General features: G+C 70.8%; 58 protein-coding genes and 2 tRNA genes (1 of these 60 only partly in view). 36 read left to right on the forward strand and 24 right to left on the reverse strand.

What is annotated here, in order from left to right:
• Positions 1–313 precede the first annotated feature (313 nt).
• The 8 genes from ABH941_RS29125 to ABH941_RS29160 all read left to right on the forward strand — a co-directional run bounded on the left by ABH941_RS29125 (position 314) and on the right by ABH941_RS29160 (position 10,179).
• Positions 314–3,775, forward strand: a complete 3,462-nt coding sequence (locus tag ABH941_RS29125; protein WP_370132543.1) for a DNA polymerase III subunit alpha — start codon at positions 314–316, stop codon at positions 3,773–3,775.
• Complete coding sequence (locus ABH941_RS29130) at positions 3,772–4,785, forward strand: helix-hairpin-helix domain-containing protein (protein WP_370132544.1); 1,014 nt, start codon at positions 3,772–3,774, stop codon at positions 4,783–4,785. The genes ABH941_RS29125 and ABH941_RS29130 overlap by 4 nt, the downstream gene beginning before the upstream one ends.
• Before the next feature lie 151 nt (positions 4,786–4,936).
• A complete protein-coding gene (locus ABH941_RS29135) occupies positions 4,937–5,737 on the forward strand; it encodes a hypothetical protein (protein WP_370132545.1) in 801 nt (266 codons plus the stop codon).
• Positions 5,738–6,600: 863 nt separating this feature from the next.
• Positions 6,601–7,050, forward strand: coding sequence for a hypothetical protein (locus ABH941_RS29140; RefSeq protein WP_370132546.1), 450 nt, complete (start codon positions 6,601–6,603; stop codon positions 7,048–7,050).
• 107 nt (positions 7,051–7,157) lie between these two features.
• Positions 7,158–8,003, forward strand: coding sequence for a hypothetical protein (locus tag ABH941_RS29145; RefSeq protein ID WP_370132547.1), 846 nt, complete (start codon positions 7,158–7,160; stop codon positions 8,001–8,003).
• An 80-nt stretch (positions 8,004–8,083) separates the two neighbouring features.
• Entirely contained in the window at positions 8,084–8,581 is a 498-nt protein-coding gene (locus ABH941_RS29150; protein ID WP_370132548.1) for a hypothetical protein, read from the forward strand.
• A gap of 39 nt (positions 8,582–8,620) precedes the next feature.
• Positions 8,621–9,334 (forward strand): hypothetical protein, encoded by a 714-nt coding sequence (locus ABH941_RS29155; RefSeq protein ID WP_370132549.1) that lies wholly within the window; start codon positions 8,621–8,623, stop codon positions 9,332–9,334.
• An 86-nt stretch (positions 9,335–9,420) separates the two neighbouring features.
• Positions 9,421–10,179 (forward strand): nuclease-related domain-containing protein, encoded by a 759-nt coding sequence (locus ABH941_RS29160; RefSeq protein ID WP_370132550.1) that lies wholly within the window; start codon positions 9,421–9,423, stop codon positions 10,177–10,179.
• 60 nt (positions 10,180–10,239) lie between these two features.
• On the opposite strand, the gene ABH941_RS29165 is transcribed toward ABH941_RS29160, so the two are convergent.
• From ABH941_RS29165 to ABH941_RS29195, 7 genes are all read right to left on the reverse strand, one after another.
• The gene (locus ABH941_RS29165; RefSeq protein ID WP_370132551.1) at positions 10,240–10,695 is read right to left on the reverse strand and encodes a hypothetical protein; all 456 of its coding nucleotides are present in this window, start codon (positions 10,693–10,695) and stop codon (positions 10,240–10,242) included.
• Positions 10,617–12,074, reverse strand: a complete 1,458-nt coding sequence (locus ABH941_RS29170; RefSeq protein ID WP_370132552.1) for a hypothetical protein — start codon at positions 12,072–12,074, stop codon at positions 10,617–10,619. The genes ABH941_RS29165 and ABH941_RS29170 overlap by 79 nt, the downstream gene beginning before the upstream one ends.
• Positions 12,067–12,282 carry a hypothetical protein gene (locus ABH941_RS29175; protein WP_370132553.1) on the reverse strand — a complete coding sequence of 72 codons (216 nt, stop codon included), beginning with the start codon at positions 12,280–12,282 and terminating at the stop codon, positions 12,067–12,069. The genes ABH941_RS29170 and ABH941_RS29175 overlap by 8 nt, the downstream gene beginning before the upstream one ends.
• Positions 12,283–12,382: 100 nt before the next feature.
• Complete coding sequence (locus tag ABH941_RS29180) at positions 12,383–12,853, reverse strand: hypothetical protein (protein WP_370132554.1); 471 nt, start codon at positions 12,851–12,853, stop codon at positions 12,383–12,385.
• A 490-nt stretch (positions 12,854–13,343) separates the two neighbouring features.
• Positions 13,344–14,153: a methyltransferase gene (locus tag ABH941_RS29185; protein ID WP_370132555.1), complete on the reverse strand. Its 810-nt coding sequence runs from the start codon at positions 14,151–14,153 to the stop codon at positions 13,344–13,346.
• 328 nt (positions 14,154–14,481) lie between these two features.
• Positions 14,482–15,288: a hypothetical protein gene (locus ABH941_RS29190; protein WP_370132556.1), complete on the reverse strand. Its 807-nt coding sequence runs from the start codon at positions 15,286–15,288 to the stop codon at positions 14,482–14,484.
• A gap of 64 nt (positions 15,289–15,352) precedes the next feature.
• On the reverse strand, positions 15,353–15,799 hold the full coding sequence (locus ABH941_RS29195) for a hypothetical protein (RefSeq protein WP_370132557.1): 447 nt from the start codon (positions 15,797–15,799) through the stop codon (positions 15,353–15,355).
• A 143-nt stretch (positions 15,800–15,942) separates the two neighbouring features.
• Between ABH941_RS29195 and ABH941_RS29200 the strand changes: the two genes are divergently transcribed.
• Together ABH941_RS29200 and ABH941_RS29205 are read left to right on the forward strand one after the other, a co-directional pair.
• The gene (locus ABH941_RS29200; protein ID WP_370132558.1) at positions 15,943–16,125 is read left to right on the forward strand and encodes a hypothetical protein; all 183 of its coding nucleotides are present in this window, start codon (positions 15,943–15,945) and stop codon (positions 16,123–16,125) included.
• 82 nt (positions 16,126–16,207) lie between these two features.
• Positions 16,208–16,489 (forward strand): HU family DNA-binding protein, encoded by a 282-nt coding sequence (locus ABH941_RS29205; RefSeq protein WP_370132559.1) that lies wholly within the window; start codon positions 16,208–16,210, stop codon positions 16,487–16,489.
• Positions 16,490–16,991: 502 nt separating this feature from the next.
• On the opposite strand, the gene ABH941_RS29210 is transcribed toward ABH941_RS29205, so the two are convergent.
• On the reverse strand, positions 16,992–17,162 hold the full coding sequence (locus ABH941_RS29210; protein WP_370132560.1) for a hypothetical protein: 171 nt from the start codon (positions 17,160–17,162) through the stop codon (positions 16,992–16,994).
• 4 nt (positions 17,163–17,166) lie between these two features.
• Entirely contained in the window at positions 17,167–17,925 is a 759-nt protein-coding gene (locus ABH941_RS29215; protein WP_370132561.1) for a sortase, read from the reverse strand.
• A gap of 814 nt (positions 17,926–18,739) precedes the next feature.
• Here ABH941_RS29215 and ABH941_RS29220 point away from each other — a divergent pair.
• Entirely contained in the window at positions 18,740–19,150 is a 411-nt protein-coding gene (locus ABH941_RS29220; protein WP_370132562.1) for a hypothetical protein, read from the forward strand.
• Positions 19,151–19,172: 22 nt separating this feature from the next.
• Here the strand turns inward: ABH941_RS29220 and ABH941_RS29225 are convergent, their stop codons facing one another.
• From ABH941_RS29225 to ABH941_RS29235, 3 genes are all read right to left on the reverse strand, one after another.
• Entirely contained in the window at positions 19,173–19,337 is a 165-nt protein-coding gene (locus ABH941_RS29225) for a hypothetical protein (protein WP_370132563.1), read from the reverse strand.
• A 120-nt stretch (positions 19,338–19,457) separates the two neighbouring features.
• Positions 19,458–20,363: a hypothetical protein gene (locus ABH941_RS29230; RefSeq protein WP_370132564.1), complete on the reverse strand. Its 906-nt coding sequence runs from the start codon at positions 20,361–20,363 to the stop codon at positions 19,458–19,460.
• 37 nt (positions 20,364–20,400) lie between these two features.
• The gene (locus tag ABH941_RS29235) at positions 20,401–20,886 is read right to left on the reverse strand and encodes a hypothetical protein (RefSeq protein WP_370132565.1); all 486 of its coding nucleotides are present in this window, start codon (positions 20,884–20,886) and stop codon (positions 20,401–20,403) included.
• 228 nt (positions 20,887–21,114) lie between these two features.
• Between ABH941_RS29235 and ABH941_RS29240 the strand changes: the two genes are divergently transcribed.
• The 16 genes from ABH941_RS29240 (at position 21,115) to ABH941_RS29315 (ending at position 36,058) form a co-directional block, all read left to right on the forward strand.
• A complete protein-coding gene (locus ABH941_RS29240; protein ID WP_370132566.1) occupies positions 21,115–21,822 on the forward strand; it encodes a hypothetical protein in 708 nt (235 codons plus the stop codon).
• A 978-nt stretch (positions 21,823–22,800) separates the two neighbouring features.
• Complete coding sequence (locus ABH941_RS29245) at positions 22,801–24,048, forward strand: hypothetical protein (protein WP_370132567.1); 1,248 nt, start codon at positions 22,801–22,803, stop codon at positions 24,046–24,048.
• 62 nt (positions 24,049–24,110) lie between these two features.
• Positions 24,111–25,382: an acetyl-CoA carboxylase biotin carboxylase subunit family protein gene (locus ABH941_RS29250; RefSeq protein ID WP_370132568.1), complete on the forward strand. Its 1,272-nt coding sequence runs from the start codon at positions 24,111–24,113 to the stop codon at positions 25,380–25,382.
• A gap of 37 nt (positions 25,383–25,419) precedes the next feature.
• Positions 25,420–26,637 carry an MFS transporter gene (locus tag ABH941_RS29255; RefSeq protein ID WP_370132569.1) on the forward strand — a complete coding sequence of 406 codons (1,218 nt, stop codon included), beginning with the start codon at positions 25,420–25,422 and terminating at the stop codon, positions 26,635–26,637.
• A gap of 40 nt (positions 26,638–26,677) precedes the next feature.
• A complete protein-coding gene (locus tag ABH941_RS29260; RefSeq protein ID WP_370132570.1) occupies positions 26,678–26,989 on the forward strand; it encodes a hypothetical protein in 312 nt (103 codons plus the stop codon).
• 93 nt (positions 26,990–27,082) lie between these two features.
• Positions 27,083–27,475, forward strand: a complete 393-nt coding sequence (locus ABH941_RS29265) for an SH3 domain-containing protein (protein ID WP_370132571.1) — start codon at positions 27,083–27,085, stop codon at positions 27,473–27,475.
• Between the two features lie 180 nt (positions 27,476–27,655).
• Positions 27,656–28,111 carry a hypothetical protein gene (locus ABH941_RS29270; RefSeq protein WP_370132572.1) on the forward strand — a complete coding sequence of 152 codons (456 nt, stop codon included), beginning with the start codon at positions 27,656–27,658 and terminating at the stop codon, positions 28,109–28,111.
• A 274-nt stretch (positions 28,112–28,385) separates the two neighbouring features.
• Entirely contained in the window at positions 28,386–28,523 is a 138-nt protein-coding gene (locus tag ABH941_RS29275) for a hypothetical protein (RefSeq protein ID WP_370132573.1), read from the forward strand.
• Between the two features lie 55 nt (positions 28,524–28,578).
• Positions 28,579–29,337, forward strand: coding sequence for a hypothetical protein (locus ABH941_RS29280; RefSeq protein WP_370132574.1), 759 nt, complete (start codon positions 28,579–28,581; stop codon positions 29,335–29,337).
• A 41-nt stretch (positions 29,338–29,378) separates the two neighbouring features.
• The gene (locus tag ABH941_RS29285; protein ID WP_370132575.1) at positions 29,379–30,542 is read left to right on the forward strand and encodes a hypothetical protein; all 1,164 of its coding nucleotides are present in this window, start codon (positions 29,379–29,381) and stop codon (positions 30,540–30,542) included.
• Positions 30,539–31,717 (forward strand): MFS transporter, encoded by a 1,179-nt coding sequence (locus tag ABH941_RS29290; RefSeq protein WP_370132576.1) that lies wholly within the window; start codon positions 30,539–30,541, stop codon positions 31,715–31,717. The genes ABH941_RS29285 and ABH941_RS29290 overlap by 4 nt, the downstream gene beginning before the upstream one ends.
• Positions 31,714–32,949 carry an MFS transporter gene (locus ABH941_RS29295; RefSeq protein WP_370132577.1) on the forward strand — a complete coding sequence of 412 codons (1,236 nt, stop codon included), beginning with the start codon at positions 31,714–31,716 and terminating at the stop codon, positions 32,947–32,949. Before ABH941_RS29290 ends, ABH941_RS29295 begins: the two co-directional genes overlap by 4 nt.
• The gene (locus tag ABH941_RS29300; protein ID WP_370132578.1) at positions 32,946–33,599 is read left to right on the forward strand and encodes an HAD-IA family hydrolase; all 654 of its coding nucleotides are present in this window, start codon (positions 32,946–32,948) and stop codon (positions 33,597–33,599) included. The genes ABH941_RS29295 and ABH941_RS29300 overlap by 4 nt, the downstream gene beginning before the upstream one ends.
• A gap of 19 nt (positions 33,600–33,618) precedes the next feature.
• Positions 33,619–34,830, forward strand: coding sequence for an MFS transporter (locus ABH941_RS29305; RefSeq protein ID WP_370132579.1), 1,212 nt, complete (start codon positions 33,619–33,621; stop codon positions 34,828–34,830).
• Positions 34,827–35,819, forward strand: coding sequence for an L-histidine N(alpha)-methyltransferase (gene egtD, locus ABH941_RS29310; protein WP_370132580.1), 993 nt, complete (start codon positions 34,827–34,829; stop codon positions 35,817–35,819). The genes ABH941_RS29305 and egtD overlap by 4 nt, the downstream gene beginning before the upstream one ends.
• 164 nt (positions 35,820–35,983) lie before the next feature.
• A tRNA-Met gene (locus ABH941_RS29315) sits at positions 35,984–36,058 on the forward strand.
• Between the two features lie 115 nt (positions 36,059–36,173).
• On the opposite strand, the gene ABH941_RS29320 is transcribed toward ABH941_RS29315, so the two are convergent.
• From ABH941_RS29320 to ABH941_RS29355, 8 genes are all read right to left on the reverse strand, one after another.
• Positions 36,174–36,833: a hypothetical protein gene (locus ABH941_RS29320; protein ID WP_370132581.1), complete on the reverse strand. Its 660-nt coding sequence runs from the start codon at positions 36,831–36,833 to the stop codon at positions 36,174–36,176.
• A 358-nt stretch (positions 36,834–37,191) separates the two neighbouring features.
• A complete protein-coding gene (locus ABH941_RS29325; RefSeq protein WP_370132582.1) occupies positions 37,192–38,037 on the reverse strand; it encodes a hypothetical protein in 846 nt (281 codons plus the stop codon).
• A 448-nt stretch (positions 38,038–38,485) separates the two neighbouring features.
• Positions 38,486–38,947: a hypothetical protein gene (locus ABH941_RS29330; RefSeq protein WP_370132583.1), complete on the reverse strand. Its 462-nt coding sequence runs from the start codon at positions 38,945–38,947 to the stop codon at positions 38,486–38,488.
• A 338-nt stretch (positions 38,948–39,285) separates the two neighbouring features.
• Positions 39,286–39,660: a hypothetical protein gene (locus ABH941_RS29335; RefSeq protein ID WP_370132584.1), complete on the reverse strand. Its 375-nt coding sequence runs from the start codon at positions 39,658–39,660 to the stop codon at positions 39,286–39,288.
• Between the two features lie 89 nt (positions 39,661–39,749).
• Positions 39,750–39,819, reverse strand: a tRNA-Gln gene (locus tag ABH941_RS29340).
• Positions 39,820–40,071: 252 nt separating this feature from the next.
• Positions 40,072–41,430: a hypothetical protein gene (locus ABH941_RS29345; protein ID WP_370132585.1), complete on the reverse strand. Its 1,359-nt coding sequence runs from the start codon at positions 41,428–41,430 to the stop codon at positions 40,072–40,074.
• Positions 41,431–41,498: 68 nt separating this feature from the next.
• Positions 41,499–42,323 carry a hypothetical protein gene (locus ABH941_RS29350; protein WP_370132586.1) on the reverse strand — a complete coding sequence of 275 codons (825 nt, stop codon included), beginning with the start codon at positions 42,321–42,323 and terminating at the stop codon, positions 41,499–41,501.
• Between the two features lie 124 nt (positions 42,324–42,447).
• Entirely contained in the window at positions 42,448–42,900 is a 453-nt protein-coding gene (locus ABH941_RS29355) for a hypothetical protein (protein WP_370132587.1), read from the reverse strand.
• Positions 42,901–43,269: 369 nt separating this feature from the next.
• On the opposite strand from ABH941_RS29355, the gene ABH941_RS29360 reads away from it, so the two are divergent.
• From ABH941_RS29360 to ABH941_RS29375, 4 genes are all read left to right on the forward strand, one after another.
• A complete protein-coding gene (locus ABH941_RS29360) occupies positions 43,270–43,557 on the forward strand; it encodes a hypothetical protein (RefSeq protein WP_370132588.1) in 288 nt (95 codons plus the stop codon).
• A 109-nt stretch (positions 43,558–43,666) separates the two neighbouring features.
• A complete protein-coding gene (locus ABH941_RS29365) occupies positions 43,667–44,005 on the forward strand; it encodes an RNA polymerase-binding protein RbpA (RefSeq protein ID WP_370132589.1) in 339 nt (112 codons plus the stop codon).
• Positions 44,006–44,413: 408 nt separating this feature from the next.
• A complete protein-coding gene (rho, locus tag ABH941_RS29370; protein ID WP_370132590.1) occupies positions 44,414–46,156 on the forward strand; it encodes a transcription termination factor Rho in 1,743 nt (580 codons plus the stop codon).
• Between the two features lie 67 nt (positions 46,157–46,223).
• Complete coding sequence (locus ABH941_RS29375; protein WP_370132591.1) at positions 46,224–46,970, forward strand: aminoglycoside phosphotransferase family protein; 747 nt, start codon at positions 46,224–46,226, stop codon at positions 46,968–46,970.
• A gap of 181 nt (positions 46,971–47,151) precedes the next feature.
• Here the strand turns inward: ABH941_RS29375 and ABH941_RS29380 are convergent, their stop codons facing one another.
• From ABH941_RS29380 to ABH941_RS29395, 4 genes are all read right to left on the reverse strand, one after another.
• A complete protein-coding gene (locus ABH941_RS29380; protein ID WP_370132652.1) occupies positions 47,152–49,392 on the reverse strand; it encodes a Helicase associated domain protein in 2,241 nt (746 codons plus the stop codon).
• A gap of 64 nt (positions 49,393–49,456) precedes the next feature.
• Positions 49,457–49,759 carry a hypothetical protein gene (locus ABH941_RS29385; protein ID WP_370132592.1) on the reverse strand — a complete coding sequence of 101 codons (303 nt, stop codon included), beginning with the start codon at positions 49,757–49,759 and terminating at the stop codon, positions 49,457–49,459.
• Positions 49,760–50,828: 1,069 nt separating this feature from the next.
• The gene (locus ABH941_RS29390) at positions 50,829–51,656 is read right to left on the reverse strand and encodes an NAD(P)-dependent oxidoreductase (RefSeq protein WP_370132593.1); all 828 of its coding nucleotides are present in this window, start codon (positions 51,654–51,656) and stop codon (positions 50,829–50,831) included.
• A gap of 563 nt (positions 51,657–52,219) precedes the next feature.
• Complete coding sequence (locus tag ABH941_RS29395; protein WP_370132594.1) at positions 52,220–52,426, reverse strand: hypothetical protein; 207 nt, start codon at positions 52,424–52,426, stop codon at positions 52,220–52,222.
• A gap of 305 nt (positions 52,427–52,731) precedes the next feature.
• On the opposite strand from ABH941_RS29395, the gene ABH941_RS29400 reads away from it, so the two are divergent.
• From ABH941_RS29400 to ABH941_RS29420, 5 genes are all read left to right on the forward strand, one after another.
• On the forward strand, positions 52,732–53,046 hold the full coding sequence (locus tag ABH941_RS29400; RefSeq protein ID WP_370132595.1) for a hypothetical protein: 315 nt from the start codon (positions 52,732–52,734) through the stop codon (positions 53,044–53,046).
• A gap of 268 nt (positions 53,047–53,314) precedes the next feature.
• Positions 53,315–54,301, forward strand: a complete 987-nt coding sequence (locus ABH941_RS29405) for a hypothetical protein (RefSeq protein ID WP_370132596.1) — start codon at positions 53,315–53,317, stop codon at positions 54,299–54,301.
• A gap of 236 nt (positions 54,302–54,537) precedes the next feature.
• Positions 54,538–54,822 (forward strand): PadR family transcriptional regulator, encoded by a 285-nt coding sequence (locus tag ABH941_RS29410; RefSeq protein ID WP_370132597.1) that lies wholly within the window; start codon positions 54,538–54,540, stop codon positions 54,820–54,822.
• Between the two features lie 159 nt (positions 54,823–54,981).
• Positions 54,982–55,776, forward strand: coding sequence for a GNAT family N-acetyltransferase (locus ABH941_RS29415; protein WP_370132598.1), 795 nt, complete (start codon positions 54,982–54,984; stop codon positions 55,774–55,776).
• Between the two features lie 293 nt (positions 55,777–56,069).
• Positions 56,070–56,341: the 5' portion of a DUF402 domain-containing protein gene (locus tag ABH941_RS29420; protein WP_370132599.1), read on the forward strand. The gene runs 406 nt beyond the window's last position; only the first 272 of its 678 coding nucleotides appear in the window; the start codon lies at positions 56,070–56,072; the stop codon falls past the right edge of the window.

Raw genomic sequence — 56,341 nt, forward strand, 5'->3', positions numbered from 1 at the left:
GGGCTCTGTGCAGTCGCCGCAGATGGCGCGGCGCGGCGCGGCCGACGTCCGGGCCGACCGGATGTCCCGGGGGGTGCCCGGCCCGTATTTTCTTTTCGACCTCTCTGGCAGGGCCCCCTGTCGCCCCAGGCGGCGTCAAGTTCCGCCGGGGGTCGCACGGTTGGCCCGCAGCGTGCGGTCTGGGCCCGTCACTGATGCTCAAGATCACGCTGACCTGCACGAACATACGAGTAGAACAAATATTCGATAAGAGGCACACTGGTGTTCCCCGCACGGGAAAACATGGATAAAGGGGATAAAAGGGCAAGGAGGTGTGGCAGTGCCGTTTCCGCACCTGCACACCTCCACCGGCTTCAGCTGGGGCTACGGCGCCTCCCACGTCGCCGACCTCGTCGCCCGCGCCGCCGAGCGCGGCATCCCCACCCTGGCCCTGACCGACCGCGACACCACCATCGGAACAACCCGCTTCCTCCAGGCCTGCGACCAGCACGGGATCCGCCCGATCCTCGGCGTCGACCTGGCCGTCGCCGCCCGCCGCCCGTCCGGTCCGCACCCCCGCACCCGCACACCCGCTCGCGGCGGCGCCCACGTCAGCGAACCAGCCCTGCGCACCACCGTCCTCGCCCAGGACCGCGCCGGCTGGACCCGCCTGTGCCGCCTGCTGTCCTCCGCCCACGCCGGCCCGGACGCCCCCACCGCCACCTGGCACGACCTGCACACCCACGCGACCGACCACCTCACCGTGCTCCTCGGGCCGAACGCCGAACCCCTGCGCGCCCTGACCATCGGCCGCACCGACCTCGCCGAACAGCTCCTGGCCCCCTGGCAGGACCTCGCCGGGCAGAACCTGCGGCTGGAGATCGTCTGCTACGGCCTGCCCGGCACCGGCCCCGGATCCGTACGCCTCGCCGCACACACCCTCCAACTGGCCGACCGGCTCGGCGTCACCGCGGTGCTGACCAACGCCGTCCGCTACGCGAACCCCGACCAGCACCGCCTGGCCGACGTCCTGGACTCCGCCCGACTGCTGCGCCCTATCGACCGCCGGCGTCTGGACTGCGGCGAGCGCTGGCTCAAGGACCCCGCGGCCATGGCCGAACTCGCCGGCCGCGTCGCCCTGGCAGCCGGCTGCGACCCGCGCCGCGCCGCCCGGCTCCTGGACGACACCCGGACCACCGCCGAGCAGTGCGTCCTTGACCCGGTCACCGACCTGCGCCTGGGGACCGCGCACTTCCCCGAGCCGCAGGCCGTCGGCGCCGACGCGACACCCGGGGCCGGAGCCCGCCTGCTGCGCGAACGCTGCGAGGCCGGGATGGTGCGCCGCGGACTGGACCGCGACCGCGAGGCGCTCCAGCGCCTGGACGCGGAGCTCGAGGTCATCGCACGCCTTGGCTTCGAGTCGTACTTCCTCGCAGTCGGACAGGTGGTCCAGGACGTCCGGGACATGGGCATCCGGGTGGCCGCCCGGGGCTCCGGCGCCGGGTCGATGGTCAACCACGCCCTGTACATCGCCGCCGCCAACCCGCTCAGCCACCGACTCCTTTTCGAGCGCTTCGTCAACGAGAAGCGCGCCTCCCTGCCGGACATCGACCTGGACGTGGAGTCGGCGAAACGCCTGGCCGTCTACGACAGGATCATCGAGCGCTTCGGGCCCGAGCGGATCGCCGTGACGGGGATGCCGGAGACCTACCGAGCCCGCCAGGCACTGCGGGACTGCTCACTGGCCCTGGGCATCGCCCCGCCCGAGGCCGACCGGATCGCGAAGGCGTTCCCGCACATCCGCGCGTCCGACATCCGGGCGGCCCTCGCCGAGCTCCCGGAACTTCGGGACCTCGCCGCCGTCGCCGAGCGCTACGGCCCGCTGTGGGAACTCGCCGAGGGGCTGGACAAACTCGTCACCCAGTACTCGATGCACCCGTGCGGGGTGATCTTGTCGGACGCGACCCTGCTCGACCGGCTGCCCGTCCAGCCGACAGCAGCGGGATACCCGATGGTCCAGGCCGACAAGGACGATGTGGACCTGGCCGGCGGCTTCGGCTGGGCCCTGCTGAAACTGGACGTGCTGGGCGTGCGCATGCAGTCCGCGATGGCGCACGCGGCCGCCGAGATCCGCCGCACCACCGGCCAGGACGTGGACCTCGACGACGCCGAGCAGGTTGATCCGGCTGACTTCTTCGCCTTCAAGCTCATCCAGGAGGCCCGGACACTCGGCTGCTTCCAACTCGAGAGCCCCGGCCAGCAAGATCTTTTGTCTCGGCTTCAGCCCCGCGACGTCCAGGACGTCATCGCCGACATCTCGCTGTTCCGCCCCGGACCGGTCGCCGGCGGCATGCCCGAGCGGTACATCGCCGCCCGGCACGGAACCGCGCCCGCCTACGCCCACCCGGACCTGGAGCCCGTGCTCGGCGACACCTACGGCGTCACCATCTGGCACGAGCAGATCATCGACACCTTCGCCCAGCTCACCGGCTGCAGCAGGGAGATGGGCGAGGTCGCCCGCCGGGCCCTGGGCGACGAACGCCGCCTGCCCGCCCTGGAGACCTGGTTCCGCCAGCAGGCATCCGCACGCGGCTACAGCCAGCAGGTCCTCGACGAAGTCTGGGAAACAGTCCGGGAGTTCGGGGCCTACGGCTTCTGCCGCGCCCACGCGGTCGCCTTCGCTGTACCCGCCCTGCAGAGCGCCTGGCTCAAGGCCCACCACCCGGCCGCCCTACTCGCGGGCCTGCTGGAGCACGACCCCGGCATGTGGCCGCGCCGCGTCCTGGTCGCCGACGCCCGCCGCCACGGCGTCGCCGTCCTTCCCGTCAACGTCAACCGCTCACGCCCCCAGCACAGCGTCGAGCCGACCGAACCGGGACACTGGGGAGTACGGCTGGCACTGACCGCCGTCAAAGGCATCCGCGACGACGAGGTCCAGCGCCTGGCCGAGGGCCAGCCCTACGCCTCCCTCTCGGACCTGTGGCAACGCGCCCGACCGACCCGACCCACCGCCGAGCGGCTCGCGCAGATCGGCGCACTCGCCGACCTCGCCACCGGACTCACCCGACGCGACCTGCTGCTGCAGATCACCGAGATGCACCGACAGAGCCGTACCCGCACCGCCGACGGACAACTCCTCCTCGACGACTCCCCCCTGTCCGCCGAACCCAGCGGCCTGCCCGAAATGACCAGCCGCGAAGCCCTCGGCGCGGAACTGACCGTCCTACAGATCGACGTCACCACCCACCTCATCGAACACCACCACCGCCTGCTCCGCGAGATCGGCGCCACCGACGCCGCCCACCTGGCCGACCTGGACGCCGGACGCACCGTCCTGGTCGCCGGCGTCCGCGCCTCCGTCCAGACACCCCCCATCGCCAGCGGAAAACGAGTGATCTTCCTGACGCTCGAGGACGGCTCCGGCATGGTCGACGTCGCCCTGTTCCAGGACTCCCACCCCCGCTGCGCCCACACGGTCTTCCACAGCGGACTGCTGCTCATCCGCGGCACCGTCTCGCGGCGCGGCAACCGACGCACCGTAGTCGGCACCATGGCCTGGGACCTGGACCGCCTCGCCGCCGCACGCCGAGACCACGGCCCGCAGGCCGCCCTGGCCCTGCTGGGCACCGACGCTCCCGCCCCGCCCAGCACCCCCGCCGCGCCGGGAGCGGGCCGCACCCTGACCGACGGCACGACCGGCGCCCGCCTGCACGCCTGGGCGGACCTCCAACCCGCCGGTACCCGCTCCGCCGACCTGACGGCCCTCGGGCACGCCAGCCCCGGTTCCGCCGGATGAACCCGACCACCCGCATCCTCGCCCACGTGCGCTTCCACACCACCGCGCACGATCCCGCCCAGTACCGGGAACTGATGGACCTGCTGGAGGACATCACCCCGCTGGTCCAGGCCCTGCCCCCGTACGAGGCCGTCGCCGACCTGACCGGAGCACCCCGCTACTGGGACAGCGACTCCCAGGGACTGGCGCACCTCATCCAACTGCGCACCCTGGCCCTGCACGACATCACCACCACCGTAGCCACCGCCCCCTCCCTCATGCTCGCCGCCATCGCCCTGACCACCGCCGACCCCGGGCACAGCGTCCACCTCGAGGACGACCCGCTCACGATCCAAGCGTTCCTGCGCCGCCAACCCCTGGACGCCCTGCCCGGCATCGGCCCGGTCACCGCCCGCACCCTGCGCCACCTCGGACTGCGCACCGTCGCCGACGTCGCCGACCTTCCCTCCGCGACCCTGCAACGCCTGGTGGGCGCCACCGCCAGCCGCCAGATCCGCGAGCGAGCCCTTGGCCACGACCCGCGCCCCGTCCAACCCGGCCGCCCCGCCGAGAGCGCGGCCGCCCACCACCCCTTCCGCCACGACGAACTCCTGACCACCGCCCACCGCGGCGCCCTGATCGGCCTCGCCGACGCCCTCGGCAACCGCCTGCGCCGCCACCAACAGGTCGCCCGCGGCATCGAGGTCACTGTCCGCTACGCCGACCGCACCCACACCACCCGTAGCCGCCGCCTGCCCGAACCAACCGCCCACACACCCGACTTGGCCACCTGTGCCCAGGCCGCCTACGACGCCCTCGGACTCCAGCGGGCCCGCGTGCGCAGCATCACGCTGCGCTGCCAGGACCTCGCCCCCGCCCAGCTGACCCCCCGCCAACTCAGCCTGGACCCGCGCGCGGAGAAGGCCAGACGCGTGGAGGCCGCCACCGACCGGGCCCGCCTGCGCTTCGGGCCCGGGGCGGTCACCATCGCAGCGGCGGCCACCGGCGAGCTTCACCGCCGTACGGCCTGAACCCCGGTGCACCGGCCAACCGGTGACGCAGCGTCGACGAAACTTGACAGCACCAGTATGATCATCTAACCCTGTGTGATCATCAGGCCCGCAGTGGCCGCCAGGGCAAGACCACTCCCCAATCGTCGACCATCCCGCAGGTGAACCGGACATGAGCTCCAGCAACCACCAGCGCACGCAGACGCGCCCCGGTGGCTGCGTCGGCTTCTTCGCGCTCCCCTTCTACTACGCCATCCGCATCTTCCGCCCCAGCCGCAGCGACCGCGTCGTCGACGCCGGCGTCAACCTCGCCCAGCGCGCCCGCACCGCGGTGGGCCTGGCCGCCACCGCCTGGCTCCTGTACGCGTACCCGCTGCACGAGAGCGCGGCCCACTACGCGCAGAACCAGATCCTCGGAGCCCTCCAGGCCACCGGCGTCCTGATCATCGCCGGCCCGCTCGCGCTGGCCGTGTTCGTCATCGCGGCCCGTAGCCCCGGCCGCGCCCTCTACTGGCGGCGCCTGGCCGGCCCACTGGCGGCCTTCAGCTCCCTGTTCGGCGCCGTCCTGCTGGCCTGGTACCTGATCATGGACAGCGGTGCCCGGACCCTGGCCCTACACCTGGGCTGGTTCGCCGGCTTCGCCGACCTCGCCGGCCTCCTCGTGGGCTTCGGCGCCCTGGCCTTCGCCGGCACCGGCGCAGTCATCGCTGTCCACCACGTCTTCCGCACCGCCGACGTCCACGAAGTACTACCGCCGCTGATCAGCCCCGTCCTGGTGTGGGCCATGATGGTTCTGCAGCTCCTGCAGACCTCCGACGTGACCGCGCCGCAGTGGATCCAACTGCTCTTCCTCATCGGACCGCCGCTGTCGGTCACCGCGCTGGCGGCCTTTGAGCTGCGGCGCCTGCGGACCCGCTGGGGAATCACCATCGGCAGCGCCCTGCACCGTGTACCCGTCCAGCCGGCGCGCTGAACCGGGGTGCTGCTCCGGTGGTCCGTCCGGTCCGTTATCGGGCTGTGCCGTCACGGGGCAGCCCGTCGATCCGACGGGCTCGGGTCGGACTTGCATCCCCAGGGTCCTGCCGTGGCGAAGAACTCAGTGCTCGATGGCGGTGGCCGGAGCGGCGTCGGGATCGATGGCCTGGATCAGCCTGCGCAGTGTGTCTTGTGCAGCGGCGCCTGACGGAGCTACATATCGTCGGGTCCGCCGCCACGCTCAGATGCCCCACCCTTCACAACGCCTTGATAACGACTGGTCGGCTCGGCGGGGCCGCCCACCTTGCCGGCACCTACACCCAGACATGACCGACGAGAGACTTGCTGCCTTCATCGCCCTTCTGGACGCCGGACGCGCTGACGGCAGTAGCTGCCTTGACACCATTCCCAGCCCTGCACCGCCCTCTTGGGCTTCGCCCGAGCCCGGCCTGGACGCCAACTGGACCGCCTGTCAGAACTGCCTGACCAGAGGCGCGCGCCAAGCCAGCAGCTGACCCACCCGCCACGGCATGTCGGATGCCTTCCCCCAACGACACGTCGGCCCGGGCGGGGGATTCGGCGGCAGGGTGTCGTGTCCCGTGATGTGGGGCAGTTCGGGTGGCCGGCCCGGGCGGAGACGGGGACGTGTTCGACAGGATCAGCGTCGGCCGTGCTGTCCGACAGCTTGCCTGGGCACTGAAATCTTCGATGCGACGCTGAAGAGTTCCGTGCGCCACTGAAATCCTTTTGTGCGGCCGGACAACGCACGTGACGCTTATAACTTGCATTCGACGCTCATATTGGTATACTTATAAGCGTCACACTGTAGGGGTTCCGACCCCGGGGCCAGGTAGGAGCCGCATGAACGATCTCATCTTCCCCAAGGCCCAGGACGTCCTGCTGCCGTCCAGTCCGTACGAGGACCACGGGCGCCAGCGCAAGGCCATGGCCATGGCCTTCGACCTCTGGTGGAACCTGGCCAGGGAGGGCGAAGCCCTCACCCCCGAGCTGATCGCGGGCCTGACGCGCGAGGACTTCACGAAGTCCGCCAAGCGCATCCACGAGCGTTCGCCCCGCAGCGAGAAGACCGACCGCGCCATCCGCGCCTACCTGACGACGATCATGAACGAGTGCGCCGACTCCGCGCCGACCCCGACCTCGCGCCCAACGACAGCATCCAACCTGCGCAGGGAAGCTGATGCACCGCCGACCGTGCAGTCGACCGCCGCACCGGCACCCGCCACCGGGTTCGACGGCGGCAGGCTCCTGCGCGCGATCGGAGCGTTCGCCCGAGCGCTCGACCAGCCGTAGCCCCAGGCCGCCCGAGTGCCGCCGAACCTACCGGTCCGGCGGCACTCACCTGCCCACCCTTCCACCGCAACCGCCGCCAGGCGAACCGCTCGAGCAGGGAGCAGAACATGACCATCTACCTGCCCCAACCGCCCGCGCGCCCGCACGACGGCAAGGGCTGGAACAGGCTGTCCCTGAACGCCCACATGGACGACCGCGACCAGTGCGGCCTCCAACCCCTCAACCACGCCGCCCTGCGCGAGAGTGCCACCGGCCGGCAACGCTACGGCGGCTTCGGCCGCTGCTCCCGCCAGGGCCGCTGCCCCACGTGCCCGGTCCAACGAGCCCACCTCGACCAGCAGGGGCTCGTCTGGCCGCCCGCGACACCGGCGCTGGTCGCCCGGATCCTCCCGTGGCCTCTGGACCCCATGCCGCTGTTCGCCGACCCCGCCGCCGGACGCAGCAATCTGAGCCTGGTCACCTGGCCCGCTCCCGGCACGAACTCACAGCCAGCCACCTGGATTCAGATCCGCAACACCTCTGGGCTGCTGGTCGGCCGGGCATTCCGCGACAGGCGGGGAGCAGCATTCTGGCTCCTCCACGATCATCCCGGCATCACAGAAGCCGTCGTGCGCACGAAGCGGATCGGCTACCACGTCCGCCACGCCCTTTACGCCCGGTCCGGCGGCCCACGGCTCGCCGTGCTCACCTGCGCGGGCCCCTGTGCCCACACCGAGGTCCACCTGCGGCACCTAGCCGGCGACCTTTCGCAGGCTCCGACCCGCGGCGGCGCAACCCGTCAAGCGGCACTGCCCCGCTCCATCCCCGGCGCTCCCGGCGTGCAGCTGGAGTACGACGGCACCGTCGTGCTGCACCGGCACGGAACCACCACCCGGTTCACGTTCGACGTCTGGACCGCAGGCAGCGCCGCAGCACTGATCGCATACGCCGTGCGCCTGTGCGCTGAGCCCTGACGGCGCACCAGCAGCACGGGAGTCCGCGCCGGTCCGGTTGTTGACCAGGCCGGCACACCCCACCACAGAGAGCGAGGATCGTGCGCACCGTCGCCCGGAGCCACACCCGCATCATCACCGACCTGCGCCGAACCCTCACCCGTGTGACCCGCCACAACGGAACGCGGGACCTGGAGGGCGTCCGCGTCTCCGCCGCAGATGCCTGGGAAGCGTACGAGACGGTCCGCGAGACCTGGAACGGACGCAGGCGCTCGCCGACGCTGCGTGAACTCGACCCCGGAAAGCTCTACGAGATCCACGTCAGCAGGACCCTGCGCTACGAACTGCGGCCCTCCGCACCCGCTCTGTACACCCGACCCGCACAGCAGCGCGTCGACGTCATCGCTACGGCCCTCCCGACCCGCGTGCGGGTGTTCCTGGACGGCATCGAAGTTCCCGACACCGGGTTCGCCCTGCACGTCGTTGGCCCCGGCCTCAGCGAAGCGCAGGGAAAGGCGAACGCCCGGCTGGTCGCTGACACCGGGACACCGGCATCCGTCAAGGAGGCCCTGGCGACGGAAATTGACGCCCTTCGCTAGCTGCGCCCTACCGTCCGCCACTCAACCCGGAGGCCGCCCTTGCCCCTTCCCCCCGCCCTCCGCCTCCGCCCGCTGACGGCCGACGAGCGAACCTGGCTGTACGAACTGGACACCTACCAGGGCCCCAGAGACCCGCGGTCCGAGGCCCGCTGGCCCCACAACGCTCACTTCTGGCCCTGGTCGACCATCGCGGGAACGCGTCCCCACTGGGCGGTTCACCAAGCGCGGCCCGGAGGCGAATTCCTCTGGCTGTGCCGAACAGCGATCGTCAACCCGGAACTCGGCGAGTACCCCGAGTGCGGACGCTCCGGCCTGACCCGGACCCTGGCGGAGGCAGCCGCCACCGCGGCCGGACACGCCGCGTACCACGACGCGGACGCCGCCGAGGAGCAGCGCCGGGCGGCCCTGCACCCGCTGGACCTGCGGATCAAAGCGCACCGTCCCGAGACGCTGGCCGCCGTGATCCACCTGCAGGGCGAGGGCCCCGTACCGATCGAGGCGGTGAGCGGGTGGATCGCGGTGACCAGCGAGCCGGGGTTCGACGGTCTGCCGCGCGCGGTGCACCGCGACTTCCTGGCCAACAGCCTGCTACGGCTGGCCGCGGAGGGCCGGCTGTGCGAGCGGATCGCCGGCTCCTGGCGGGAGCGGACCGGTCAATCCTGCCAAGGACAGGGCAATCACACCCTGCTCTACGCCAGCTGGCCGTTCGCGGACCGCTGGGAGCAGAACTTCCGGACCGGGCAGCGGAAATGACCTCTCCTGCGCTGAGCGTCGCCTCTGTCCACAGGCCGGCGCGCCTACCGTCCACGAACCGACCCGTCCAGCCCAGGAGGCTCCCCGTGTCCGCACCCCGTCGCCCTGCCCGGCAGAAGGCCGGCGCCAGCGCCCAGAACATGGCCGACCGGACCCGCAAGACCCAGATCCGGGAGCAGCACCGGCGGGCCCGATGGATCCTGCCCCCGACCGCAGCGGCGCTCGGGGCCGCCGGATGGTTCATCTACCAGGCCACTGGGCTGTGGCAGGCGGGTGCCGCGCCCGCCCTGGCGGTGATGGTCACCGTGGTCCTGCGCCTGTACCGCAACACCGGCAGTACCTGGCAGACCGGGGCCCTCGGTGAGCGCCGCACGGGACGCATCCTCGCCCCGCTGGAGTTCTTCGGCTTCGGCCGGTGGGCGGTCCTGCACGACCGGCAGATACCGCGGAGCTCGGCGAACCTCGACCATCTGATCTTCGGACCAACTGGTGCTACATATGTTGATACGAAGACGTGGCGGTCCGCCCGGGCCAAAGTGACCGTCGATCGCCACGGAGAACTTTGGTACGGCCGTTGGCCCCAGCGCGAGACCCTGGAGACCGCCCTGTGGGAGGCCGGCCGTGCCTCGCAGGCGCTCGGGGGAGTGCCGGTCCGCACGGTCATCGCCGTCCACTTCGCCCACGTCCCCGCGGCGGGGCTGCACAGCGCCGGCGTGGAGATCATCCCCGCTGCTCAGCTCAGGCGCCATCTGCGCAACCTGCCGCGGCAGGCGGGATGGGACAGGACCGCGGTGCGCGAGATGCGGCGACGGGCCGACGCCCTACTGCCCCCGTATGTGGGCTGAAGTTGACCAAGAGTTGAAAAGAGTAGATTAATAGCTAGCGGACCCTGGGAAGGCGAGCCGTCACGTGTCACGCCCGGCGAGCACGACCTCCGCCCCCAGCTCGGTCCGGTAGGCACGATGAACCGGTCCGCTCAGACCGGTGTCCCCATCGTCCTCGGCGGGGCAGCCCTCGTTGTCGCGGTACTCCGCCAGGCCCGCGGACACCAGGGCGAGCACCGTGGGCCACGTGACGGTGCGCTCGAACGCACCCTCGGAGTCGACCCGATCCACCAGCGCCTTGGACTGCGCTTCGGTCAGCGCCGCGAACCGGCCCAGCGCGGTGATCCTGATCCGCCGGGCGAGCGCGACCGCCGGCTCGGGTCCCTCCAGGACGAAGCGGTCCGCGTCCTCCGCATAGGCGAAGCCCGCCCCAAGCAGGTGGCGCACCGTCGAGGCGCTCATGCGGCCCTTGAACGCCCCGTCCGCATCGGCGACCGCGAGCTTGAGATGACCGACCCCTGGAACGGGACGCTGCATGCTGACTCCTTCGACGGGGACGACAACGGGACGAGCGGGGAGTGCGACCCGGGCGATTCTTCAACGGAGGACCGCGGCTTCCGGGCGGGTTCGAGCAGCGCGCGGTACTGCGCGGCCCGGGACTCGCGCCGCAGCAGCTCGGCTTCTTTCTTGTGCACGTCCGCCCGCAGCTTCCTCAGCGCCCGGCGGGTGTCCTCGAGCCGTTCCGGGGCCTGGGCTCTACCCGCTGCCTGGCGCAGGCCCTGCAGGTCCGGACGAGCCAGGTAGTGCAGCGCCAGCGCCCGCAACACGCCCGAGGCACGGCGAGCCGTAGCCTTCGGGGCCCGTTCGGCCGTGTGGCGCCCGGTCGAGGTGCTCGCCGGTAGACGCTCCGGTGACGTGAGAGTGATCGCCTCGCTCCGGCCGGGGCTCCATCCGTGCGAGAGCCGTACCCCGTTGACGGTCGGCTCTTCGCTGTGATCACCGCTGGAGTACAGGGCGCTCCAGTGCCCGTAGGCGACGAACAGGCCCGCGGGGACGACGGCGTCGTCCGAACGGTCCGGGCCCACGGTGAACGCGCCCTGCACCCTGGCACCGTCGACGTCGTACACCACCCGCCCGGGCATGGCGTTGACCAGCCTCTCGCGGACTGTCAGCACACCGAGCCGCGCACCGCAGTCGTCGAAGAAGGGCAGGTGGACCGGGTCGGGTGCCGGTGCCAGCACCGGCTGCTCCGCCCGGCGCTGCAGGCCGGTGATCTGATTGACGCGGCGCCGTGCCGCTGCCTGCCTGGACCGCAGCTCCGCCAACTCGGAGCGCAGCTTGGCGGCGAGGTGCTGCTCGTACTGCTCGCAGTCCACAGCGCGGTGGGCAGCGGCGGCACGGACCAGGTCGGCCCGGTCGCTCCGGTCGCGCCAGTGCCCGAGCAGCGCCCGGAGCACCGACTCGAGACGCTCAGCGGTCCGGTCCGGGACCCGGTGGTGCGTTCCGTGCCCGCGGGCGACCGCGTCGGCGTGCACGCCGAGCCAGCCCGGCAGGTGGTCGGGGTCCAGGGCGGGGCTCGAGCCGGCCACCGTCACGCCGTTGATCACCGGCTCCAGTTCGCGGACGGTGTACCAGCTCCTCGAGCCGTCGCCGTCGCCGAATCGGACCCGCACGGCGCAGGGGAGTACCGCGCCGTCGTGGACGACCTCGGGCGCAACGACGAACACCCCCGTGGCCCGCGGGCCCCGCACGGCGTACCTGGCCAATCCGTGCGGCATCACCGACGCCTGGACTTCGACGGTACCCACCCGGGGTACCTCGATGTGGAAGCGGTCCTCGTCGACTGCGGCCGGATGCAGGCCGGGGTGCGCGGTGGTCGTGGTCCGCTGGTCTGCGGGCGGCCGGGGGCTACTCATCGGCCTGCGCCGGGCGTGCCAGTTCCGCGTTGTATTTGGCCAGGGCGGTACGTCCGGCCGGTGTGATGTACCAGGTCGAGCCGAGCCTCTGCGCGTGACGGGCGTCCAGCAGGGCCTGCAGTTCACCGTCGTCTCCGGTGATCTGGCCACGGGGGCCGGCGCCGTTCAGGACAGCGGCCAGCGAGGCCGCCATGGTCGTGGGGGGCATGGTTGATCCTTCGAGGAGGCCGGGGTGCGGACGCCTGCGCGCAGACGTCCGCGGCCGGTGCCGATCGGCAGGACGGCAGGTGGGTGGTGGTGAACGGGCGTCAGGAGAGGTCCGGGTCCTGGACGTAGACGGTCCTCGGGCGTCCGAGATGGTCGGTGACTGTCCAGGTGGAGTCGGTGACGGCCGGGTCGAGCTGCCGTTCGCGGGCCTGCTCGGCGACAGCCTCGGAGTCCTCGCCCGCGACTTCGATGGCCCAGGTGGCGGTGAAGGTGCCGGAGTCGGCGTCGAGGGGGACGGGAGTCAGCAAGACGAGGAGCTCCAGGTTCAGTGGACGCCAGCCCGCCGCGGTGAGGGTCTCGGTGTAGGCACGGTGCTGGACCTCTCGATTCCACGACTGGGCCCCGTCGGGATCGAACGCGACCAGGACGTGGACGGAGTCCGCCGTCAGGCGGTTGACCAGGATCGCGCCCAGGTCGTGCCCGCCGGCGCCAAGAGCGGCGCGAATGGCCTCCAGCGGCCGGTCGGGGCTTTCGGTGACAGACAGGGTGGTGGCCTTTCGCTCGCGCGGCATGCAGGACAGAAGGGGGCGGTCCGGCCCCGGGGGGTGGGGGCCGGACCGCCGGTTTCGCCCGGCCTCGCAGAGGGCCATCGGGCGGGGAAGTGGCTACCAGCGAACGGGAAGCTGCCGGGGGAGCAGCGTCGGCGTCCGAGCGGCGTCGGGGTCGCGGGGGCTGACCCGGGCGCGGTAGTCCACGGTTGATCTGGAGTCGACGGCCCTTCGGCCGAAGCTCGGGTTGCCCCGGGCCGCTGTCAGGTGGCGGCGGGGGGCCCGAGGGGCGGCGGGCTCCCCTGTCTGGAGTCTGCCGACCTGAAGAGGGAGGGCCGTGGTGACGGAGGTCGTGGTGCGACCGCCGAGGGCGGGCCGATGCGGATCACGTCTGGCACGGACACCTCCCTTCGCCCTTGTTGACACTTATAGTGTACCTCAAGTAGTAGGTAATGGGTAATTATAAGTGTCAATGACAGTAGTCGGGGAGATGGAACAGGAATGATTGGCGGGCTCACCGATCCCCGCGGGGCGCAGGGCCGACGTGCTCGGATGAAGCGTGAACCAGGCTGCGGGCTTCAGTGAAGTCGCACGTCACGACCTCTGTCCGCGGGGTGACGCCACGCCACTGGTGGCGGACGGACGAGGTGTTGATGGTGTAGCCGGGGGCGAGGCGGATGCCGGTCTCGCACTCGAATCGCTCATAGTCGGCGCTGCGTTGCTCGCGGAAGTACGGCTCGCCACTGAACCGGAACGGCGCGGACTCCTGGGGGATCAGGAAAACCCCGTAGTCGCCGAGCGCGGCTGCCACAGCCAGCGCGTGGTACTCGAAGCGGCGGCTGCGAACCGCCGGTCCGCCCCCGGCTCTCTGAACGGCGCCGTACGGCGGATTGCAGATCACGGTGTCGAAGCGGCCCAGGCCGTCTGGCAGGTCGAAGATGTCCGCGCAGACCCAACGCGCCTCGGGCAGCACCTTGCGGCCGACCCGGACATACTCCGGATTGCGCTCCACGCAGACCAGCTCGCGCGTCGGCCTCCCTGCCGCCTGGGCCTCCCAGGGGTTGAGGTGGCGGGCGGCCGCCGCCAGACGGCCGGCGCCCGCGCATAGATCCAGCACCCGAACACCAGCCACGTCGACGGCCATGTCCCGGGCCAGCTCCAGCGGCGTGAAGAACGCGCCGTCCAGGCTGTTGGAGGCAGTGGAGGATTCCTGCCAGTGCTCCAGGACGAACTCGCGCTCCCTCCACGTGAGTTCGCGCTGGAGGTCGACGAGAGCGCAGGCCCTGCGGTGCTGGGCGGCCTGATCCTTGGTGAGCTTCGACATGTTCGGTCCCTTCGTCGGGCTGAGTGGCTGGCTGCCTCGGGCTTCACCCAGTCGTGCACCGGGCAGGCTGGCATGGGCGCCCAACTCACGGACCGTTGGCCCGAATCCGCAGCGTGCGCTGACGAACTGGTCGAGACGCGACGGTGAGTGCGAGACGGCATGAATACTTCGACGGGCAGGCAGGCAGGCAGGCCCGGGGCCAGGGAGTTGAACTCGTCGGCGTGACGGCTCGAGTGGCGGCCTCGGGCCGAGGACCTCCATCGGCGAAGGCGTGGCGCGTAGTCGTCCTACCGGCCTGCGCTGCCACCCCGCTGGAATAACCGGTGTGCTACCGAAGCCTTCCGCGATCTCCGACATGGGCGGATTGCGCGCCAGCCATCGAGCAGGCGACCACCTCGCCCAGGAGTATCTGCGGTGAAGCTTCCAGAGCGCGTACGGCGGGGGCGATCTCGGGTGCGAGCACTCGTCCCTCAAGGACGGTCCGGGGATCCAGCAGGGCGAGGATCTTCAGCCCGAGCTCGGCCGGCACGTCGGTCAGGCGCAGCTCCATGCTCGCTCCGCTCTCGCTCAGCCGGACACTGCCCGAGGCCGCCGCAGGCGGCATCGCGGCGTGGCGCCGGGCTCCGGACCACGAGGACAACTTGCGCTCGGCGGCCTCGTGCGGAGCGGAGTGCGCGGTCGGGCCCAGGCCCGGCAGGACCCGCTCCATCCGCCGGTTCAGCTCGGCGCGCCCGGCGGCCGCCCGGTCCTCCAGCGCCTGGTCCGCGCGGGCACGCTCCAGGAGATCGAGATACCCGGGCAGGAACCGCCGCGCCACGTCCCTGGCCACAGCGGCCACTGGCCGGTCCAGGCTCGGGCGGAAGGGCTGTGGTGCCCGGCCCCGGAAGGCGGAGGGGAGCCGGCCCTCCACCGTCATCCTGCGTCCGGCCGGGCCCTTGCGCCAGCTGCCTTCGTGTCGCACCCACAGGTTGGAGCCGCCCGGGTGCAGCAGGGTGGCCTCTCCGTAGAGTCCGGTCCCGGGGAGCGAGGTCCAGCCGCCGCCGAGGACCCGGTCCAGGTTCCACTGCTCGGCCATGGCTCGCCCGATGCCGGCGAAGACGGCCTGCTGGCTGGTCGGCGTCAACGCGGTGTTCACGGCAACTCCTTCGTGCTGGATGGACGCTGCTGCAATTGGGGATGGGGCCCGATCCGAGGGTGGGTCAGACTATGTGGCGGTCGCTCATGTAGCGGTCCAGACGGGGCAGCCTGCCCCGGCCGGCGAACAGTTCGGGTGTCGGCTCGTCCTGGTGGCCGTTTTGCAGGGCTCGGGCGAAGTCGACGGCCTCGGTGAAGGCCCTGCGGTATCGGTTGTGCCGGGCCAGTAGCGAACGCCAGGCCCTGACCAGCGGCCATCGCGCCTGTGCGGCTTCGCGGGCGAGGAGCCGGTCGAGCAGGAAGCGGCCAGCCACCAGTTCCCAGATCGCCTGCGCGGCCGCTGCCTCGCGGCTCAGGCCGCGGGCCTCGCGACCGGAAAGGGTTGACGCCGCCCTCGACGCGGCCCGGGCGATGTCGTGCCATTGTGCATCCGTCGCCGCCCGGGGTGCCGGGGCGGCGACGGCCGTGCGCGGCGCGAGTGCGGGGCGGAGCTGGAGAGCGAGAGTGGGCATGGGCGTACTCCTGGGGCAATGGATGAGAGTGACGCTTAAAAAGTATCCAAAATTGATGCTATGGTCAATTATAAGGGTCACTCGGTGCGGGTAGCCTCTCGTTGCTGGCGCTGCCGCGCCCGCCCCCAGTGAGGAGAACGCCGATGTCCCAGCGCGACCTGCCCGCCGCCCGACGGGCCTCCCTCGTGGCCGCAGCCGGAACCCTGGCCCTGGTGGGGGCCTTCGTGGCCGCGGGCACCTCCCACCTGTGGACGGCCGTCGCGCTGCTCGCGGTACCCGTGCTCTGCGGTGCGTGGCTGACCCGCGATGCTGTCCGCCGCCGGTGAAACTGTCGGCCCGGCCTGACCTGTCGGTGCGCCCTGGCAGTATCCCCAGTAGCAATACCAATCTGAACCGGAGAATCGAAATATGAACCGCAGTGAACTCGTTGCCGCTCTCTCCGAGCGCGCCGAGGTGACCCGCAAGGACGCCGACGCTATCCTGGCCGCACTGACCGACGTCGTCGGCGACGTCGTTGCCAAGGGCGACGAGAAGGTCACCATCCCCGGCTTCCTGACCTTCGAGCGCACCCACCGCGCCGCCCGCACCGCCCGCAACCCGCAGACCGGCGACCCCATCCAGATCGCCGCCGGCTACGGCGTCAAGGTGTCCGCCGGCTCCAAGCTCAAGGAAGCCGCCAAGGGCAAGTAGTCCGCACGCACAGTTCCCCGGCGCCGTCGACCATCCGGTCGGCGGCGCCGTCCGCGTACCGTGGAACGGCGGGCGAACGGAGCCCGCACCCCAAGAGAGCCGCATCCAGTGCGGGTCGTGCAGAGCTCCACCAAGGACCGACCACAGCGCCCAGCGCGGCCGCACCCCCAAGGGCCGCCGGATCGCGGCCAGGAGTTGAACTCCGGCACTCCGCTCACGCCAGCCGCGACGGCACGGTCCTGGCGCGTGGCTCGAACGACGTCCGGCAACGGGACATCGAGGTCAGTCCCGGCGGAGAAGAAGCCAACCAACTCCGAGGCCCAGGACGAGGAGCCGGCTGGCATCATCGCCGAGGGGACCCTCCGCTGCATCTTCGGCGCCACGTACGAGCGAACCCGCCCATGCCGGACCATGCGCACCCAGCGCGCTCACCCCGGTGGATTGCGAGCCAGAGCAGCCGGTGACGACATGCCGGAGCCGCGCTCACCGCAGTTGGTCGGCGTCAACCGCCGGACACGGGGCTGCCGCCCAGGGACGCACCGAAGTGCTCCATCAACCACCGGAAGCCGTCCGCCCACAGGAGGACCCCGGACGCGAGGACCAGGAGGGCCAGCAGCAGCACGCGGAACCAAGCCGGCCCGGGCAGCACCTTGAACATCAGTGCGACGATCATGAGGTCACTTCTTTCCAATGGGTGAGGTCGCTGCCGCGCCGGCCCGGGCAGCAGGAGAAGCAGCCGCGACAGGCGCCAGCGAGACACTGCCGGTGAGCCTGCCGAAGACGATGAACCGACCCGAGGACCCGAAGCGCGGTGTGCACGTTGTGATCGTGATCAGGTGATCAGCTGGATCCGCGCCGCGGCCCTGGTCCGGGCGCAGCACCCGAACATCGCCGGGAGCGGTCTGCTCGGTTGCGGTGACGGTGTAGGTGAAGTCGCCGTCAGCGGTGTCGACAAGGATCTTGTCGCCCACACGGATCGCCGAGGGCAGGTCGGCCATCGGCTCGAAGCCGCTGTCGGAGGAGCGGTGTCCGGCCAGGGCGAAGTTGCCGATCGCTCCTGCCGCGGCACTGCTCGGGTAGTGGCCCAGGCCCTTGCTCAACTCGGCAGCGCTGACGCCCTGGTAGAGGGGGTACTGCCACGAGGAGCCGAGAGCCGGGATACGGATCAGGGCGAGCACCCCGACCGGCAGCGGATGACCGGCACGCAACGCCTGCTGGATCACTTGATTGGTGTGCTGCTGCGCCACAGTTGGGAGCGGACTCTGGCCCCACATCAACCAGGCCACCGCCAAAACCGCGACCAGTCCGGCACCGGTGAGCAGTTCACCGAGCAGCATCAGCAGGCCCCGAACCGCGCGCCCTGCGCCCTGGCCTCGCGTCTTCCCTGCCGGCCGGGAGGTGGCTAGGCTTTGCGTCTCCTGCGGCTCGATGCTCAACGCGGTCCCCTTGATCGACTCGAAGGAGAACATCGTGAGCCGGGCCGCCTGTGGACAGAACCCACGGCCGCCGGCAGGCCAGCGCGCCTTCCCCGTCCGGAGGATCTCCTCCCGCCAGGGTCCGAAGCCCGGGTCCGACGTGCGAGGCTCACCGCCGAGCGCCGGGGCACGGAAGTGGTCACAGCGAAGCGTCCGGCGACCGCGGCGGGACCGATTCCGTGGGCGGGACTAATCAGGACATGGCACCTGCAGCAACTAAGCCCGGGATGCCCACGAGGCGATCGGGCAGCTCCCACCTGCCCTGGGCGCTCACCCGGTGTTGTCCCTCCCCCGTGCACGGAGGAGGCGGTACGCGATGATCAGACGGGTCGTGGACCCTTCTACGAAGCCCTCCGCCGCTTCCAGAGCGGCGGCTGGCAACGGCTCCTCAGAGTCATACCCCAGCGCTGGCCGTCCCTGGAGGTGACCGCACATCGACTCGAGGGTGTCCACCAAGGCGGCCCGATGGGACTGCTCCCTCGACAGCGACTTCAGCCACGGCAGCCGGTCCGCTGATCGGGTCGGCCGCGGGGGGAGGAGTTCGAGCAGTTCCTCCACCCGGTGGTCCAACGCTTGGAGCACAGCTGGACGCAGCCGGGCCACCAATTCGGCCCGGCTTCCGATGCCCGTGACGGGCTCAGCGGTAGTAGCCATGCCTCGACCGTCCCATGCCCCTACGACACATCCAGCTTAGACACGCAGCGGACTGGGCTGGAGCGGGCCGCCTGGTGGGCCCGAAATCGCGTTGTCACAGGCGGCAGGCACCATGAAGAGCATGGACGAGAACGTGAACGTCGCCGTTCGTCGAGTACTGCCCGCGCTTCCTAGCCACGACGAGGTGGCCGGGGAGCTGCGATGGGGTCGGTGGGAGCCGGCCCTTCTCGTCTCTCACCTTGACCCGCGCTGCTTGACGTGCGCTTATCCGGGGCCGCTGTCGACGGCTCTCGGCCAGAGTTGGTACACGCCGGAGCCGACCCACCAGCGCGTGGAGCGGTCCAGTCGCGACCGGCCCTCGAAGTGGGTGCGTGTGCAGCGCGCCCCCTACTGGGTCTCCTCGCACTGGGCTGTCAGGTGCCCCCAGTGCGACGAGACCTACGTCTGGCGGCGCGCGGACTGGGTGGAGATCTTCCATCAGCCGCCGACGACCGAGAGAGCATTGCCGCCGACCGAGGACGTCCTCTTCTGACAGCCCCAGGTGATCGGGCCGGTCAGCCGCCGTCGATGAACTCCAGAATGGAGGAGTCACCGAAGGCGGCCTCCCGATCGCCAACTCGAAGGCCGGTGAGCGAGGCCAGGTCGTGCGACTCGCTCTCCAGAAGCAAGGTTGCGGCAAGCGCCCGAGCCTTCGAACCGGCCGTGACGCGGAAGCGCATGGCGCTGGGCAGGGTCGTGAATACGAACGGGGGCGTGCTCCTCGGCAGGCATGTGGCTCAGCCAGCCGTGCTGGGCAGGCAGGATTGAAGGGGCGTCATGGGACGACGGGCATTGCCTGGTCAGTCGCTCCGGCTCAACTCGTCGAGGAGAGCTGCGGCGCGGTCCAGGGCGTGCTTCTGGCTCTCGCTCAAGACGTCATTGGGGTCGCCGGCCTCCCCGAACAATTCCACGGCCGACTGGACGAGACCGCGCAGGTCCCAGCCGTGGAATTCCTCCAGGAAGGGATGGATGGCGGCCTGGGCAAGCTCGGCCTGCCAGGGAGCCAGCACAGACGCGGGGGATTCGGCGTGGGGTCGGCCCTGGTCGTAGTGCGCTCGGATACTGGTGCTATCGGCGTCCCGACAGTTGCGGCACGCCTGGGTGAACTCCCCGCAAGCGACACTGTCACCAGGTCGCCCGTGGCGCCAGAAGGCGACGCTGCACCGGCTGCACATCGCGTCCGGCTGCGAACCGCCGACGGCGAGCACGGGCAGGACCCGTGCGACGAGGTCGACGTCCACCCGGTACAGGCTGAGGTCCCCCGTCCGATCGGGGTGCACACGCAGAACGTCCTCAGCTTGACGCTTCTCGAATCCGCCCTGCCAGCCGTCGGACAAGACGGGGCCGGCGTTGACGGAATAGTGGTCATCGCTGTCGCCCTCGCCCTGGACGAAGTACTGCCCGTAGGGAAGCGCCACGTCGTGGATGGCCGCCCAGGTCGCTGGGTTCAGTCCGGTCGCCTCCAGCGTGGCCTGCCCCGGACCGTCAACGTTCACGGTGACCCCTCCGAGGGGAAGAACGGCGAGGTCGAAGGCGAGACTGGACGCGCGCGTCGGGGGACCGCTGAGGTGGCGGCACGTCAACTGCGGGCACACCGCGATCAAGTAGGCGGCGGATGTCCGCCTGGCGTGCTCCAAGGCGGACTGCCAGGTGCCCCTGGCGGATCGCGGGTTGGTCTTCTCGGTGGGACGGGCGGGTGTGCACATGGCGGTGCTCCAAGGCTAGAACGGCAGGGAAACGACGTCAGACCGGCTGGACAGCGTCCGCCTTGCTCAGGTGGCCGCCAAGCCCGCACAGGGCGCTCGCCGCTGAGCTGATGTCCATGATCAGAACCGCGTCGGCGGTCTCGTTCGGGTGCACCCGGAGCCGCTGCTGCGGCTTTCCCTTGGCGCTGATCTGGAAGCTGCCGACCTTGGACGGTCGGCCGAGGGAGTTGAAAGCGTTCGTGAAGTAGATGTCACCGCTTGAGCACATTTTGCGAACCACGTCACTGGGCATGCCGGTCACGGTGATTGAGACCAGGAAGTCATCACGGATCTTGACCAGGGCGCTGCTATCCGGTCCGTCGTACCCGAGCAAGCCGCAGAAGTGCGCGTCCTTCGGGGGATTGCGGCGTCGGAGACTGCGGCATGCGGTCCCGAGCAGCGTGGCGATGGTGGTGATGTAGAGGTCCCTGGCCTGCACGCGCGCCAGGTCGGCGACGGCGATGGTCTGGTGCGACTCGAACAAGGGCGACCGCCTTCGGTGGGAAACGGGGACGGGAAGGCGGAGAACACACGGCCTTCCGATGGGTATTAATATACAGCAAATTCATCGGCTCGGCAAGTTGTGGCGGGTTGAACCCGCAGGTCAGTGGCAACTTCATGACGGCCTGCGGTCATTGTCAGTACCGCGGAGTATGTTCAATCCGAGGCGGCGAAGGCCCGTCTCGCCGAGTCGGCCCTGAGGAGGAAGCAGATGGCTGACCGGCGGGCGCCAGCACTCAACCGCGCCGCACATGCGGCCCTGCGCACCTCCAACGCGCAGACCGGCGAAGTCACCGCGACCCTGCCGGTACTGGCCGCCCTCACCGCCAACGGACTCGCGCAACCGTACGGCCGAACCCAACGGCACTACCTGACCGAGGCTGGCCGCCGTCTGCGAGACCAGCAACACCCCGAGCCGGCGACGACACCTGACCGTTCCACCGCCAGCCCGGTGGAGGCATCCCAGCTCACAGCGCCGACCTCCTTCGTGCCAGCATTCGGCGACGAACCCCTCGACCTCGCCGCTGCTGATCCGCGCCGAGCCCGCGAGGTCGCCACCGCCTGGCAGGGACTCCTCGAGATCCGCCGCCTTGCCGGAACCCACGGGATCGCCCCCATCGAACGCGTCCGCGTCCCCTGGTTCGTCGCACTTGCACTGGAGGCCGGCGGAGCCCCGCCCTCGGCCACCACAGCCCTCGCGCGCCCCGGGCAGCGCAGCCGCACCGGCTACCGGGTCCTGGAAGGCGACCGATCCGATACCGCCCGAGTCGAATGGCGCGGAATCAACCAGTCCGTCGCCCGCCAAGACGCCCCTGCGCAACTCCAGCGCTGCGCCAACGTGTTGACCCGAGCAGGATGGGATGCGCTGCTCTATATCGGCCGCGGCGGCGACCGATACCTGCTGGTGTCCCCGAAGTAGTAGCCCCAGCCCGGGGAGAGCGGCGCCCTCTGCACCCCGATGCGACCGACGTCCGCGCACAGCCAAGCATTCGACCGTAGACGTCGCAGTCTAGGGCCGCAAGCATTCCTTCGCGGATCCAAGATGCGGGACAGCCCTACTCGGCCGCCCGACGTACGTGCCCTGCCCGCCGATGGAACGCAGAAAAGTTCGTGAACACGGGGACTGGCGGCTGTAGTTGGTGTGCCCTCGGTGCAGGTCAGGAACGCATAGCGGAAGCCAGTTGGCGGACCGCACCTCCGCTGCCACCGGGCGAGATCGCATTGCCGCAGGTGAGTCAGGTATCGGTCCCCGATTCCTCAAGGTCTGCCACCTGGACCCGCATCCGCCAACTACAACCGGCAGCCACATTGGGACCGAGGACCGTAGTTGGCGGAGCGCGTATCGCGAGGTGCAGGTCAGAAGACCGCTGAGGAAGCCAGTTGGCGGATCCCGAGAACGATAGTTGGCGGCTCACGTTACCGCTGCAGCTGACCCGGAGCACGTCGGTGCAGGTCAGGAGGCGATGAGTCCGCTGCTGCCCCGTGGTCGCCAACTAGAACTCTCCTCCGCCATCTATAACTCTCGGTCGCACACATCCGAGTAGCTACCGATGCTGGGAAATCCTCAGAAGTTATCCACAGGGCAGCCCCCGTACGTTTTCTACCACTGCACAAGTCGGGGCCCCCGAGGCGAAACAGCGTCCATTCCCGACTTCCTTCGGCAGCGAATTCGGACAGGAGGGCCATGCGACCGCACACCCAGTACCACTTGAACAACGGCGCGGGCCGCACCGACGACTCCTCCGAATCCCTGAACCGGACGAGCACGGGGACAAGTGAGCGCCAGTCCGAAATCGGTGCCGCCGGTGAATGCGCCGGAGCCCCCGAATCGGCGTACTCGCCGAGCGCCACCTCCCGCGCTGCAGGCAACCCGCCCCAGACGCACGGAGTCCACCTGATGCACATCGTTCTCTCGACGTACCGCAGTTCCCTGGAAGACGCCCTCGTCGACCGCGGCCAGAACGTGCTGGCCATCGTGCCGACCGCCATCCTGGAACAGCGCACCACCCAAGCCGGCGCCCGCTACCAGGTACGCAGCGTGAAGTCGTGGGACGACTCAGGGCAGCTTGCCCGCATCGCGGGGGACCTGCGCGCCCAGTCAGTCGCGTCGGTGGACACCACCGACGAGCAATGCCTGCGAGCCGCAGCCCTGCTGCGCAGCATGCTCCACGTCGACGGCCAGTCACGGATACAGGCCCTGCGTGCGACCGACAAGGCCGTCATGAAGGACGCGCTGAACCGCGCTGGACTGCCCATCGCCCGCCACCAGCGCATCGCTGCCGTCGCCGACGCCGCACCCGCCGCCAGAGACCTCGGATGGCCCCTGGTCATCAAGCCCCGCCGCGGCTTCGGCACCCTGGGAACCAGCGTCATCTCCAGCCACGCCGAGCTGGGCAAGCTCCTCTCTACCGGCGCATTCAACGGCCTGAACATCCCGAACGGCCTCCAGGCCTCGGGCATGCACCTGGCGATGGACGCCATCCCCGGTGGCCTGCTCGTGGAGGAATTCATTGATGCCAGCGCCGAATACCACGTGGAAGTCCTGCGCTGGCGGGGCGAAGAGGTCTACGCGATCCCGGGCCGCTATCCCGCCCCCCTGCTGGGGACGGACACCTTCGGCGCCGTACTCCTGCCACCCGGGACCGAACACGACGAGCTGATCGCCCTGGCCCGGGCCGCGGCCGACGCACTGGACCTGGAAACGGGCTTCGCGCACGTCGAGGTGCTGCGAGCACGCGACGACAGCCTGCTCATCGGCGAGATCGGGCTGCGCCCCGGCGGCTCCCAAGTACCCCGTCTCCTGGAACTGCAGCACGGGATCGACGTCCCGGCCGTGGCTGCCGACCTGGCCACCGGACAACGACCCTCCGTCACCCTCGCCTCCAGCCCCGGCACCATCGCCTGGGCCGCCGCCGTCACCCCTCGCGGCCGAATCACCGCCATGACCCCGGCCGAGGACATCCTGACGCTGCCCGGAGTGATCGCCGCCACCAGTGACCTGACCCTTGGCCAGCTGGCAGGAGGCGCTCTCGGCAGCGTGGCATTGGGCACTCACGTCTACGCCCGCGGCGCCACCGCCGAGCTGGCCGAGCGGAACGCCGTCGCCGCCCTCCGCGCCTGGCACATCACGGTCGCTCCGCGGTAGCCGCCCCGACGGCCGCCTGACCCCCACCCGAACCCCCTGCTCCACGCCCGGAGGCTCACCCCATGCACGTCCTCGTCCTGTCCACCGGGAACCCGCTCCTGGAGAGCGCGCTGATGGCTGCCGGCCACACCGTCACCCTGATCCAGCCCGCAGGAACCAAGCCCGCCCCCGGGCACCTGGGTGCCACCCGTCTCACGATCGAGCACTGGGACGACCTGGACGCCCTGAGTGCGATGGAACCGACCCTGCCGAAGGCCGACGCGGTCGCCACCATCGACGAGCAGGCCATCGTCGCGGCAGCCCACCTGCGGGAACTGCGAAACCTGCCGGGCCTGGACGTCCGGGCCGCTCGCGCCTACACCGACAAGGCGACGATGAAGGCAACGCTGGCCGCCGCTGGCCTACCGGTTGCCGGGCACCGCGTCGTACGGCGGGCCGACGAGGTGCCCGGCGCCGCCCGGGAACTCGGCTGGCCCGTCCTGGTCAAGCCCCGCGGTGGACTGGCCGCCGTCAACACCTTCGTCGTGCGCGACGAGGACCACCTGCGCGAACTGGTCGCCGACGGGGCCTTCGACGCACGCGTCCCCGACGTCACCGGCCGCTTCACCGCCGGTCACGCCCTGGACTCCCTGCACCAGGCCCAGGACGGATTCCTCGTAGAGCAGTTCCTCGACCTGGTCGGCGAGTACTTCTGCGACCTCTACCTGCACCGCGGCACCGTCCTGCTGGCCGTCCCGGGCCGATACGACGCACCACTCCTGCAGACCGTCGGCGACGCCTCCTACGACACCGTCCTGTCGCCGCAGCACCCGGAAGCCGGCGCCGTCCTCGAACTCGCGGGCCTTGCCGCTGCCGCCCTGGGCGAGCAGACCGGGGTGGTGCACGCCGAATTCCTCCGCGAGCGCTCCGGCCGCCTCCTCATCGGTGAGGCGGCGGCCCGCCCCGGAGGCGGCAGCATCACCGAACTCGCCTCCACCATGTACGGCTTCGACCTGGCAGCCACCCTGGCCCAACTCGCCGTCGACGAGATCCCGACGCTGAACCCCGCACCGCTGTACCCCGCGCTGACCGCCGTCATGGTCACCGCACCCCCTGGCACCGTCACCCACCTTGCCGACAAGGCCACCACCGAGCAGCACCCCGGGGTCCTGGACGCCGATATCCGGCTGACCGTCGGCCAACCGGTCCCCCCCAGCGTCGGAACCCTCACCCTCGCCGGCCGTGTGCTCTACGTCCCGACCGACCTGCGCGAGCTGGACCGCGAGGTCGCCGACCTGCGGACCGCCCTGGACATCCGCGTCAGCTCACCGGACGGCCTCCAGCCCACCGCGTGACCAAGCCCGCCGTCCCCGCCCTCCCCTGGAGACAACCGTGTCCGTAGAAGCCACCACCCGGCAGAGCCCGGCCCCCGCGCCGCGCCCGCCGCGCTACCCGGCCACCTACTGGGCACTGGTCATCGGCTTCGGCGTCAGCCGCATCGGCGCCGTCCTGGTCCCCTACCTCACCCTCTACCTGGTCACCCAGCTCCACCTGTCCACCACCGAAGCAGGCCAGGTCCTCGCCGCCTTCGGAACCGGCTGGATCCTGGGCCAACCGCTGGCCGGCACCGCAGCCGACCGCCTGGGACGCAAGACCACCATCGTCGCGTCCCTGGGCCTGACCGCTGCCGCGTACACACTCCTGACGCAGGCCACTACCGTCCCCCAACTCCTGGCACTGGCCGCCGCGATCGGGCTGGTCTTCGACGGCTCCCGCACAGCGATCACCGCCTGGATCGCCGACCTCGTCCCCGAGGCGGACCGCTCCCGCGGCTACGGACTGCAGTACTGGATGCTCAACGCCGGCGGAGCCCTATCAGGCGTCCTGGGCGGCTACCTGGCGAGCTCCCATCTCACCGCGCTGTGCATGGTAGATGCCCTGACCTGCGTCGGATTCGCACTTGTCGTCACGCTCCTCCCCGGCGGCACAAGCCCCAACCGGCCCACCGCCGACCCGATCCGCCACCGCGACGTCCTCGGCGACCGACGCCTGCTGACGGTCACCGTCCTGTCCCTGATCACCCTGACCGTCTACCAGCAGATGATGTACGGCCTGCCGCTGACCATCCGAGCCAACGGCCTGTCACCCGCCGTCTACGGGGCCGTCAACGTCACCAACGCCATCGCCGTGCTAGCCCTGCAACCCCCGCTCCAGCCGGTCATGGACCGCCTCAACCCCCTGAAGTCCTGCGCGATCGGCTCCCTGGCCATCGGCGCGGGCATGGGCGCCAACGCACTGACCCACACCGCGCTCGGCTTCGCGGCCGCCGCAGTGCTCTGGACCATCGGGGAGATCACCTTCTGCGTCGGCGCGTCCACCTACGTCGCCTCCCTGGCCCCCGACCAGGCACGCGGCCGCTACCTCGGCATCTGGGGCATCGCCTTCGGCGGATCCGCAGTCCTCGCACCCCTGCTCGGGGCCGCCGCCCTCGCGCACGGCCCGAACTGGCTCTGGGGCAGCAGCGCCGCCATCGCGGCCACCTGCGCCGCAGCCTTCGCTGCCCAGGCGATGCGCCCCGAGCACCGCCGCACCGAAGCAACCGACCTCTGACCTGCCGCCCTCGCGCATCAACACCTGAAGGGAACCTCGCATGAACCGACGAATCACCGCCACCGCCGCAGCGTGCGCGTTGGCCATCCCCCTGGGCGTCGCGGCCGCGGCACCGGCCTCCGCGACCACCGTCGCCCACCTGAACGTGATCTGCTCCGCCGTCAACATCCGCACCAGCCCCACCACCGCCGCAACCGCACTCGGCGTCGGCTACAAGGGCGACCCCGACGCGGTCACCAAGGGCCTGCTGCCCAAGGGCGCCACCGCCTTCACCTGGCTGTACGGAGCCGTCACACGCGCCAGCGACCACAAGAAGATCACCGGCTGGGCCATCGCCAGCTGCATCCACTAGCCGCCGGCCATCGACAACACCCGCGCGCGGGAGCGCGCACCGCCGCCCCAGCGACATCCCCAGCCCGCGACCAAGTCTTTGAGAGGACAACACATGAACACCACCCTCCGCCGCACCCTGGCGAGCGCAGCCGTCGGCGGCACCGCGCTGCTGGCGCTCGTCACCCCCGGCTCCGCCCAGGCGGCCACGCCCGCCGTCGCCACGGCCGCCCACGTGACCGCCGCCACCTCCTACGTCGACTGCAACGAGTACTGGTCCACCACCGTCGTCAAGGTCCGCACCGGCCCCGGCACCGGCTACACCGCCATCGGGCAGCTCGGCACCCACAACATCGTCGACTGGGTGAACGAGAACTCCAACAACTCGTGGACCAAGGTCCGCCTCCTCCAGAAGTCCAGCTACGGCCTCGCCAAGGGGACCGTCGGCTGGGTCTACACCGGCTACCTGGCCTACCACTCGCCCTGCTACACGAGCATCAACGTCTGACCTGGTCGCACGAGCCACCGCAGCCGTGAACCCCCGGCCCGCGGAATCGCTCCGGCGCCGCCCGACCCAGGGCGGGCGGCGCCGCCCGACCCATCACCCGAACAGAGCCGCTTCCTGCGGCCGCGCGGCCCCACCGCGGTCGCCGACGGCTGCCGTCCAGACGCTCTAAGGAGCCCACCCATGCGCCACCTCACGAAGCGCCTCGCGGCAGTCGCCAGCACCAGCGCACTCGCCGCCGGACTCGCCCTCCTCAGCGGCGGCCAGGCCCACGCCGCGAACCAGAACTGGTACAGCACCGCCTCCACCGGCGACGCCTGCGGCGCGTTCCTCGACGTGTACAACCCCCACCAGGACTACGTCCAGGCCACCTTCGCCGGCTGGCCCCCGGGCAGCGCCGGCAAGGCCTACGCCTGGACCAGCTGCGTGGGCTCCGTCTACCGCAGCAGCAACTACGGCAAGTCCTGGACCCGGATCTCGCCCTACGGAACGATCAACGAGGCCAGCCACTGGGACGAGGTCCGGTTCCCGAGCTACAACACCATGTACTGGGACGGTCCCGGCCTGCGCGTCAAGGCCTGCGTCTCGGAGTACGAGTGGGGCATCTTCGTCGGCCAGGCATGCACCAAGCCCTACTGACCGACGCGCACCCGCCGAACCCCGCCGAACGGTGACCGCAGCCCCTTTGCTGCCGTCCCCCGGCCACTTGCCTTCCCCTCCTGCCCATCCGAACCCGGCCGGAGGGGGAACGGCCCCGCGCCACAAGCCCTCGGTCGGCCCGGCAAGCGCCGCACCCGGAAGACCTCCGGTCCAGCGGCCAGCCACCCCGCGGTGCCGCTGGCAGCACCCCGAGCCGACGGCACCGCGGCCCCACGACCAGCCAGCCAACCCTCATGAAAGCGACCCCGTAGCCGTGCAGCACCTCAACGAAGCCGTCGCCCACGCCCTGATCGACGACAAGCTGCGCGCCGCCGAGCACGCACGCCTCGTCCGCCAGGTCCAGGGACCGACCCTCCTGGCCCGCCTGTGGCAACGGCTCCGCCGGCGCTGACCACCAGCCCCGGAACCGCCAACCCACCCACCTCACCCGAAGGACACCACCTCCCATGCCGCGTCTGACCCGCACCCTGCTGACCGCCACAACCATCGGCGCCCTCGCCCTGGGCGCAGCCGCCTGCCAGTCCACCCCCGCGTCCCACAGCGACCACCCCGCAACAGGCACCCACACCGCGTCGTCCCAGCCCGCCCAGCGCCCGGTCACCTCGCTGCCCGCCGCCACCCAGGCCCAACTCGACGCGGCCGCCGTGACCTCCGACGACGTCGCGGCCCTGCGGATGGGCGTCAGCCCCGTCGATGCGGACAACGCCCTGATCGCCACCGGCACGGTCCGCGCCCAGCCGTCCAACTGCCAGCCCCTCACCGACGTGTGGCAGGGCGGCGCACCCGAGTACACCGCCACCGCGTCCCTGGAACGCTCCGTCCTCGAGGCCGACGCGACCGTGACCTCGACCCACACCCTGCACCTGGCCGCATACCCCGGCGCGACCGCCCTGGCCTTCATGAACGCCCTCACCCACGCGGCAGCCACCTGCTCCACCTACACGCAGCCCGACACCGAGGGCGAGATCCACGAGGTCATCACCCCCATCTCCAGCAGCCTGGGCGACCAGTCGGTCGCCTGGTACTCGTCCATGACCAACGGCAGCAAGACCTTCTACGCCACGGTCACCGTCGTGCGCGTCGGCAGCAGCGTGATCACCGCCGTCGAACTGTCCGACGCCGTCAAGAGCGCGGAGCAGCTGCCGCCCACCAACTCCTCCCTGCTCAGCGAGCAGATCAACAAGCTGCGCAGCCACACCAACTGACCAGCCCTCTCCCGCCGGCGACCGAGTCCGAGGAACTGCCAGTGCCCCCCACACCCACCGCCCTGCACGACTTCCTCCACGCCCCCACCCCGGCCGGAGAGTTCATAGCCCGCCCCACCCCCTACACAGCCTTCGACGTCGCCATCGCCGTCAGCGCCTACCGTGACCTCGTCCGTCAACTTCCGCTGGACGAAACCTGGTTCGCGCTCAAGGCGGCCCCGCTGACGCCCCTGGTCAGGGCCCTGCACGCCGAAGGCTGCGGCTTCGACGTCGCCTCCGTCCCCGAAATCGACCAGGTCCTGGCGGCTGGCGTCCCCGCCGGCCAGCTCAGCTACGGAAACCCGGTCCGCAGCCGGGAGGAAGTCCACGCAGCCGCCGACCGAGGGATCCGCACCTGGGTCGTCGACCACGATGACGACCTGCAGCGCATCGCCGTCGCCGCCCCCGGCTCCCGGGTGGTGTTCCGCCTGGCCGTCCAGGGCGCCGGGGCCGACTGGCCGCTGTCCCAGCGCTTCGGTACCAGCACGGACCAGGCCGTCCACCTCGCCCGGAGCGCCGCCCGGGCAGGACTGCGACCGGCCGGCTTGGCCTGGCATGTGGGAAGTCTCCAGCGCGACACCAACGCCTGGGACAGGCCCCTGGGCGAGGCCGCCGCCGTCTGGTCCACGCTGGCCGACGACGGCATCGACCTGGAGCTCCTGGACCTGGGCGGAGGCCTGGCCGGCCCCGGCTACCGGCACCCGGCCCCGCCGCTGGCCGACTTCGCCGCCGCCATCACCAGGGCCGTGGACCGCCACTTCCCGACCCGTCCGCGCCTGGTCGCCGAACCCGGCCGCTCCCTGGTCGCCGCCGCAGGCGCGAGCGTCGTGAGCGTCAAAGCCGTCCTGGAGCGCACCGACGGGGCCCGCCACGTCTTCGTTGACGGCCTCGTCTTCGGCCTGGGCCTCATCGAGGGCATGGACGGCAGCGTCGAATACCGCATCACCGCACCCGACCACCACCCCGACGCCCCCACCGCCGACATCCTCCTGCAGGGCCCCACCTGCGACTCCGTCGACCAGCTCAAGGCCAAGACCCCCTACACCGCCCCGCTCGACCTGAAGGCCGGCGACAGGCTGATCATCCACGACTGCGGCGCCTACTCCTTCTCCTACGCGGCACAGAACTTCAACGGCTGGACCCCGGCGCCGGTGGTGGTCCTGTGACGGCCCGCGGCACACCGGTCAGCCGGATCGTGCTCGCCCACGCCCTGTCGGCCACCGCGACCACGATCACCGTGCCGCTGATCGCCGGCACCCTCTACACGGCTACCCACTCCACCGCCGCGCTGGCCCTGGCCAGCGCGGCCCGCATGCTGCCCTTTGTCGTCCTGAGCGGTGCGGCCGGACGGCTCGTGGACCGCACCGATCGCCGGCGCCTGCTTGTCACCAGCTCTCTCGTGCGCGCGGTGCTTGCCGTGCTCCTGACGCTCCTGGCCGCAGCGCACGGCCCCATCGCGCTGATGGTGGCGCTGGCCTGCGCCACCGCGGTCGCGGCCACCCCCGCCTACGCCGCCGCTGGCGCGGCGGTGTTCACCCTGGCCGGCCGGACGGACCGGCAGCGCGCGATGACGCAGCTCACCGGCGTCGAGACGGCGGCATGGGTCGTCGGCCCGGCACTGGGCGGACTGCTGCTGGCTAGCGCACCGACCTGGACCATTCCGCTCGCGGCCGCCGTCATCGCCACCGTGTCAGCCGCACTCATCACCACCGTGGACCTGCCGCCCGCCGACCCGCAGCCCGATCTCGGACCCCGCACCACCATGCGCGCCCTGCTCGCCACCGCGCCGGGCCCCGTCGCGGCCGCGGTGGCCGTGAACGTGGCCGTCGACGCGACGTCCGCGCTGCTGGTCCTGCTCGGCGGCGACCCCACACAGTACGGGCTGCTCGTCGCGGCCCTGGGCACCGGCGCCGCCGCTGCTCTGCTCGCCGCACCCGCCACTCGCACCCGGCACCTGCCGTACTACCTGACCGCTACCGCCACCGCCCTCCTGGCCGCCAGCCAGATCACCTGCACCCCGGTCCGCGCACTCCTGCTGACAACCGCCGGGGCGGGGGCCGTCATGGCGGAGGCCGCCGCGACCGTCAGCCTGCAGGGCCTAACCCCGCGCACCCGCCGCGGCGCCGCCCTCGGTGCGCTGGACCAGGTCATCGTCGGCGGCGCGCTGGCCGGGACGGTCGCCGGCCCCCTGGCCGCCGCTTCCCTGGGCGCGCCGATGACCATTGCCGCCACCGCGTTCCTGCTGGCGCCGCTGCCCCTGCTCCTGCTGCGAGGCCACCGCACCGAGCAGCCTCCGCCCACTGCGCCGGCACGCGCCGCGCGTCCCGCCCTGCGCCGATGACCACCGACCCCGCCCACGCCCGGAGAGGCTTCCCCGTGTCCACCACCGTCCAGCGCCGCCCCCAGGCCAACCACCCGGAGCCGCCGCGCCGGCAACGCATCACCATCAGCATCTACTTCGTCATCGCCGGAGCCGTCATGGCCGTCTGGGGCACACGGCTGCCCAGCGTGCAGGCCCGCCTGCACGCCGGCCCCGGAGCCCTGAGCCTTGGCCTGCTCGGCGCCGCCGCCGGGATGCTGGTCGGCCTGCACATCGGCGGACGCCTCGTGGACCGCATCGGCCCGCACCGCCTCGTGCTGCCCGCCGCCCTGACCCTGGCCGCCACCCTGGCCCTGCTCGGCCTGCCCACCACCGTGACCGCGTTCATCGCGGCGTGCACGGCCTTCGGCGCAGCCCACGGGCTCCTCGACGTCGCCATGAACGTCGCCGCCGCCCGCACCCAAGTCGCCTACGGACGCCCCATCCTGCAGTCCATCCACGCCACTTACAGCATCGGAGCGCTCCTGGGAGCTGGCGCAGCCTCCCTGTCCGCGGCCGCCGGCATCCCCTCCGGACGGATGTTCCTGGGCACCGCCGCCGTGCTGGCCGCACTGCTGGTCCTGGCACCCGCGCTGGACCCGCTGCCCTGCGCCCCACCGGCGCTCGCGACCGGCCGCGGTACCGCCCGCCCGCGGGCGGTGATCATCGCGCTCGGGTTCCTCGCCCTGTGCTCCCTGCTGGGCGAAGGAGCCGCCGGCGACTGGAGCGCCATCCACCTGCACACCGTCCTGCACGCCAGCACCGCCCTGTCCGCCACCGCCTACGCGCTCTACAGCGGCGCGATGGCCATCTGCCGACTGACCGGCGACAAGATCAGCACCCGGATCGGACCCGTGGCGCACGTTCGAGCCGGCGGTCTGCTGGCCGCCGCCAGCCTAGGCGTCGGCCTGCTGATCCCGCACCCCGCAGCCGCCCTGATCGGCTGGACCCTGTTCGGCGCCGGCCTTGCCGGCGTCGTGCCCGCCGCCGTCACCGCCGCCTCCACCGCCCGCCCCCACCGCGCCGGGCGGGACATCGCCGCCATCAGCACCACCGGCTACGTCGGCATGGTCGCCGGACCCGCCGCCATCGGCGCGATCGCCACCGCCACCAACCTCACCGCCGCCCTGGCGCTGCCCGCCGTCCTGGCCCTGGGCGTCGCCGTCGCCGCCACCGCCGTCCGCCCCCGCAAGACCACGGAGACGCCCGCATGAACACCACCACCACCAACACCAACACCGCCGCCCCCTGGGCCCTGCTCGACTACAACGGCGTCCTGGGCCACCAACCACTGCCGGCCGACTGGCAGGACCTGGCCACCGCCGCCCACTGGACCGGGACCCTCACCTCCTTCCAGGACGCGTTCTGGAAGGCACGCGACGCCTACGACCGCGGCACCGTCACCACCGCCGAGTTCTGGGCCACCCTCAAAACCCCGCCGCACGCCGTCGCCACGGCCACCGCCCTGGACACCGCCATGTGGCTGCGCACCGACCCCCACGTCCTGGGACTGCTCGCCGACGCCGTCTCCCGCGGGGTGCGCCTGGCGATGCTCAGCAACGCCCCCACCAACGTCGCCCGCGCGATCGAGGCTGCCCCCTGGTCCGGCCTGTTCGAACACCTCCTGTTCTCGTGCGACATCGGCGCCAACAAGCCCGAACACCCCGCCTACCACCACGCCCTGACGACCCTGGACACCCTGCACCAGCCCGCCGACGTCACCTTCGTCGACGACCGCCACGACAACGTCGACGCCGCGACCCGCCTGGGCCTGCGCGGCCACCACTACCAAGGCGAACCCCACACCATCCACCGGGCCATCCACCGCGTCCACCCGACCCGCCACCGCGGCGACCGCCGCTGACCGCCCGCCGGAGACGCCCATGGCCACCGTGACCACCCGCTCCCCAACCGCACCCACGCCCACCCGAACCCCCTACACCGCGGTCCTGCGCGCCCCGCACGTCCCCGTCCTGCTCGCTGGCACCCTCCTGGCCCGCCTCCCCTCCGCCATGGCCCCCACCCTGGTGCTCCTCGCCGAGCACCACAGCGGCGCCGGCCTGGCCACCGCCGGCGCACTGTCCGCTCTCCAGGCCCTGATGGCCTCCGTCGTCCAGCCCCTGCTGGCCCGCGCCGCCGACCGCTACGGGCACCGCCCCGTCCTGACCGCTGCCACCACCGCGACCACACTGGTCTACCTCCTGCTCGCACTGCCCGGCACGCCCCTGCCGGCCACCGTCGTCCTGATCGCCCTGTCCGGGCTCCTGGCCCCGCCTGCCCAGGCGTGCCTGCGCGCCCGCTGGCCCGACCTCGTGCCCACCACCGCACTGCAGTGCGCCCACGCACTGGACACCTCGACCTCCGAACTGCTGTACGCCACCGCCCCGCTCCTGGCCGCCGCCACCGTCTACGGCACCGGAGCGGGAACCGGCTACCTGCTGGCGGCGGTCCTCGGCGCGGCCGGCACCCTGGTGCTCTTCCTCGCGACCACCGTCGCCGGCACCCGCACCCGCAACCCCCGGCACCGCGACCCCCTGGGACACCTCCGCTCCACCGACCTGCGATGGATCATGGGCGTCCATGCCGCCCTCGGCGCAGCGCTCGGCACCGTCGCCATGGCCGGCCTGCTCATCGCCACCAGGGACCACCACCCCTCGGGCGCAGGGATCCTCGCCTCCTGCTACGCCGCCGGGTCCCTGGTCGGCGGCCTCCTGTTCGGCGCCCGCGCCTGGCCCGGAACCCCCGCCACCCGGTTCCTCGCGACCACCACGCTCATGGCCCTGACCTGGATCCCCGTCGTGCTGTGCCCCACCACCCTCACCGCCGCGCTGGCGGCAGTACTCCCCGGGGCCGCCCTGGCACCCACGCTCACCAGCGGCTCGGACCTGCGCCGCGAACGCGTCCCGGACGGCCAGGCCGAAGCCTCCGGCTGGGTCCTGGCCGCCCTGGGCCTGGGCGAGGCCCTGGGCCTGGTCCTCGCCGGCCACTGGCCGGCGACCTGGTGGCCCGCCCTCTACGCCACAACCGCACTGGCAGCGGCCGCCCTGTGGCTGCACCGACCCACCGGCCACCCGAACCCGCGGAGGACTCCATGACCATCACCCGGCCCTACACCTACACCAACCTGCTGCCCGACAGCTTCTACAGCACCTCCCTGCGCCAGGACATCCGCCGAGGCCTGACGTCCACCCCCAAGACCACCAAGCCGGTCTGGTTCTACGACGCCGTCGGCAGCGACCTCTACGAGGAGATCACCCGTCTGCCCGAGTACTACCCCACCCGCACCGAACACCAGATCCTCGCGCACCACGCCGCCGACATCGCCCGCCGCACCAACGCCCGCACCCTGGTGGAGCTGGGCTCCGGGTCCTCGAAAAAGACCCGGCTCCTCCTGGACGCGCTCGACCTCGACTACTACGTCCCCGTCGACGTGAGCGAATCCGCCCTCCACCAGGCCAGCGACGCCATCGCCCGCGAGTACCCCCACCTCGCGGTCCACGCCGTCCGCACCAACTTCGACACCGCCCTTGACCTGCCCGACCACCGCCCGAACCGGCCAGGGCGCCTGTTCGCGTTCCTCGGCTCAACCCTGGGCAACCACCGGCCCCCCGAGCGGGCCATCTTCCTGCGCCGGCTGCGCGCCGCGATGAACCCCGAGGACGCGCTGCTGCTCGGCATGGACCTGGTCAAGGGCGAGGACGAACTCGTCGCCGCCTACGACGACCCCCGCGGTGTGACCGCGGCATTCGACATGCACCTGCTCGACATCCTCAACCACGAACTCGGCGCCGACTTCGACCCCGCCTCGTTCAAGCACCACGCCGTCTGGTCACCCGCCGACCAGTGGATCGAGATGCGGCTGCGCAGCCGCGTGAAGCAGACCGTCACCATCCCCGCGCTGGACCTGCGAGTGCACTTCGACGCCGCCGAGGACTGGATCACAGAGACCAGCGCGAAGGTCACCCTGGACGGCCTGCGCACCGAACTGCAGGAAGCCGGACTGGCGTTGGACTGCGTGTGGGCCGACCCCGCGGCGCGGTTCTCCCTGAGCCTGTCGACGCCCCGCAAAGCAGCATCGCGGTGAGCTTCCCGCGCACGCCCCGCTCGCCCACCACCGGACGGCCCGGCGGTGGGCGAGCCGGGGCCTCGGGAGACCGTTCCCCCGATCCGGGCGCGGCACGGGCAGACCGGCGAGGGGCGCGCGGATAATCGGATGCGGCCGCCGAAGCGGACCACTAACGTCAACGACGCGGGGTGGAGCAGCTCGGTAGCTCGCTGGGCCCATAACCCAGAGGTCGCACGGTTCGAATCCTGCCCCCGCAACGCGAATGGAGGGCCCGGCAGTTGCCGGGCCCTCCATCAGTTTCTTCGACATCAGCACCGCCGCCCCATACGTGCCCGGACACCCATCTTCGGAGACGATGAACCGGTCGCGCGGTCAGCGGTTGTTGTGGAACGCGACCAAGCCCCCGGCGACCAGCCCGGCCTGGCGGGCGCTGCGGAACTCGCCTCGACGGGCGTGGGCCGGGTAGGAACCCGAGGCCACCCCCGGCGGGACGCGCACGCCCAACCGCGGACCGTAGAAGACCAGGACCTGGCGGTGGCTGACCGCGGAGGAGATCCACGACGGGTCAGGGGCGATCCGGATCCGGGAGAACGCGCCGCCGTCGGGCGAACGCAGCTCGAGGCGCTCGTCGGCCAGCCGGTGCAGCGACCAGTTCGGGCTCGGCAGCAGAGCCATCGGGCCTGCGGGGATCCGGTTCAGCCCAGCCGAGATCGCGGCCTCCACCTGGATCTCGCGGGGCCTCCTCCCCGGCTCGTTGATCATCATGATGCGTTCCGGCTCGAACAGGGCCACCGGGATCGGGTCGTATCCGGCGGTCAGCTCACCGGTGACCCGGTCGATCCCCGTGGCGATCTTTCCGAACCCCAGTTCCGGAGCGTTGAGCAGCCGAGTCTGGCCGCTGTCCTCCACGTTCGAGCCCAGTTCTGCGCCGGCGGCCAGGACTTCGGCCAACCCCACGCTGTGGCCGTTGATCCGGAACCGGTCGCCTTCGCTCCAGGACTTGTTCACCTTGGTCCTGCGGTGCCTACCCATGATCACTCCCAGTGGATCCCACGACCGCGGCGTGCCGTCGTGGGATCGATGCTGCTGGTGATCACCTGTGGACAAAGGCGCAGAGCCTGACGGACGCGTGGCAGAGGCTCGGGCTGAGCGGAAGCCACCCACCAGCGGGGAACGCCATACGGCCGGGAAGCCGTCCGCCCCCGGGACGAGGTCAGGACCATACCCTTCGAGACTGGGCAACCCGGTGCTCCCACCCGCAAACGCCCCGCAGTGGAGGCTGGCCCTGATGAACTCCCGAACCGGCCAAGGCGGACGGCAACCACGCCGCCGATGCCAGCTGCCCACAACCCAGGAGCGCAATCGCCCCGCCCCTGCCTCGGTCGATGCATCAGGCCCTGTCCACGTTCACCTGATCGCGGGCGGCCGCAGACAGACCGGGCCGCGACGCAGACTCCAGAGCAGCCCGCGCCTCCCGCGGGAGCACGACGATTCCCTCGAGCATCTTGCAGGCCTTGGCGTAGGCGCTGCGCCGCTCCTGCTCGGTGGCCCCGGAGTTGAGCGCCTGGGCAAGGATCTTGCGTGCCTGCCGGACGACCGACCGCTCCCTCTGGGGGAGATGGTTGAGTCCGACGCGGCGCGCGGTCTCATCGGCGGTCCGGGAGGCAGTCTTCAGCACGGAGATGGCGATCCGGTACCCGGCCAGGTCGTCGCGACTGCGCCTGGCGTCCTGCGCGGCGTCCAACGCGTGCAGGAAGGCCACGGTCTCGGGCACGCTGGTGTCCCCGAGGGTGGGCCGGTCGAGGTAGGCGAGCGGGTCAGCCAGGTAGGTGCCGTACTCCTCACGAATCCGGTCGTGTTCCTGAGTGAGTAGCAGCCAGCGCTCGGCCTGTGCCGCCCGACGCTCAGAGCGTCCGCGCACGACGCCGAAAGCGGTCGCTGTCACCGTCGCCAGAACTGCGACGCCGCCGATCGTGACTGCCGGCCACATCAGATCGTGCCAGGGCAAGCCCGGCGTGCTGCTGTGCTGCTCGGGCGGCTTGGGGGCTGGCGCTGGCTGCGGTGTACTCGTGAAGACGTTGTCGACAGTCCTGGCGAACCACAGGGCGAGGACCTGGAGCTGGCCCGTGAACATCAGCATCCCCATGACACCGGCCATCACGGCGTTGACAAGGCGGCTCCTGTCGCGGAGCACGAGGGCGTTCGACAGGGCGAGGAGGGCGAGGAGACAGAGCAACGCCCCAGCGGTCTGAAGAAGCCACGGGCCCGTCACAGGTCACCAACCCGGCCGAAGGCCAGCGCCGAGTCCGTTCGGATGGGTGGACACCAAAGGGGCGAGGCCGCCGTGCTGGGCACGGGCACCCTGCGCTGTGCAGCATCGGCAGAAGGTCCTGAGACACCCCGCGATAGGGATCGGACCCGGGAGGTATCGACGGGGCGGCCGAGAGTTTGATCGGATGCCGGGCGCGTGGTGTGCGGGCGAAGCCCTGCAATGTTCATGTGGCAACAGTGCTGGCGGGAGCCTGTGGACAGAGGTCGCCGGATTCGGCGCCCTCCGGCCGCTGCAATGATCACACGACGGAGCCCCTACGGGCCTCGGGCCGGCCGTGATCGGCTCGATGCAGGGCCGCTCCGTCAGTGTCGATGCGGGGCGGCCCGACGCGGCGCGGCCGCCCCGACGGACTTCACTTGGGCAGGACATAGGTGTCGCTGAAGGTACCGGTGACCAGATCGATGAAGAGGTGCGATCCGTGGACGGGAAAGTCGAGGGCGGAGTAGTCCGTCAGCAGGTCGCCGATCTTGGTGCCGTTGAACTCCACGTCCGTGACGGTGCCGTCGGCGTGGTGGAAGTACACCGTGTCAGCCCAGTAGACGGCGTCGTCGTAGTTCGGGTCGGTGACGAACTCCACCGCAAGCGCGGGTGACTCGGTGTCGGTCGCTCCATCGCGAAACAGGGCTGCGCCCTCTTCGCTGAGCAGCCGGGGCAGCTCTGCCAGGATGGTGGCCCGGATGGAGGCGTTGGCGCGTGTCTCGCACCAGTCCATCAGGTCGTGGAGCTGCTCCACGGTCATCTGGTCGAGCAGGTCGGCCATGGTGGCCTTGTCGGTGAGGTGATCAGTCGTCAGGGGCGCGGCGGTCTCGGTCATGGTTGCTGTGATCTGGGCCTCCAGTAGGTGAGCGAGCGCTGTTGGGCACATGGCGGTGGCTTCGGGTGCGGCTGACTGTCGCCGAGGAAGGGGGACAGCGGCGCGAGGCGGCGAGCCGGGCGAGCCCGTGGCCAGCGTTCGCCGCTCCAGCCGGCTGCGGGGGCGGGCTGCTCCAGTGGCGGAGGCACGGGGCTGCTACGAGTCGGAACTGCACGAACGGGGCCCAGGGGGCGATCGACGGCGGAGTCGGTGAACACGACGGGTGCGACCGCGCCGCCTACCGGCCGGGGGTCTGGCGCGGCAGCGGCGGGTGAGCGGGGTCGACGCGGTGCGTACTGCTACAGAGCCTCACTGCCGCTCGGACTGCTGGCGGTGACCGATGGAAAGTCGGACACCTGGTCGGCGAGCTGCGAGGGCGGGCCGCCGATGTCGAGACCGAGCGCCTCGAACGCCTGGGAAAGGGCATGCACGATGAACCCGCCGTCGACCTCGCCTTCCGGGTCCTCCCCGCGCAGCTCGCACCAGTACACGAAGAGTTCGGCGACGGCCTGGCCGCTGGAGGTGGTGGTGTCGAATTTCAGAGCGATGGTGGGTCCTTTCCCGGGCTGCTCGCAGGAGCGCCGTGGGGCCGCTGGTGGGGCTGGTGGGGCTGGTGAGTGAGTCTGCGGAACTTGCATCCGCTCCGCCCCCTGCTGGGGGAATGCGCTGTACACCAAGACTCCAGAGGGGAGCTACCCCTCCTTGGACCCGTCCGGTGATCAGCCATTCGGGTTCGCTGTGCGACCGCGCGAACGCGGTCTTCGTGGCCCGGGGGGACTCGAACCCCCGCACACCCTCAAGTGGAGCCGCTCTACCAACTGAGCTACGGGCCTGCTGGCGAGGCATTCGGGACGGCCGTTGCCCACCCCGCCAACAAGTATTAATATACACTAGTTTCTACTTCCGGGCAACTCGGCAGGCCCGGCCGAGTTCCGCTCCCTGACATCTGACAGCGTGGCTCCGCCGCCGGAGCCGGACACGGCTGGGCCCGACGCCCTGGAGCCGGCTGATCTCCAGGGCGAGCCTTGGGCGTATGCCTGAAGGGAAGCCGCGATGCCTTGGCGAACGGCCAGGCCGCGGCTCGCTCAGGGCTGCTCGTACCGGGCGCGGCTGCGGACGCTGAGCGCGTGACTCATGAGCAGCAGTCGACGCACCCCGGCCGCGGACGCGCTCGTGGCCTCGACCTCGAGCCAGGGGGCCAACTCGTCCAGGTCGTCCGCAGCGCGCAGATGCCGCCCCCCGGTCCGCACGCTGCGACCGGCGAGCAGCGCCCACACGCGCGACGCCGCGTCTGCGGCGCTGTGCATGCCGCGACGGGCACCGGGCTCGAACAGCGCTGCCCCCGAGGAGGCTTGGGCCATCAGCTCCTGCGCTCTGGGCGCCTGGTCCGCGCCGCCTGCCGTACGCAGGTGGCCGGCTGCCAGGATCCCGAGGTTGATGATCTCTCGGTGCGTCTGGTCGCCGATGCGGAGCGACGCCGTCGTCTCGCCGTGCGGCGGATCCTGCTTGTGCATGAGATCCCAGCCCTCCGTGAAGGTGGAGGTCGGACCGTCGTGCGTATCCCACCACAGGGCGAAGTCCTGGGCGGGGTAGCGGAAGGCGCCGAGCACCTGCGAGGCGAACTGCTCGGCATCGCCGTCGGGGTGCTCCTCGCGCCAGGCGGCCTCGCGGGCGCTCTGCTCGGCGAGGACCTGCTCGAGGTAGGGGGCCAGGTGGGCCTCGGCCTCGGCGGCGAGAACGCACTCGTCAAGGTGCTCGGCGTCCCTCTCACAAGCCCCGGCCAGGGCGCGCGCCCGCATTGCCAGATCGAAGGCGCGCGGAGCGCCGGAGTCATCGGCCTGCTCCCGCCGGGCTGTACGGACGATCGCCTGTACCGCTGCCGCACGACGGCCCAGGCGGTGGTGGACGGCACCCGTCGCGGCCTCGGCGACCCGGGCCCAGGCAACACCGCAGATCGTTTCTGCGGCTGCCTCCATTGCGCCGTGCACCTGAACGCCGTGTTCGAAGGCGCTCCTCGCGGTCAGGGCGTGCTGTTGGACCGCTTGTTCCCACTCAGCGCGGGTGCGTCCGTGGCGCGTGACGCCCTGGAGCTCGGCAGCTGGATCGAGAAGGCTGGCCGTTCCGCGGTCGATCAGCTCCGTAGTGGTGGTCCAGGAGAGGTTGCTGCGCACGAGAACGCCGTTGCGGAGCAGTTGCCCGCCTGCCCAACGGAGGGAGCCGCTGCTCAGCCGCCATGTGGCCTTGACCTGTGCCGCGCTGCTGGTCTCCGGATCGCGGACGCGTCCACTGACGGTGAGCTGGGCCTCGCCGTCGGTGGCGCGGACCTCGACAGTCCAGCCGGCCGCTCGGCATTTGCGTTCGAGGCCGACCAGAGCGCGGGGAGGTGGAGCTTGGGGCTCGGTGGTCGGCTGCGGGCGGGCGGTGCTGCTGTAGGGCTGTTCCAAAGGGGCCTCCGGCCGGGTGGGACGGGGAATCAGGGCGTTAGGGGAAGGGGCAGGGCGGTCCAGGTAGTTCAGCAGTCGGGTAGGAGGGCGGCCGTAGCGGCGAAGGGCTTCCACGCGTAGCCGTTCGGCTCCCGGGCCCAGGCAGGGGCGCGCTCGATCAGGGCGGTCGCCGTCAGCGCGACCCTCGGTTCGGCCGTGACGCCGTAGGCGAGGAGCCGGCCCGTGGGGCTGTGCAGGTCGAGGTGCCAGTCCGAGCCCACGGAGCAGGCGACGACCCGGGCGCCGAGTGCTCCTTCGGGCTCGAAGGCATGGAAGGTCACCCGGTCCGTCCAGCCCGGCAGTGCCTCGAACTCGGGTACGGCGGGCTGGAATTCCGGCCTGAGCGTGCCGGTGGCGGCTACCGCGACGATGTCCAGGTCGCCCTCGTTGAGGGCGGCCTCCACCAGGCGGACGACGTCGTCGGCGTCGATGCCGTCGCGGGTGCGCAACACTCCGACAACGGCTCGAACCGCTCGCACGGCCCGCGCGTCGGCCTCGCTGGCCTGATCGTAGGCGCCGACGGGCCGCTGCGGGGTGAGGGACAGTTCCCAGCGGGTGTCCCGGGCGATCTGCTTCAGCAGCGCGACGCGGTCCGGACCGGGGCGCTCGGGCAGGACCTCGACGGCTCCCAGGATCTTCGTCAGAGTGCCGATCCAGCGGGTAACCGCCCACCGGGCGAACTCATCGGCCCGCCGCCGATGCGTCGCCCTCTCGGCCGCGGAGACCCGCTCGCCGTGCTTGCGCTGCGCGACGAGTAGGCCCATGTACCGGTCGTGGGTGTCGCGCCGCTCCTGTTCACGCTGTTCGAAGGCGAGATGGAGGACCTCGAGATCGGACAGGTGATCCAGCGGCACTTCGTCTGCGGCGTAGTCCAGGCGGATGGCGGCGATGTGCTCGGTGGCGCTGCGGGAGTGAATGGTGGCGGTCTCCTTCGATAATGGGGTGGTCGGACTGGACCGGTAGCGATGGTTGGGCCGGTCAGTTCGGGACGCTGACCGCGTTCCGGCGGGCCCGCATCCGGGCACCGATCTGGGCCTGGGTGGGCTGCACCCAGGCGTGGTAGCCGCGGCCGGGCAGAAACCACTGGCCGAAGTGGTCCACGCCGCACCAGCGGCAGCCGCCGGGGAGCGGGGGCTGCCCGTCCGGATGACGAACAAGTCCGTGGCGCATTCCGGACTCCAGGTGCCGCAATCTCAAGCCCGCGTTCGCCTTGGCCCCGTCCGAGACGGACGTCGGGCTCGCGGGAGGAAGCGCGTCCAGGCGGGCGTCGACGCGCAGGCGCCAGGCGCGATAGCGGTAGACGGCCGCAGGGCTCCAGTCGTCCGGGTCCAGGCGGCGCGGAAGACTCAGCCCGCGGTATGACGTCGAGGTGTCTACCCAGGCGGCTCGGCCGTCGCGGATGCCGAAGATACCGTTATGAGCGACTGCCATGTGGGGCCTCCTGATGGGGGATTGGGGGACGCTGGTGGGTGGCGCAGTGGCGCGGCGCATACGTGTGGGCGGTGCCGGCGGCAGGGCAGCCGGGAGTGCACGGGCCAGCCGAATAACTATTAAACTACAGCAAATGCCAATTCTGATCAAGTGGATTTCCAGGTGGAGCCCAGGTCCCTTGCCAGACCCCCTTGCCGCTTGCCGGATTCCGCGGGGTGACGACGGCAGCGTGAGGGTTAGGCGACAGGCAGGCCGGGCGATCCGGACGGGACGGCCGGAGGCCCATGCCCATGACCGGCCCATTACGGAAACCGGTCGGCGCCGGACGAAACTGCCGTCGACCATGGCGGGAGCCGCTAGCGTGGGGAGATGCCCTTCGTCGACGACGAGACGGACCATCAGGCCTGTGCGACGTGCCCGTCGTTGAGATTCGAACGTGCGGACTTCACGACGATGGATCGCCCCTCCGCCCTGGCCCCGTTCCGAGCCGAGGACGGATACCGCTACCTCCAGGGCGTCCCGGTCTGCGTACACCCGGGCCGCATCGGGCTGTTCCCCGAGCACATCTCCCCACCGCCTCGCCCCCTGGAGGAACTGGCACCGCCGCGGGCAGCCCGCCCGCGCCGTACGTGGTGGCCCTTCGGCCGGCGCCCTTGAGGCCGCCGGCGTCGCCCGTGGTGGACTACCCGCCCGCGGAAGCCCGTAGGCTGGCGCTCCCCATGCCTACCCGGAGCATGGGCGGACACCGAGGCCGAGGAGATCGAACATGGCACAGGGGCGCACCGGCATCAGGGGAGCAAGAATCGGTTCCGGGCCGATGGGAGAACCCGAGCGCGGTGACCTCGCGCCCCGCACCGCGGTGTCCTACTGGTGCGGCAACGGGCACGAGACGCGGCCCAGCTTCGCGGCCGAGGCTGAGGTCCCGCGCGTGTGGGACTGCCCCAAGTGCGGACTGCCCGCCGGCCTGGACCCCGACGACACCCCCACTGCCGTGGGCCCCATCCCCTACAAGACCCACCTCGGCTACGTACGCCAGCGACGCACCGAGCAGGACGGCGAAGAACTCCTCAACGCCGCGCTCGCCAAGCTCCGCGGCACCATCTGACAGGGCCCCACGCCAGGGCCGGCCAGCGCACCGCTACCCGGCACCCTCTACGAGTCGAACCAGCAGCACAGTGCGACCACGGCATTGCTACACTGATCAAGGACACCTTCCGCCTCCCACCGCGCCAGGCCGCGTCGAGGGACGAGCAGCACGGCAGAGACAAGCATCCTGCCGAGACGAATCGAGCGAGTGGCCACCATCGGAGCAGCCTCATCCCTTAGGGTCGGCTCGCGCACATGGACGAGCCCCGCGTCGATCGACCTCAGACAACTGCTGCTCCTGCTGGACAGGAGCTGGTGACCAGCCCCTGGCAGGCGTGAGCGCACCGATCCGCCGGCCACTTACCCGAATGGCAGCCGGCCCCTGGGCCCGGTGTGCCCGAACACTCTTCTCCAAAAGGACCAATCTATGAGCACCACCACCGATCTGACGGTCGAACGTCCCGGCGCTGACGCGTCCGCGGCGGACCCCGCCACCACGGCCAAGCGCCGTAGCATCACGGGCACCGGGCTGAACGCCATGGTGCTCGTCGAACTCCAACAACTCGCCACCGTCCTCGGCATCACCGGCCGAATGCGCAAGGCGGACCTCATCGCAGCGATCATCGCCAGAAGCGGAGGGGACCCGCTCTTGCCGGACGCCTCCCCGGCAAGGGTCGCACGACCAAGAACACCGGCCCAGTCCCGTTCCTCCGTCACTCAGGCCCCTGCCGGCGGCACCCCGCAGCACACCGGCCCGCCCCCCGAAGCCACCGAAGAACCGGCACAGAGCGTGGCCCCGTACGGAGACCGTTCCGACAGCCACGGCACGACCGCCAGCGCTGACCGCCGTCACGCCAACGATCGAAGCCGCCTTGGGGAGACCAACGGACGCCTCCGCAACGGGCAACGGGACCAGCGCCCCGAGGCCACGGCCGACCGATCGGGGTCGGGGGAGCACGGCAGTGGCCGACCACGCCGCGACCGGAGCCGGCGCAACCGCCGGGAACCCGTCGACTCCCCGCAGGCAATCCTGCTCCCGGACGAGGCCCTGGCCACCGCCGCCGGCGTCCTGGACATCCAGGAGAACCACGCGTTCCTGCGGACCTCCGGCTACCTCCCGGGCCCCGAAGACCTCTACGTGTCACTGGCCCAGGTCCGCCAGCACGGCCTGCGCAAGGGCGACGTGATCACCGGCGCGGTGCGCCAGCCCAAGGACGGCGAGCGCCGCGAGAAGTTCAACGCGCTGCTGCGCCTGGACTCGGTCAACGGCAGCGAGCCCGACAACGGCCGCAACCGCCCGGAGTTCAACAAGCTCACGCCGCTGTACCCGCAGGAGCGGCTGCGCTTGGAGACCGACCCGAGCGTCGTCACGACCCGGATCATCGACCTGGTGGCCCCGATCGGGAAGGGCCAGCGCGGTCTGATCGTCGCCCAGCCGAAGACCGGCAAGACGATGATCATGCAGGCGATCGCCAACGCGATCACCCACAACAACCCCGAGTGCCACCTGATGGTCGTCCTGGTCGACGAGCGTCCGGAAGAGGTCACCGACATGCAGCGCTCGGTCAAGGGCGAGGTCATCTCCTCGACCTTCGACCGTCCCGCCCAGGAGCACATCGCCGTCGCCGAGCTCGCCATCGAGCGCGCCAAGCGCCTGGTGGAGCTGGGCCACGACGTGGTCGTGCTGCTCGACTCCATCACCCGCCTGGGCCGCGCCTACAACCTGGCCGCCCCCACCTCCGGACGCATCCTCTCCGGCGGCATCGACTCAGCCGCGCTCTACCCGCCGAAGAAGTTCTTCGGCGCGGCGCGCAACATCGAGAACGGCGGCTCGCTGACCATCATCGCCACCGCGCTGGTCGACACCGGCTCCCGCATGGACGACCTGATCTTCGAGGAGTTCAAGGGCACCGGCAACATGGAACTGCGGCTCGACCGTAAGCTCGCCGACAAGCGGATCTTCCCCGCCGTCGACATCGACCCCTCCGGCACCCGCAAAGAGGAACTCCTCCTTGGCCGCGAAGAGCTCGCCATCACCTGGAAGCTCCGGCGCGTCCTGCACGCGCTCGACGGCCACCAGGCCGTGGAGCTGCTGCTGGACAAGATGAAGCAGACGTCCAGCAACGCCGAGTTCCTGACGCAGATCGCCAAGACAGCACCTTCGGCCTAGCACCACCGCGGTGAACGCCCGCACAGGACGCACAGCCACGAACCGCTACCCGCCAAGGGGGACCGCGATGACACACCCGACAGAGGAACCGCTGGTAGGCGGACGGTTGACCGCTGGGGTGGTCCGCGTCGGCGACACCGTCCGCCGACCGCGCTCGCCAGCCTCCGCGTTCGTCGCGCAACTGCTCAACCTCCTCGAGGGCCAAGGCTTCACAGGAGCTCCGCGCCACCTCGGCATCGACGAGCACGGGCGCGACATCCTCACCTACATCGAGGGAACCGTGCCGGCCCGCTTCCAACGCTGGGAGGACCAGCAGGTCGCCGCTGCGGGCCACCTGCTGCGCCGGTTCCACGAAGCCACCCGGGGCAGCACCCTGGCCGGCGGACACGCTGTCGTCGTTCACGGCGATGCGGGACCGAACAACACGGTGTTCGGCGGCGGGCCGAGGCTGCCGACCGCCTTCATCGACTTCGACACAGCCGGCCCGGGGGACCCCGTCACCGATGTCGCATACCAGTGCTGGACCTGGACGATCTCTAGCAAGACCGGCGCGTGGCCGGCCGCTGCTCAGGCCGCCCAAATGCGGGTACTGACCGACGCGTACGGCAGCGAGCAGTGGGAACCCGACCAGATCCTCGACGCAGTCCTTGAGCGCCAGGCCGACAACGCACGATGGTGGAGGTCACGGCTGACCTGCGACCGTCCCCTCTCCGCGACCACGGAGCAGATCGAGGAACGGGCGCACTGGTCCGACCGTGAATACGCCTTCACCCTCGCGAACCGCCCCACCTTCCAGGCAGCCCTCGAACGATGACGATGACGAGGTCGCGTCGGCACACGAGTGACATGAGCTCGGACCGGCCCTCGCCCTTCGCCAGAAGCGACGGGGAACGAAACGGGCCGGATACGAGGGCTCCCTCCGTAGGGAGGCGATCTACTCGTAACCGGCCCGCTCACGGTGTCGGTCCCGGTGACCGAACCAGCCGGAGCATCGCTCAGGGCTGCGTCCAGCCCGGAAGGGCTTCGAGACGCAGACGGCGGTCCGCAGGCTGCTTGCCCTGCTTGATGAGCCGCCGCTGCTGGAGCAGCCAACGGTAGATTCCCACCCCGTTGACCGACTGGTCGAAGGGAACCTTGAGGTCCCCGTGCTCGGCAGCCCACGCCGCCAGAACCTCGAACGATCCGTCCCACAGGGCCGCCATCCCGTCCCAGACCCAGGCGGGCCGACGCTCCAACTCCTCCACCTGTGCCGCGGGAAGCGTGCCCTTGCGGTACAACGCCCGCTTGGAGCCCACCGCGTGGCCGAACGCGCTCGGCTTCACGCCGTCCTCGGCCTGGTAGTCCTGCGGGATCCGGCCATGGCCGTGCTCGGCGATGAACCGGTCCAGACGGGTGAGGAACAGCTCGAACTTCGCGTCGTGAACGTGCCACATCCAGCCGTTGAACGCCTCGAAGTACGCGATCTCCTCGGCGCTCGACTGCTGCGCCCTGTAACGGTTGCGGGAGACCGTGACAAAGCTGTCCAGCCGGTAGCCGGAGGGCGAGGTGTACCCGCGGGGAACATGGGCGTGCCCGTGCTCGCGGACGAAGCTCTCCAGCTCGGCGCGGCCCCGCTCCCGCTTGGCCTCCATCAGGTCCCATGACCATCCGGGGAGGGCTTCGAGCAGCGCGGCGCGGGCCGAGGCGATCCTGCCGACGGTGTAGGCCGCGCGCTGACGGGCAGCCCAGCCTTCCAGCGGGCTGCCCTCCTCGGTCGGGCGGACAACCGCGTGCCCGTGCTCGGCGACGTAGCGCTCCAGCAGACCGTAGAAGTAGTACCAGTCCTCGGTGCTGTGCTCCAGCACGTGCACGGCCAGGGCGTCGGAGAGGCGGACATCCACTCCAGCGCCTCCCAGGATCGTGACCCGTTCGGGCAGCAGGGCCCTGTCCTCGGTGTTGTCGTCCAGGCCAGAGCCCAGACGCCGCCGAGCGGCGGTCAGAGCCGCGTCCATCCGCTCGTCCTGGTCGCGCAGCGCCGAGAGCACCCGCCACACGTGGCGGTAGGAGCTCCCTGCCAGGACCGCAACGGGGTTCTCACCCGGAGCGAGGTAGACGGGGAGCAGGATCAGCGCAGGTCGGTCGTGGTCCGGGTGCAGCCGCAGGGCCCGTCCCACCGCCTGGACGATGTCAGTGGTGGAGGACTTCGGGTCCACCAGGCAGATACCGTCGACGCGGTCCACATCGATGCCCTCCACCAGCGTGCGGCAGTTGTTGAGCACCACGCGCTCCCCGTGTCCGGGACGGGCCAGGGCCTCCAACTGTTCAGCACGCCGCACAGCGGAGGTGGCGCCGTCCGTGTGCAGGGAGGTGATCCGGACCTCGCAGGTCGCCAGCGCGACGGCGGCGAGGGTCGCGGAGAACTTCTTCGAGCGAGCGATCCGGCTGTGGAACGCGATGACGCTGCGCAGGTCGTGCTCCTTCATCGCGCGTGCCACTGCGATCTGCGTGGCGACGGCAGTGGTGTCCGTGGGACCGCCGCTGGAGGGCTGCGTCCGCAGGAGCGCCTGGTGGACGTCCTCGTCGGAGACCAGGACGACGGCGACCTTGTAGTCGGCCAGCAACTTGCGGCGGATGGCGTTTCCGAAGGTCAGGTCGAACACGCGCTTGCCGTACACGCTCTCGTTGTCCATGGAGACCAGGCCCGCAGTGCCGTCGGTGTCGGGATGGGTTACCGCTGTGGCCGTCAGAGACAGCCGGAAGCGCGCGGGGATACGGTCGTTGTCCAGCACGACGGCGAACGCCTTGCCTGCGATGCCAGCGGTGTGGTGGGCCTCGTCCAAAATGGCGAGGTCCAGGGGCTGAAGCGCTCGGAGCTTGTACGCCTCGGCGATTCGATCGGCCGAATGGTAGGTGGAGATGAGCAGGCGGGCCCGCGGGGTCCTGCCGGGTGCCAGGAATTCGGCGATCCGCTCCGGGTCGACGGTCACCGGTGCGGTGGTGTCCCCTACTGCGGCGTCCGAGCACACGATGAGCGTCTCCGGAGCCTCGGGAGAATTCCGGCTCCAGTTCAGGTGGGTCTGGCGAGCCAGGGCGAGAGTCGGAACGGCGACCAGGGTGACCCGTGCGGCTCGGTCCTCGGCGGCGAGAAGCCCGACCAGGGTCTTGCCGGTTCCGCAGGGCATGACGACCAGGGCTCGGTTGCCTCGGTAGGCCTTCAGGGCGGCACGCGCCTCGGTCTGGTGCGCGCGGGGCTGCATCGGCAATGGGCCTCCTGGGATAGATGGTCGGAGTACCGGGCCCGACAGTCGGGTCCGGGGGGTGTCAGTTGTGGGGGGTGAGGATGAGGTGCTGGCCGTTGGATGCGGGCAGGCCGATGGTGCGGCTGAGGTCGTCGTTGCCGCCGATGGCGGTACGGATCTCCGTGCGGGTCATCAGGCGGGTGGGCCGGTCCAGCGTGATCAGTGCGCTGACGATGGGAAGCAGGTCAGTGCGGGTGAGCGAGCGGCGGAACTGCGCGCCGGAGGGGTTGGTGGCGATCGCGTAGTAGCGGTCTGCGGACAGGAGGGCCTGCGCGGTGAAGGCGGCCGGGGCGTCGGCGGGGCGGAGCGCGGCGAGCAGGTCCATGGTGTTCCTCCGGGGACTCCGTACTGGTATAACTATTAATCTACACCGATTTCAAATCAAAGGCAAGTCGACCCCCCTGATTCCGGCAAGGCGCCGATCCGACCCTGCGGGCCGGCCCTCAGGCAGCTGGGCCGAATCGGTCGCGGCACCCGACTGCCCATGTGGACGGATGCGCCGCTGCCCTGGTCGCCGGCGCCCGGGACGAGCTCGGAGCCCGGTGCAGCACGTGGACGTAGCGTCTGCCGCTCACTCGCCGGCGGGGCGGGGCCCAGACGCTCGGGAACGGGTCGGTGGGCTTGACGCTCGAGGGCGGATTCGCGCGACGGGTCACCTCGGCGGCGGCAGTGATCGCCATCCAGAGCGAGTCGACAGCACGACGTGCCACCGACATGATCTCCTGCAAGGTCATCCCGCCAGTAGCACAGCACAGGCCCGGAGAGCGCCCCCGGGAGGCCGCTCCGGGCCAGAGCGGCGAGGGCGACATCACGGTCGGGGGCGGCGTCGCCGAGCCGCACGGTGTCCACGTCCTGGCCCGTCTCGCCCAAGTGGCGCAGGGCCGCTGCTCGGCCCGTCGCGCACTGAACAGCGAAATCGAACGTGGACACCTTGGAAGGGGCCCAGGTTGTGGCACCGGTGACGCCGGACGCCCCGGGCGGTGGTCTCCTGCAGCACTGCCATGCCCACGACCGTGTGGCCGGCCTCGTGGAAGGCGTGCGAAGCTGGGCAACTGTCGACAACCTGGTGGGGGTCACTGCGCGTGTGATCGCGATGTTTTTCAGCTCCACGAACTTCATGGCGCTCCCGAGGTGATGGGGGCTGGACGACAGGTCGGTCGGCCTCGGTGGCCGGTTCCGGTGGGCGGGGATGATCGCTGTCGCGTTCGCCGGGGCTGAGCTCCTTGGGGACGGCGCCAGAGAGTGCCACCTCAAGCCGGTGCTATGTGAACCCCGGTACCGCGTGGGCTTGCGGGTGGCCCGCCGCAGGAGCTTCGGCGCCATGGTCCTGCCGCAGCGAAGCAGGAGCAGCCTCGGTGACGTCCGAGTGGGTGAACGCCGCCTCGAGGAGGAGTTCAAGCACCGATGGCGAGGAACTGGTGGGCACCGCGCAGCGTGGTGTGAATCTTCTGCTGGGTGGCGCGGCTGTCGAGGCGAACGTCGAGTGCCCCTGGAATGACGCTTGCGGCCCGAAGTCCCGCGGGCAGCCGGCTGACGTCGAGGCCGTCGCGTCGGGCGATGAGGACGCCGAGTTCGTAGCGGCTCACGGCATCGGCTCCTGCCAGATGGTGAATGCCGCTCGCGTCACAGGATGCGAGTTCCAGCAGGCCCGCGGCCAGGTCGGAGACGTGGACCGGGCAGCGGATGTCGTCGGTGAACAGGACGCCGCCCCGGTTGCCGGTTGCCAGGTCGTGCACTGCGCGCACGTGCACGGATCGCCGGCCGCCGATGATCAGGGATGTGCGGGCGATGACAGCGCCCGTGTGCACGAGGCGGACTCCTGTCTCCGCCGCGGCCTTCGCCGCGCCGTATGGCGTGAGGGGGTCGGGAGGGCAGGTTTCGTCGTAGTGGACGCGGGATCCGGAGAACACGGCGTCGGTGGAAACATGGATCAGACGGCTGCCGACGCGTGCTGCGGCCATCGCAAGGCGCACGGGGCCCTCGGCAGTGATCGCCCAGTCGGACTGACTGCTCGCTGCGTTGACGATCACGCTCGGTTGAACCTGCGCCACGACCGCTTCGATGCGACCGGGGTCTCGCAGGTCCATGGCGTGCCAGGCGACCTTTGGAGTGCTGCCGGGCCTGGTGGCGAAGGTCGCTGCCGTCGGATGCCCCGCGTCCGCCGCCTGCCGGACCAATTCGGTGCCCAGGAAACCGCTGCCACCGATGATCAGAAGCGTCATGACGAGACACGATAGGGGAAGGGCCCCACTAGCAGCCTCGGGTGCACCCCGTCATCCAGGTCCCGATCTGCGTCAAGGATCCACTGGTGGTACTCGTGGGCGCGCTGGGAGCCGTGGTTCAGCGCCTTGGGACTGTGCCCGGGGCAGCAGTAGTCGCGGCATTTGCCCTGAGCGGTCATCATCTTTGCTACGGGGACTCCTGGAGTGTTGGGTCGGCGCCGAGGGCGGACATAGCCGCGCATTCATCTATTAATCTATAGTGAATGGTGGGACCTGGCAAGGCTGTATCGGCCGCCTGCCCGTTCCGTCCGGCAGCCGCAGGTTCGCCAGCCGCGGCAGGGGAGGGATGAAGGCCTCGCTGCACGGGGTCGTCGGTTGAACCCCGCGCCCTACCAGGGAGGTTGGGCACCGCTGGTGAAGAAGTCTCCACCCGGGTTCGGCCGGTGAATCTCACCCAGCTTCTCCAGGCGCAGAACGCATACGGCCAGGCGCAGCGGGTCGGCGTCCCGACTCTCCCGGGCTGCCCGCTCCCATGCGGCCCTTGGGGCCGCGGCCGGCTGGGGTCAGCGTGCCGACCAGGTGGGGCAGTCGGGCTGATGAGTGGCCATGTGGATGACTGTGATGCCCTGCAGTACTCGCTGGCGGGTGACCGGGCAGCAGGTGGGGTCCAGTACGACGGCGAGATTGGAGGCGGGCTGCTCGGACGTCTCATCGGCCGCAAGGGTGGTGGCCTGCGCCGTCTCCGCTGTTCCGTCCTTGACGTCGAGCACGCGGGCTGTGGGGCGGGACGTTGCGCGCCGTCGGCTCCTCATAATGACCAGCATGCCCCACCGCCGATCGGTGCCTGGCATCGCGGCCGTCGTGTCTGCGGAATCGCTGCCGCGTCGCGCGATGGAGCGCCGGTGCTCGGCCGCGGTCGGGGCGGTCGGTGTTCAGCGGTCGTCGGTTGCTCCTGATGTGGCGAAGTCTCAGGTGTCGATGCTTGCCCCTGAGTTGAAAATAGTGTAGATTAATACATGTCGGGATGGGGTTGACCCATCCCCCGCGATCCCCGCACATCTGCCTTGGAGGCTCCTTGCCCAACATGCTCCCGTACTTCGAGTCGTTCGGTGATTGTGCCCCGCTGGAGTACGCGCCGGTGGACGTCATCCGGGCGCTGGCGGCGATTGCCTCCGCCTTGGCGGCCGACGACCTGGAGGCCGCGTCCAGCCTGGAGGGGCGGATGCACGCAGGAGTGTTGGGAGCTGTTGCCGAGGACCACCCCGACGCCAGGGTGCTGGCGGCCCTGGCCAGGACCTCCGTGCACCTGTTCGAGGCGTTCCGCGATGCTCGGGCCAACCGGTCCTCCTGCGAGGGTGCCTGGGATCTCCCGTCCCTCGAAGACTGCTGACCGGCCCGTCCCACGCGTTCGCGTGCGCGAAGCGGACTGAGCGAACGGCGGCCCGCGCCGCCGTGACCCTGCTTCCGGCGGCGGCTCCGGGGCCAGGAGCCGCGAACAGTCCGCAGCCCTCCACCGCGACGGCCCGCTATCTCCCACACCCACTTCACGGGCGCACCGTCCGCCGCCGCTGACGGCACTCTCCCGCCCTTTGCATCCGGACCCTGGAGGTTCATTGTCGATCACCGCTCTTACCCCTTCTGCCGCCCGCTCCCGCGCCATGGACCTTTCCCTGCTGGGGGCCGCGCCAAGATGGACCGGTGTCTCCGGTGCCGTCGGCGCGGTGAGCGCATCGGATCGCGCCCGGCAGAGTACTCGCGAACGCGGTCAGGACTGGACGGCGCGGGAGTCGGCCGAGCGCACCCGGGCCTGGTCTCGGCAACTGATGGACTCCTTGGACTCGGCCGTGCTGATGGCGGCGTCCAGGGGAGGGTGGGAAGGGATGCTGACGGCCGCGTTCCGGCCGGGGCTGCGCCGGATGTCGTGGAGCAACCGGATGATGATCCTGCTGCAGTGCCCCCGTGCCTCCTGGGTGCTCGGTTACCAGGACTGGCAGAAGCTGGGACGTCAGGTTGCCTACCGCCAGAGCGGGCTCGGTGTTCTGGCCCCGTGGGTCCCCGGCCAGGAGGCCGGTACCGCCACCGGGCAGTGCGAGGCGCCGGGCGTGCCGCGCGGCTACTCCCTGGCGTGGGTGTTCGACGCTGGCCAGACGATCCCGGCCCCGGATGCGGGGCCAGCTGAAACGGCCGCCTATCGCGCCCGGATCCGTCCCTCCCGCCCGTCAATGAACACCCAGGCGGCCTGGGAACTGCTGACCACCCACCTGTCGGCCCGGGAGAGTGTGTCTGAACTGCGCTCAGCCGACACCACCTCTGAGATCGGCACCCGAATCCGCAGCAGCCGACTGCTTGACGCTCCGGTGGAGGCGGAGGCGGTTCGAGGGCTGGCTCGCCGCGCAGCAGACATCGCCCTGGGCGACCGGCTCGAAGACGGACACGGTGAGCTCCCAGGCGTGAGGGAGTGCGAGGTGCAGTCCGTGGTGAACCTGATCTGCGCCGAGTACGGGATCGCCGCACCGATTCGGTCGATGCCCGCTGCGTACGGACCCCGGACGGTTGCCGTCGAGCGCCTCAAGGCCACCGCGCAGCGGATCGACGACGCTGCCCAGACCGTCCTGGCAGCCGGGGCGATCGATACCCAGCCCTAGCCAACTCTGAAGCCCGGCACGGATGGCGGCGGCGACACGCCGGCTCGCGCGGCGATGTCGCTGACTGAGAGACGGGGCCGCGGTGACCACCGCTCCCTGTCCGCGGTCGCCGAGGGCAGAGAGGCACCGAGAGCGCCACGACGCGTTGCCGCGAACGCGCCCGGACGGGGACTCTGCTCACCCGGGGCTTACCGATCAGGCTCGGGTCCGCCGCTGGCATGTTGTAGCGTCACCTCATGGGAGAGCCGCGGTTGACGGGACTCACGGTGCGAGTGCTGGCCATCCTCGCCGGTGCTTCCGGTCCTTGCTACGGGCGGGAGTTGGCGCACGCTGCAGGGATTGCAACGGGAACCCTGTACCCGATGCTCGCACGACTGATTGAGGCTGGGTGGATCGAGGCCCGATGGGAGAACCCCGCTGAGGCGGAGGGAACGGGCCGTCCCAGGCGTCACTACTACGGACTCACGACCGAAGGCGCCGCGATCGCCGGCTGCGGCGCGCAGAACCCGCGCGGAGAGTAGGAACCAACACCCGCAGTGACGCGGCACCGTCCAACCCCTATCACCGGTCTCCCGACAGGGCCACCTTCCCGTACCGCGCATCTGACTCCCATCACGACCTGTCCGGCGCGGAGGGGCCGTGCGGGTCGCACCGCCGGGTCGAGGTGCCACTATGAGTGGATGGATTCCGTCGACGCTGCCCTGGCGCTGGTCTGGCCAGTCGTGCTGCGCACTGAGCGAACTGTTATGCGCCCCGTGGAGGCAGGAGACGCAACCCTAGTGCGCCAACTTCTCACCGACGTCCGGGTTCGGAGATACCTCGGCGGCCCGGCCACGGAGGATCGGGTGACTGCGCGGCAGCGGGAGTACCCGGAGAAGGCCGGCGCATGGGCTGTCGCCCCCAGCGCCGGCGGGGACGCCTTTGGGCTGGTCACGATCTCCGCCGACGCCCGGTGCCCGGGGCGGGCCGAGGTCTCCTACCAACTGAGTCCATCGTCCTGGGGCCAGGGTCTGGCCACGGAAGCCGTGGGCGCAGCCGCGACATGGTGGAGCGTTGCCGTGCCCGATGCCCCATTGGTTGCTGTGACCCGCGAGTCCAACCGCGCTTCGCGACTTCTCCTTGAGACGCTGGGGATGGTGCTCGTCGAGTCCCTCGTCGAATACGACGAACCCCAGTGCGTCTACACCCCCGCGGGCTCCGAGGTATCCGACCTGCCCTGGTTGCGGTTGGCGGCGTCGCGTGCAGCCGAATCCGAACACCGATGGGGCGCTGAGACTCGGGCCACTGTCCGGGGCCGGGAGTTGCCGCATAATCTGTCCGCGCTGGACTTCGAAGCGCTCGCCCATCTCTGCCGCGCTCGCCACGGTGCTCACGGCCGGATCTGCGCGCAGAGCGCTGGCCATCTCCCGGACCTCCACCTCGGCCGGGTCCGCGATGGCTCATGGATCGCCTGGCGCGGCAATGCCGCGGACTGACCGCGGCATGGTTGCGCGAGGCGGGCCGATCCCCTTGGCCCTATGAGCGGGTCACTCTGAAGCGGGCGCCGCCCGGAGTCCTGTCGCGCCCGGCCGGCCACGGGCCGGGCCGACGCAGCAGCGACCCCAAGCGCGGCATATTGTCAGACCATTGAGCTTCGGACTCCCGTCCGTCGGACCGGCTGCGAGGATGGAGGACCACCCGCCCACCGGGACGACCCGAGCAGCGAGAGGCACATGAGCCCGATGACCGACAGCAATGCTCGCCACGCCCCCGAACAGGCAGTCCACCGATGACCGATCGTGGAGCCGAACGCTTCCAACCCGGGCAGACAGTAGTGCGACGCGACGTGTTCCATGGCCGCGTCTGGAGCGCCCACGCCCTGCACGTCGTCGAGGATACCGACCAGGCCCTGGTCACCGTCAGCCGACCCGGCGCTGAAGCCCTCGCGTCCACCACCTACCTGGAGTCTCGCCGCACGGGCGACGACACGGTACGCAAGCAGGCCATCCCGAGCCTTGCCGCCGGCACATGGATGCTGGAGCGATGGCAGTGGGAGTCCAC

This window comes from Streptacidiphilus sp. EB103A, from assembly GCF_041261405.1.
Lineage (GTDB): Bacteria > Actinomycetota > Actinomycetes > Streptomycetales > Streptomycetaceae > Streptacidiphilus.

What these genes read in the sequence shown, in the direction of transcription:
- ABH941_RS29205 (WP_370132559.1), top strand. Translation starts at nt 16,208, where the DNA reads ATGAACCGCAGTGAACTCGTTGCCGCTCTCTCCGAGCGCGCCGAGGTG.
- ABH941_RS29365 (WP_370132589.1), top strand. Translation starts at nt 43,667, where the DNA reads ATGGCACAGGGGCGCACCGGCATCAGGGGAGCAAGAATCGGTTCCGGG.
- ABH941_RS29355 (WP_370132587.1), bottom strand. Translation starts at nt 42,900, where the DNA reads ATGGCAGTCGCTCATAACGGTATCTTCGGCATCCGCGACGGCCGAGCC.
- ABH941_RS29385 (WP_370132592.1), bottom strand. Translation starts at nt 49,759, where the DNA reads ATGGACCTGCTCGCCGCGCTCCGCCCCGCCGACGCCCCGGCCGCCTTC.
- ABH941_RS29265 (WP_370132571.1), top strand. Translation starts at nt 27,083, where the DNA reads ATGAACACCACCCTCCGCCGCACCCTGGCGAGCGCAGCCGTCGGCGGC.
- ABH941_RS29260 (WP_370132570.1), top strand. Translation starts at nt 26,678, where the DNA reads ATGAACCGACGAATCACCGCCACCGCCGCAGCGTGCGCGTTGGCCATC.
- ABH941_RS29390 (WP_370132593.1), bottom strand. Translation starts at nt 51,656, where the DNA reads ATGACGCTTCTGATCATCGGTGGCAGCGGTTTCCTGGGCACCGAATTG.
- ABH941_RS29225 (WP_370132563.1), bottom strand. Translation starts at nt 19,337, where the DNA reads ATGCGCTTCCGCGTCACGGCCGGTTCGAAGGCTCGGGCGCTTGCCGCA.
- ABH941_RS29405 (WP_370132596.1), top strand. Translation starts at nt 53,315, where the DNA reads ATGGACCTTTCCCTGCTGGGGGCCGCGCCAAGATGGACCGGTGTCTCC.
- ABH941_RS29230 (WP_370132564.1), bottom strand. Translation starts at nt 20,363, where the DNA reads ATGTGCACACCCGCCCGTCCCACCGAGAAGACCAACCCGCGATCCGCC.
- ABH941_RS29300 (WP_370132578.1), top strand. Translation starts at nt 32,946, where the DNA reads ATGAACACCACCACCACCAACACCAACACCGCCGCCCCCTGGGCCCTG.
- ABH941_RS29140 (WP_370132546.1), top strand. Translation starts at nt 6,601, where the DNA reads ATGAACGATCTCATCTTCCCCAAGGCCCAGGACGTCCTGCTGCCGTCC.
- ABH941_RS29295 (WP_370132577.1), top strand. Translation starts at nt 31,714, where the DNA reads ATGACCACCGACCCCGCCCACGCCCGGAGAGGCTTCCCCGTGTCCACC.
- ABH941_RS29280 (WP_370132574.1), top strand. Translation starts at nt 28,579, where the DNA reads ATGCCGCGTCTGACCCGCACCCTGCTGACCGCCACAACCATCGGCGCC.
- ABH941_RS29330 (WP_370132583.1), bottom strand. Translation starts at nt 38,947, where the DNA reads ATGACCGAGACCGCCGCGCCCCTGACGACTGATCACCTCACCGACAAG.
- ABH941_RS29410 (WP_370132597.1), top strand. Translation starts at nt 54,538, where the DNA reads ATGGGAGAGCCGCGGTTGACGGGACTCACGGTGCGAGTGCTGGCCATC.
- ABH941_RS29170 (WP_370132552.1), bottom strand. Translation starts at nt 12,074, where the DNA reads ATGAGTAGCCCCCGGCCGCCCGCAGACCAGCGGACCACGACCACCGCG.
- ABH941_RS29305 (WP_370132579.1), top strand. Translation starts at nt 33,619, where the DNA reads ATGGCCACCGTGACCACCCGCTCCCCAACCGCACCCACGCCCACCCGA.
- ABH941_RS29200 (WP_370132558.1), top strand. Translation starts at nt 15,943, where the DNA reads ATGTCCCAGCGCGACCTGCCCGCCGCCCGACGGGCCTCCCTCGTGGCC.
- ABH941_RS29130 (WP_370132544.1), top strand. Translation starts at nt 3,772, where the DNA reads ATGAACCCGACCACCCGCATCCTCGCCCACGTGCGCTTCCACACCACC.
- ABH941_RS29145 (WP_370132547.1), top strand. Translation starts at nt 7,158, where the DNA reads ATGACCATCTACCTGCCCCAACCGCCCGCGCGCCCGCACGACGGCAAG.
- ABH941_RS29185 (WP_370132555.1), bottom strand. Translation starts at nt 14,153, where the DNA reads ATGTCGAAGCTCACCAAGGATCAGGCCGCCCAGCACCGCAGGGCCTGC.
- ABH941_RS29250 (WP_370132568.1), top strand. Translation starts at nt 24,111, where the DNA reads ATGCACGTCCTCGTCCTGTCCACCGGGAACCCGCTCCTGGAGAGCGCG.
- ABH941_RS29375 (WP_370132591.1), top strand. Translation starts at nt 46,224, where the DNA reads ATGACACACCCGACAGAGGAACCGCTGGTAGGCGGACGGTTGACCGCT.
- ABH941_RS29210 (WP_370132560.1), bottom strand. Translation starts at nt 17,162, where the DNA reads ATGATCGTCGCACTGATGTTCAAGGTGCTGCCCGGGCCGGCTTGGTTC.
- ABH941_RS29415 (WP_370132598.1), top strand. Translation starts at nt 54,982, where the DNA reads ATGGATTCCGTCGACGCTGCCCTGGCGCTGGTCTGGCCAGTCGTGCTG.
- ABH941_RS29195 (WP_370132557.1), bottom strand. Translation starts at nt 15,799, where the DNA reads ATGCCCACTCTCGCTCTCCAGCTCCGCCCCGCACTCGCGCCGCGCACG.
- ABH941_RS29245 (WP_370132567.1), top strand. Translation starts at nt 22,801, where the DNA reads ATGCACATCGTTCTCTCGACGTACCGCAGTTCCCTGGAAGACGCCCTC.
- ABH941_RS29175 (WP_370132553.1), bottom strand. Translation starts at nt 12,282, where the DNA reads ATGCCCCCCACGACCATGGCGGCCTCGCTGGCCGCTGTCCTGAACGGC.
- ABH941_RS29380 (WP_370132652.1), bottom strand. Translation starts at nt 49,392, where the DNA reads ATGCAGCCCCGCGCGCACCAGACCGAGGCGCGTGCCGCCCTGAAGGCC.
- ABH941_RS29220 (WP_370132562.1), top strand. Translation starts at nt 18,740, where the DNA reads ATGGACGAGAACGTGAACGTCGCCGTTCGTCGAGTACTGCCCGCGCTT.
- ABH941_RS29135 (WP_370132545.1), top strand. Translation starts at nt 4,937, where the DNA reads ATGAGCTCCAGCAACCACCAGCGCACGCAGACGCGCCCCGGTGGCTGC.
- ABH941_RS29360 (WP_370132588.1), top strand. Translation starts at nt 43,270, where the DNA reads ATGCCCTTCGTCGACGACGAGACGGACCATCAGGCCTGTGCGACGTGC.
- ABH941_RS29320 (WP_370132581.1), bottom strand. Translation starts at nt 36,833, where the DNA reads ATGGGTAGGCACCGCAGGACCAAGGTGAACAAGTCCTGGAGCGAAGGC.
- ABH941_RS29165 (WP_370132551.1), bottom strand. Translation starts at nt 10,695, where the DNA reads ATGCAGCGTCCCGTTCCAGGGGTCGGTCATCTCAAGCTCGCGGTCGCC.
- ABH941_RS29240 (WP_370132566.1), top strand. Translation starts at nt 21,115, where the DNA reads ATGGCTGACCGGCGGGCGCCAGCACTCAACCGCGCCGCACATGCGGCC.
- ABH941_RS29270 (WP_370132572.1), top strand. Translation starts at nt 27,656, where the DNA reads ATGCGCCACCTCACGAAGCGCCTCGCGGCAGTCGCCAGCACCAGCGCA.
- rho (WP_370132590.1), top strand. Translation starts at nt 44,414, where the DNA reads ATGAGCACCACCACCGATCTGACGGTCGAACGTCCCGGCGCTGACGCG.
- egtD (WP_370132580.1), top strand. Translation starts at nt 34,827, where the DNA reads ATGACCATCACCCGGCCCTACACCTACACCAACCTGCTGCCCGACAGC.
- ABH941_RS29180 (WP_370132554.1), bottom strand. Translation starts at nt 12,853, where the DNA reads ATGCCGCGCGAGCGAAAGGCCACCACCCTGTCTGTCACCGAAAGCCCC.